Origin of the sequence: Croceivirga radicis, assembly GCF_002072105.2 — a bacterium.
Classification (GTDB): Bacteria; Bacteroidota; Bacteroidia; order Flavobacteriales; family Flavobacteriaceae; genus Croceivirga; species Croceivirga radicis.
On the sequence record NZ_MTBC01000001.1, the window covers coordinates 115,343 to 173,013 of the forward strand.

54 protein-coding genes and 1 pseudogene (2 of these 55 running past the window's edge) are annotated in these 57,671 nt (G+C 37.8%); 24 read left to right on the plus strand and 31 right to left on the minus strand.

All coding sequences use genetic code 11. From position 1 onward, the window contains the following. A protein-coding gene (locus BUL40_RS00525; RefSeq protein ID WP_080317648.1) for a DUF6503 family protein crosses the window boundary here: on the plus strand, positions 1-559 show its 3' portion. The gene continues 155 nt to the left of window position 1, outside the view; the window shows 559 of its 714 coding nt (coding positions 156-714); its start codon lies beyond the left edge, outside the window; its stop codon occupies positions 557-559. Here the strand turns inward: BUL40_RS00525 and BUL40_RS00530 are convergent. After that, positions 543-2,009, minus strand: coding sequence for a hypothetical protein (locus BUL40_RS00530; protein ID WP_080317649.1), 1,467 nt, complete (start codon positions 2,007-2,009; stop codon positions 543-545). The genes BUL40_RS00525 and BUL40_RS00530 overlap by 17 nt on opposite strands. 156 nt (positions 2,010-2,165) lie before the next feature. Here BUL40_RS00530 and yiaA point away from each other — a divergent pair, with 156 nt between their 5' ends. Then, positions 2,166-2,621 carry an inner membrane protein YiaA gene (gene yiaA, locus BUL40_RS00535; RefSeq protein WP_080317650.1) on the plus strand — a complete coding sequence of 152 codons (456 nt, stop codon included), beginning with the start codon at positions 2,166-2,168 and terminating at the stop codon, positions 2,619-2,621. A gap of 77 nt (positions 2,622-2,698) precedes the next feature. Here yiaA and BUL40_RS00540 read toward each other — a convergent pair whose 3' ends face one another. The 11 genes from BUL40_RS00540 to BUL40_RS00590 all read right to left on the minus strand — a co-directional run bounded on the left by BUL40_RS00540 (position 2,699) and on the right by BUL40_RS00590 (position 13,991). Beyond that, positions 2,699-5,176: a zinc-dependent metalloprotease gene (locus BUL40_RS00540; RefSeq protein WP_080317651.1), complete on the minus strand. Its 2,478-nt coding sequence runs from the start codon at positions 5,174-5,176 to the stop codon at positions 2,699-2,701. A gap of 63 nt (positions 5,177-5,239) precedes the next feature. Then, positions 5,240-5,827 carry a nicotinate (nicotinamide) nucleotide adenylyltransferase gene (nadD, locus tag BUL40_RS00545; RefSeq protein ID WP_080317652.1) on the minus strand — a complete coding sequence of 196 codons (588 nt, stop codon included), beginning with the start codon at positions 5,825-5,827 and terminating at the stop codon, positions 5,240-5,242. After that, on the minus strand, positions 5,824-6,426 hold the full coding sequence (gene gmk / locus BUL40_RS00550; protein ID WP_010518755.1) for a guanylate kinase: 603 nt from the start codon (positions 6,424-6,426) through the stop codon (positions 5,824-5,826). The genes nadD and gmk overlap by 4 nt, the downstream gene beginning before the upstream one ends. Beyond that, positions 6,423-7,280 carry a YicC/YloC family endoribonuclease gene (locus BUL40_RS00555; RefSeq protein ID WP_080318007.1) on the minus strand — a complete coding sequence of 286 codons (858 nt, stop codon included), beginning with the start codon at positions 7,278-7,280 and terminating at the stop codon, positions 6,423-6,425. The genes gmk and BUL40_RS00555 overlap by 4 nt, the downstream gene beginning before the upstream one ends. A 70-nt stretch (positions 7,281-7,350) precedes the next feature. Then, entirely contained in the window at positions 7,351-8,166 is an 816-nt protein-coding gene (locus BUL40_RS00560; protein ID WP_080317653.1) for a 3-keto-disaccharide hydrolase, read from the minus strand. 11 nt (positions 8,167-8,177) lie between these two features. Then, the gene (locus BUL40_RS00565) at positions 8,178-8,918 is read right to left on the minus strand and encodes a 3-keto-disaccharide hydrolase (protein ID WP_080317654.1); all 741 of its coding nucleotides are present in this window, start codon (positions 8,916-8,918) and stop codon (positions 8,178-8,180) included. Further along, on the minus strand, positions 8,915-9,967 hold the full coding sequence (locus BUL40_RS00570; RefSeq protein WP_080317655.1) for a sugar phosphate isomerase/epimerase family protein: 1,053 nt from the start codon (positions 9,965-9,967) through the stop codon (positions 8,915-8,917). Before BUL40_RS00570 ends, BUL40_RS00565 begins: the two co-directional genes overlap by 4 nt. A gap of 116 nt (positions 9,968-10,083) precedes the next feature. Continuing rightward, entirely contained in the window at positions 10,084-11,223 is a 1,140-nt protein-coding gene (locus tag BUL40_RS00575; RefSeq protein WP_080317656.1) for a Gfo/Idh/MocA family protein, read from the minus strand. A 27-nt stretch (positions 11,224-11,250) separates the two neighbouring features. Then, positions 11,251-12,480, minus strand: a complete 1,230-nt coding sequence (locus tag BUL40_RS00580) for an MFS transporter (protein ID WP_010518761.1) — start codon at positions 12,478-12,480, stop codon at positions 11,251-11,253. A gap of 32 nt (positions 12,481-12,512) precedes the next feature. After that, the gene (locus tag BUL40_RS00585) at positions 12,513-12,956 is read right to left on the minus strand and encodes a DinB family protein (RefSeq protein ID WP_080317657.1); all 444 of its coding nucleotides are present in this window, start codon (positions 12,954-12,956) and stop codon (positions 12,513-12,515) included. Between the two features lie 21 nt (positions 12,957-12,977). Beyond that, the gene (locus BUL40_RS00590; RefSeq protein ID WP_244901796.1) at positions 12,978-13,991 is read right to left on the minus strand and encodes a sugar phosphate isomerase/epimerase family protein; all 1,014 of its coding nucleotides are present in this window, start codon (positions 13,989-13,991) and stop codon (positions 12,978-12,980) included. A 145-nt stretch (positions 13,992-14,136) separates the two neighbouring features. On the opposite strand from BUL40_RS00590, the gene BUL40_RS00595 reads away from it, so the two are divergent. The 4 genes from BUL40_RS00595 (at position 14,137) to BUL40_RS00610 (ending at position 20,092) form a co-directional block, all read left to right on the plus strand. Beyond that, a complete protein-coding gene (locus BUL40_RS00595; protein ID WP_010518764.1) occupies positions 14,137-15,855 on the plus strand; it encodes a GMC oxidoreductase in 1,719 nt (572 codons plus the stop codon). Continuing rightward, positions 15,855-16,508: a gluconate 2-dehydrogenase subunit 3 family protein gene (locus BUL40_RS00600; RefSeq protein ID WP_010518765.1), complete on the plus strand. Its 654-nt coding sequence runs from the start codon at positions 15,855-15,857 to the stop codon at positions 16,506-16,508. Before BUL40_RS00595 ends, BUL40_RS00600 begins: the two co-directional genes overlap by 1 nt. An 869-nt stretch (positions 16,509-17,377) precedes the next feature. After that, entirely contained in the window at positions 17,378-18,112 is a 735-nt protein-coding gene (locus BUL40_RS00605; protein ID WP_010518766.1) for a LytR/AlgR family response regulator transcription factor, read from the plus strand. A 9-nt stretch (positions 18,113-18,121) separates the two neighbouring features. Further along, positions 18,122-20,092 (plus strand): tetratricopeptide repeat-containing sensor histidine kinase, encoded by a 1,971-nt coding sequence (locus tag BUL40_RS00610; protein WP_080317659.1) that lies wholly within the window; start codon positions 18,122-18,124, stop codon positions 20,090-20,092. Here BUL40_RS00610 and BUL40_RS00615 read toward each other — a convergent pair. Next, positions 20,085-20,654: a DUF3109 family protein gene (locus BUL40_RS00615; protein WP_080317660.1), complete on the minus strand. Its 570-nt coding sequence runs from the start codon at positions 20,652-20,654 to the stop codon at positions 20,085-20,087. The two genes, BUL40_RS00610 and BUL40_RS00615, sit on opposite strands and share 8 nt — an antisense overlap. Before the next feature lie 91 nt (positions 20,655-20,745). Between BUL40_RS00615 and BUL40_RS00620 the strand changes: the two genes are divergently transcribed. After that, positions 20,746-21,324, plus strand: a complete 579-nt coding sequence (locus BUL40_RS00620) for a MarC family protein (RefSeq protein WP_010518769.1) — start codon at positions 20,746-20,748, stop codon at positions 21,322-21,324. Next, positions 21,321-21,521, plus strand: a complete 201-nt coding sequence (locus BUL40_RS00625; protein WP_010518770.1) for a hypothetical protein — start codon at positions 21,321-21,323, stop codon at positions 21,519-21,521. The genes BUL40_RS00620 and BUL40_RS00625 overlap by 4 nt, the downstream gene beginning before the upstream one ends. Positions 21,522-21,526: 5 nt before the next feature. Here BUL40_RS00625 and BUL40_RS00630 read toward each other — a convergent pair whose 3' ends face one another. The 3 genes from BUL40_RS00630 to BUL40_RS00640 form a co-directional block, all read right to left on the minus strand. Beyond that, positions 21,527-23,131 carry a S41 family peptidase gene (locus BUL40_RS00630; RefSeq protein ID WP_080317661.1) on the minus strand — a complete coding sequence of 535 codons (1,605 nt, stop codon included), beginning with the start codon at positions 23,129-23,131 and terminating at the stop codon, positions 21,527-21,529. 3 nt (positions 23,132-23,134) lie between these two features. Continuing rightward, positions 23,135-23,572 (minus strand): deoxycytidylate deaminase, encoded by a 438-nt coding sequence (locus tag BUL40_RS00635; RefSeq protein WP_010518772.1) that lies wholly within the window; start codon positions 23,570-23,572, stop codon positions 23,135-23,137. Positions 23,573-23,635: 63 nt separating this feature from the next. After that, a complete protein-coding gene (locus BUL40_RS00640) occupies positions 23,636-24,220 on the minus strand; it encodes a HupE/UreJ family protein (protein WP_010518773.1) in 585 nt (194 codons plus the stop codon). A gap of 185 nt (positions 24,221-24,405) precedes the next feature. On the opposite strand from BUL40_RS00640, the gene BUL40_RS00645 reads away from it, so the two are divergent. Further along, positions 24,406-25,560 (plus strand): PepSY-associated TM helix domain-containing protein, encoded by a 1,155-nt coding sequence (locus BUL40_RS00645; protein WP_080317662.1) that lies wholly within the window; start codon positions 24,406-24,408, stop codon positions 25,558-25,560. Here the strand turns inward: BUL40_RS00645 and BUL40_RS00650 are convergent. Further along, entirely contained in the window at positions 25,557-26,294 is a 738-nt protein-coding gene (locus BUL40_RS00650; RefSeq protein WP_080317663.1) for a TerB family tellurite resistance protein, read from the minus strand. The two genes, BUL40_RS00645 and BUL40_RS00650, sit on opposite strands and share 4 nt — an antisense overlap. Before the next feature lie 184 nt (positions 26,295-26,478). Between BUL40_RS00650 and BUL40_RS00655 the strand changes: the two genes are divergently transcribed. From BUL40_RS00655 to BUL40_RS00685, 7 genes are all read left to right on the plus strand, one after another. Further along, positions 26,479-26,889 carry a BrxA/BrxB family bacilliredoxin gene (locus BUL40_RS00655; protein WP_010518776.1) on the plus strand — a complete coding sequence of 137 codons (411 nt, stop codon included), beginning with the start codon at positions 26,479-26,481 and terminating at the stop codon, positions 26,887-26,889. Positions 26,890-26,990: 101 nt separating this feature from the next. Next, on the plus strand, positions 26,991-27,722 hold the full coding sequence (locus tag BUL40_RS00660; protein WP_010518777.1) for a lysophospholipid acyltransferase family protein: 732 nt from the start codon (positions 26,991-26,993) through the stop codon (positions 27,720-27,722). A 2-nt stretch (positions 27,723-27,724) separates the two neighbouring features. After that, positions 27,725-28,399 (plus strand): HD domain-containing protein, encoded by a 675-nt coding sequence (locus BUL40_RS00665; protein ID WP_080317664.1) that lies wholly within the window; start codon positions 27,725-27,727, stop codon positions 28,397-28,399. Between the two features lie 130 nt (positions 28,400-28,529). Further along, complete coding sequence (locus tag BUL40_RS00670) at positions 28,530-29,174, plus strand: hypothetical protein (protein ID WP_080317665.1); 645 nt, start codon at positions 28,530-28,532, stop codon at positions 29,172-29,174. A gap of 398 nt (positions 29,175-29,572) precedes the next feature. Continuing rightward, positions 29,573-30,835 (plus strand): DNA cytosine methyltransferase, encoded by a 1,263-nt coding sequence (locus BUL40_RS00675; protein WP_080317666.1) that lies wholly within the window; start codon positions 29,573-29,575, stop codon positions 30,833-30,835. After that, entirely contained in the window at positions 30,835-31,488 is a 654-nt protein-coding gene (locus BUL40_RS00680) for a PDDEXK family nuclease (protein ID WP_080317667.1), read from the plus strand. Before BUL40_RS00675 ends, BUL40_RS00680 begins: the two co-directional genes overlap by 1 nt. A 250-nt stretch (positions 31,489-31,738) precedes the next feature. Then, positions 31,739-32,434 (plus strand): hypothetical protein, encoded by a 696-nt coding sequence (locus BUL40_RS00685; protein WP_080317668.1) that lies wholly within the window; start codon positions 31,739-31,741, stop codon positions 32,432-32,434. A 129-nt stretch (positions 32,435-32,563) separates the two neighbouring features. On the opposite strand, the gene BUL40_RS00690 is transcribed toward BUL40_RS00685, so the two are convergent. The 3 genes from BUL40_RS00690 to BUL40_RS00700 all read right to left on the minus strand — a co-directional run bounded on the left by BUL40_RS00690 (position 32,564) and on the right by BUL40_RS00700 (position 35,256). After that, entirely contained in the window at positions 32,564-33,409 is an 846-nt protein-coding gene (locus BUL40_RS00690; protein ID WP_080317669.1) for a hypothetical protein, read from the minus strand. A gap of 4 nt (positions 33,410-33,413) precedes the next feature. Beyond that, complete coding sequence (locus tag BUL40_RS00695; protein ID WP_141239625.1) at positions 33,414-33,632, minus strand: hypothetical protein; 219 nt, start codon at positions 33,630-33,632, stop codon at positions 33,414-33,416. A 238-nt stretch (positions 33,633-33,870) separates the two neighbouring features. After that, entirely contained in the window at positions 33,871-35,256 is a 1,386-nt protein-coding gene (locus BUL40_RS00700) for a glycosyltransferase (protein ID WP_010518785.1), read from the minus strand. Positions 35,257-35,542: 286 nt separating this feature from the next. On the opposite strand from BUL40_RS00700, the gene BUL40_RS00705 reads away from it, so the two are divergent. From BUL40_RS00705 to BUL40_RS00715, 3 genes are all read left to right on the plus strand, one after another. Then, positions 35,543-36,967: a Gfo/Idh/MocA family protein gene (locus BUL40_RS00705; RefSeq protein ID WP_010518786.1), complete on the plus strand. Its 1,425-nt coding sequence runs from the start codon at positions 35,543-35,545 to the stop codon at positions 36,965-36,967. 320 nt (positions 36,968-37,287) lie between these two features. After that, entirely contained in the window at positions 37,288-37,710 is a 423-nt protein-coding gene (locus tag BUL40_RS00710) for a nuclear transport factor 2 family protein (protein ID WP_080317671.1), read from the plus strand. 40 nt (positions 37,711-37,750) lie between these two features. Next, positions 37,751-38,320 (plus strand): GNAT family N-acetyltransferase, encoded by a 570-nt coding sequence (locus BUL40_RS00715; protein WP_080317672.1) that lies wholly within the window; start codon positions 37,751-37,753, stop codon positions 38,318-38,320. Between the two features lie 83 nt (positions 38,321-38,403). Here BUL40_RS00715 and BUL40_RS00720 read toward each other — a convergent pair whose 3' ends face one another. The 8 genes from BUL40_RS00720 to BUL40_RS00755 form a co-directional block, all read right to left on the minus strand. Continuing rightward, positions 38,404-39,027 carry a 2OG-Fe(II) oxygenase gene (locus tag BUL40_RS00720; RefSeq protein WP_080317673.1) on the minus strand — a complete coding sequence of 208 codons (624 nt, stop codon included), beginning with the start codon at positions 39,025-39,027 and terminating at the stop codon, positions 38,404-38,406. Positions 39,028-39,207: 180 nt separating this feature from the next. After that, positions 39,208-40,281, minus strand: a complete 1,074-nt coding sequence (locus tag BUL40_RS00725; RefSeq protein WP_080317674.1) for a PA0069 family radical SAM protein — start codon at positions 40,279-40,281, stop codon at positions 39,208-39,210. 61 nt (positions 40,282-40,342) lie between these two features. Next, the gene (locus tag BUL40_RS00730) at positions 40,343-41,887 is read right to left on the minus strand and encodes a hypothetical protein (protein WP_080317675.1); all 1,545 of its coding nucleotides are present in this window, start codon (positions 41,885-41,887) and stop codon (positions 40,343-40,345) included. A 25-nt stretch (positions 41,888-41,912) separates the two neighbouring features. Beyond that, on the minus strand, positions 41,913-42,695 hold the full coding sequence (locus BUL40_RS00735) for an enoyl-CoA hydratase/isomerase family protein (protein ID WP_080317676.1): 783 nt from the start codon (positions 42,693-42,695) through the stop codon (positions 41,913-41,915). Positions 42,696-42,773: 78 nt separating this feature from the next. After that, a complete protein-coding gene (locus BUL40_RS00740) occupies positions 42,774-44,183 on the minus strand; it encodes an ATP-binding protein (RefSeq protein ID WP_010518794.1) in 1,410 nt (469 codons plus the stop codon). Positions 44,184-44,313: 130 nt separating this feature from the next. Continuing rightward, positions 44,314-44,859, minus strand: a complete 546-nt coding sequence (locus tag BUL40_RS00745; protein WP_080317677.1) for a CopD family protein — start codon at positions 44,857-44,859, stop codon at positions 44,314-44,316. Positions 44,860-44,897: 38 nt separating this feature from the next. Next, complete coding sequence (locus tag BUL40_RS00750; protein WP_095529362.1) at positions 44,898-47,993, minus strand: WD40/YVTN/BNR-like repeat-containing protein; 3,096 nt, start codon at positions 47,991-47,993, stop codon at positions 44,898-44,900. Between the two features lie 287 nt (positions 47,994-48,280). Continuing rightward, the gene (locus BUL40_RS00755; RefSeq protein ID WP_080317678.1) at positions 48,281-51,421 is read right to left on the minus strand and encodes a WD40/YVTN/BNR-like repeat-containing protein; all 3,141 of its coding nucleotides are present in this window, start codon (positions 51,419-51,421) and stop codon (positions 48,281-48,283) included. A 106-nt stretch (positions 51,422-51,527) separates the two neighbouring features. Between BUL40_RS00755 and BUL40_RS00760 the strand changes: the two genes are divergently transcribed. The 5 genes from BUL40_RS00760 to BUL40_RS00765 all read left to right on the plus strand — a co-directional run bounded on the left by BUL40_RS00760 (position 51,528) and on the right by BUL40_RS00765 (position 54,734). Beyond that, the gene (locus tag BUL40_RS00760; protein ID WP_080317679.1) at positions 51,528-52,949 is read left to right on the plus strand and encodes a Gfo/Idh/MocA family protein; all 1,422 of its coding nucleotides are present in this window, start codon (positions 51,528-51,530) and stop codon (positions 52,947-52,949) included. 520 nt (positions 52,950-53,469) lie between these two features. After that, complete coding sequence (locus BUL40_RS15685; protein WP_176465421.1) at positions 53,470-53,619, plus strand: hypothetical protein; 150 nt, start codon at positions 53,470-53,472, stop codon at positions 53,617-53,619. A 14-nt stretch (positions 53,620-53,633) separates the two neighbouring features. After that, a complete protein-coding gene (locus BUL40_RS15690; RefSeq protein ID WP_176465422.1) occupies positions 53,634-53,774 on the plus strand; it encodes a hypothetical protein in 141 nt (46 codons plus the stop codon). Positions 53,775-53,798: 24 nt separating this feature from the next. Continuing rightward, positions 53,799-53,951, plus strand: coding sequence for a hypothetical protein (locus BUL40_RS15695; protein ID WP_176465423.1), 153 nt, complete (start codon positions 53,799-53,801; stop codon positions 53,949-53,951). An 84-nt stretch (positions 53,952-54,035) separates the two neighbouring features. Further along, the gene (locus tag BUL40_RS00765; RefSeq protein WP_080317680.1) at positions 54,036-54,734 is read left to right on the plus strand and encodes a CPBP family glutamic-type intramembrane protease; all 699 of its coding nucleotides are present in this window, start codon (positions 54,036-54,038) and stop codon (positions 54,732-54,734) included. Between the two features lie 441 nt (positions 54,735-55,175). Here the strand turns inward: BUL40_RS00765 and BUL40_RS00770 are convergent. From BUL40_RS00770 to BUL40_RS00780, 3 genes and pseudogenes are all read right to left on the minus strand, one after another. Then, positions 55,176-55,577 (minus strand): annotated as a pseudogene (locus BUL40_RS00770) (site-specific integrase); the annotation flags it as partial. A gap of 580 nt (positions 55,578-56,157) precedes the next feature. Continuing rightward, on the minus strand, positions 56,158-57,555 hold the full coding sequence (locus BUL40_RS00775; protein WP_080317682.1) for an NAD-dependent succinate-semialdehyde dehydrogenase: 1,398 nt from the start codon (positions 57,553-57,555) through the stop codon (positions 56,158-56,160). 19 nt (positions 57,556-57,574) lie between these two features. Further along, a protein-coding gene (locus tag BUL40_RS00780; protein ID WP_080317683.1) for an SDR family oxidoreductase crosses the window boundary here: on the minus strand, positions 57,575-57,671 show its 3' portion. Its footprint extends 644 nt past the window's final position; only the last 97 of its 741 coding nucleotides appear in the window; the start codon falls outside the window, past its right edge; the stop codon is at positions 57,575-57,577.

Sequence of the window (57,671 nt, forward strand, 5' to 3'; positions counted from 1 at the left end):
GGAAACCCCAAATAATTCTTCTCGAGAAAGTATTATCTATCTGAATTTACCAAAAGAGGTGTTTAATCTTACGGTAAAAAAAGAGGAAAACACTACGCAGTACCAAATAGAACAAGATAATTGCAACATCAGTTTTAATGGTAAACGCAACTTTACAGAAGAAGAAAAAGTCGCCCACAGATTAGACTGTGACCGCGCTTTTATGATGAAGGATTACTACACCTACCTATATGGCTTGCCAATGAAATTAAAAGACCCTGGCACTAACCTAGACCCCAAGGTGGTTACCAAAACGTTTAAAGGCAAAACGTATTTAGTTTTAAAGGTCACCTATGATGCCGTAGTAGGTAAAGACACTTGGTATTTTTATTTTGACCCTACCACCTCTGCCATGGAAGTTTATCAGTTTTACCACAAAGAGGCAGATAATGATGGCGAATACATTCTGTTGTCTGGTATTGAGACTTTTAAGGGTATTAAAATGCCCAAAACACGCAAATGGTATTACAATAAAGATGATAAATACTTAGGCACGGATATTCTTAGCCGTCCAAATTAGATACCAAGTCTAGGGTTACCGCATAGAGTTCTTGCTGGATTAATTTTGATTTTAGCCATGCATAAAAACTCATTACAAAGATATCCTCTTGCCTACGCCCTTTAAAATCAAACGCGTTTTCTACCTTAGCCTCAAAATCTGGAGTAGTGGCCAAACTAGGGTTTTCGGCATACGCCAATACCAATCTTATAAATCTCAATACACGTTCTTCTTGTATCGCTACTAATTTCCTTTTAAACTTACGCCAAAATTGTTGCCCTTTAGCGTGCACTAAATCATGTTCTTGTAGTTCTATAAGCGTCAATAATTCTATGATATTCTTTTTGAGCACCCACGCCCAACCCACACGTTCTTCGTACCAATTATCAGATTTTTTAAGTAAGCGCAATTCTCGATAAACTTCTTTGTATTTCCCTTGTTGAAAAAGACACATAACCAACACCAATTTTACATCTAAAGAAGTGGAAGAAAGACCTTTTAGTAGTATTTCTGCCTCCATAACTTTTCCAGTATAGAGAAATAATAGTCCTTTAAGGAGGATTCTTTTTTTGAGTAAAGCTTTCTGCTCTGCAGCACTTAAGCCTACCAAAACATCTTCTAATTCAGCCAACAAACTAGCCGACTTTTTGAATTCTTTATTTCTAAAAAAAGAAAGTGCCAATAAGTGCAGCATGCGTACATAATAATAGCTGTATTTGGCGGGAACCTCTCCTTTATTTTTAAGTGCGATGAAGAGTTGTTCTACATAGGGTGAAATAGCGTAAAAATTACGTTGCAGATTGGCTTCTGTTGCCGTTATGGTCATCAATTGATAAAGCGATTTATAACTTAAATCCTCTTCTAGAACTAGTTCCAAATCGGTAAAAATCTGCTGCAGTTCTTTAGATACCTCTGGTGAATTATCATTTTTTAATCGCGCCCTAATCTGAGCGTAAGCGATGTTGAATCGTGTTGCTGTTTGAAGTTTTTTATTGTTTGCTTCCAATTCTAGTACTAAGCTATCCAAAGAATAATCTGGTATCAGATGCGCAAATTGTATTTTGGTCTGTATTACTTCTGCCAAGATAGGATAGGCATCAATGGTGTTAGCTAAGTTTTCGGATTTTAATAGTACTTTACTAGCCATCTTAATAGCTCCTTTTTCAAATAGTATTCGCGCAGCTAATAAATATTTCAAAGCATGAAAGTCTTCTGCGCTTTCATGCTCAAAACCATAACTCCCAATAAATTCTATCAATGCCTCTTGTACTCTAGCACAAAGCACATAAAAAGCATTTTTATTGCTTTTACCATAAAGCTTAACGTCTAAATTGGTTACATCGCCTTTGGCCAAAAACTTTACTAGTGTAATATTTTTTATATCTGTACGCCTATTCTTCTTTGCTAAATACTGCAAAAACTCATGCAATTCGTGTTCAGAAAGACTATCTACGAGTATTTTTAACTCCATTAATTCGTAAGTTTTTAAAAACCGTATATTATTATTAATAGCTTAATACAGGATAATCATCGTTAATTATATCGTAAGTATAGTAAAAATATCACCATTGCGCAGTGCGTGGTCCTAAAATAGATTTGCCCCATACTAATTTTACAAACTTTAGTTATGGAAAATGCTTTAGAAAACAACAAAAAAGTAAAAACCAGAAAAGAAAACCAATTTACTTTAAAACCATCTCCTGCATTTATTTCTGCCTCTTGGGCAGCTTTGAGTATCGGCATGGCATCGTATTGTATCGGATTATGGAATTCATCTCTTTGGCTAAATGAAAAAGGCTACTACTTTACGTTATTATTATTTGGACTATTCTCTGTGGTCTCCGTTCAAAAAAGTGTACGGGATAGGCTAGAGGGTTTACCTGTTACAGATGCTTACTACAGCATTAGCTGGTTTACCACCTTTGCAAGTATTATCCTTTTAGTGATAGGATTATGGAATGCAGATATGGAATTGAGTGAAAAAGGTTTCTACGGTATGTGTTACACCCTAAGTATTTTTGCCGCCGTTGCGGTACAAAAGAATACAAGGGATATGAAATATTATGATGATTCAGAAAAATAGTGGCAATTACTAATACAAGAGCCCCTTTAGTGCTTTGCAAGCTACACTAAAGGGGCTATTTCTTTATTAATATAAACCTAATCTACGGCCAACAACTTGTCTATGCGAGCTATTAGGTCTTTGTAATGATAACGGCTTAAGGTAGAACCATTATTCTTAACTGCATTTAGCTGTCTTTTAAGTGTTTCTAACTCGCCACGTACCAAAGCCCTAACATCAGATGTATTTATATTATACACGAGTTTACTTTCAAAACCAGATCTGGAATAATTGTAGCCTTTGTCCTCTTCCGTCATTAGATACTGCATGCGGTCTACATAGCTACGTTGTAAATTTCTACGGTATAAGCTAACGTTTTTTCCTTGGGCGGCCTCTGTAAAAAGACCAGCTCTTAGCTCTTTTAACATATCGTAAGCGGTGTACCCTCCCTTTTCTTCGTTATCTATAAGCCTGCCTAGTCTATCAAAACTCAACAAAGCATTGAGCTGCCTAGCTTGTACGCTGCGTAAGGTTTCAAAATAACCCGCATGGTCTATATTGGGCAATGCATCTTTTATAAGCAACCAATCTGGCGTATTAAATACGTTTTTGTGTAGCCAACGCATAGCTTCTTGCTGTTGCGTTTTTGGCACAGCACTGTATACTACTCCTTCTTGGTTGGGTTTTTTCAAATTTTCAAAAACACCCCCTATGGTTGTGGTTACATGACCCGTAAAACGACTATAAACTCCCAACAACTCACCATACAGTTCTTCTAAATCGGTATAATCATTGGTTTGGTCAGATGTCCATTCTGGTAAATGCTCGGCTACATACTTTAAGTTTTTAAGTCCATAGGTGCTGGCCAATACAGGATCATCACCTATACATTCTGTTTGTGACTGTGGGTCGAACCTACTTGATTGTCTTCCAAATTTATAGACAGGGTCGTTTGCCTTAGCTAAAATCCATTGATCTAGAGTAGGCACTTCTTCTGCTGGCGAAGAAGCTTCTGGCAAGTACCTATACCCCCAATTGGTAGCATAATGGTCATAAGGGCCCATTTGGCGTATAAAACGAATATTCTCGTCTCCAGGCTGTGCCACATAATTGTAGCGCGCATAGTCCATTATACTAGCTGCTATACCATTTTTTTGTGTAAACGCCCCATTACGAAGCGAATCTACAGGATACGCATAACTCGCAGCCATATTATGAGGAAAACCAAGGGCATGCCCAACCTCGTGAGCAATAAACATACGCATCATCTCTCCAATTTCGTCTGCTGGTGTATCTAAGGTACGAGCAGAAGGGTTGGCCGCTGCCGTTTCTAACAAATACCGGTTGCGGTAACTCCTTAAATGGTTATGATACCAAATAATATCACTTTCTATAATCTCACCGCTACGTGGATCCGATACACTTGGCCCTACCGCATTCCTGGTAGTACTAGCTACATAACGTACCACAGAATAACGTATATCTTCTGGACTAAAATCTGGGTCCTCTTCTGGCGTTGGCGCATCTTTAGCTATAATTGCGTTTTTAAAGCCAGCAGTTTCAAACGGTTTCTGCCAATCTTCTATCCCTTGTTTAATATACTTTTGCAATTCTTCGGGCGTTCCCGGATCCAAATAATATACAATAGGTTTAATAGGCTCTACCAATTCTCCCCTAGCATAGGCCTCAGGATCTTTAGGCTCCAAACGCCACCTACGGATGTAGGTTTTGTAATCTGCCTTTAATTCTTTGGAACCAAAATCATACTGACTTACCGTAAAAAACCCCACTCTAGGGTCATAAATACGAGGTTGCATCGGTTTTTCTGGCAAAAGAATCATACTCTGATTCATTTGTAGACTAATGGTCTCTGCCCTGCCCTCTGTTGGTGGTTCTGATGCCACATAGGTAAAGTCTTGTTTTACTTCTATGTTTTTAGGAAAACTCTTTACGCTATTGATAAAGCTACGATCACCATCTAATTTTTTAACCTTGTATGTTTTTCGTAACCGTGCGGACAAACCACTTATTGCTGGCACATCTGAGGTGAAAAATTTTGTAACATCAATTACAGCCGCAGTAGAATCCTTAGAAAATGTCTTGATATCAAAAGCGTACAGAATAGGTTCGTAGTTATTTACCTTAACGGAATTACGTATAGCTTTACCCTCTTCTGCAACATTAACGTAGGATTTTATCTTAAGTAATATTTTATTCTGAAAGCGCTCCCAATGTACCACTTGCTCATTAGTTTTAGAGCCTGCATTTACATAACCGCCACCCAAACCATTGGGTATTTGGGCAATTCTACTTACCCAAAGCATATCTTGGTTTAAATTAGTAAAGGGAATTTCGTAAAAATAGGCGTCATTAACTTGATGCACTTTAAAAATACCATCATCTGTTTTTGCATCTTTGGTAATCACCTCCGTGTAAGATTTGATACCGTTTTTTGGTTTCTTAGCAGGAGCAGTAGTTTCTTGTTGGCTCTTCTTCTTTTTATTCTTTTTTTGAGCTTCTAGGGTTTGGTTGGTTAGGAAAAGACAAGCTAATCCAAGTAGCAGAACATTTTTCATCTTTCAAATATGAAACTTTTGAAAAAGGAAAAACACTCTAGAATAGTTAAATAAAACTAAATATTAACGGTAAAAATTCATCTCATCTAAATAGGTCCAAACTCTTGGAGGCAGTAAGGGCTTAATGTTTTTGCCCAGTTTATGGTTTTTACGGATAAAGGTTGAGGAAATTTCTACTATAGGAGCCGCTACCCGATGCACTTTTGGGTGATTTAAAAATTGATGATTTACCTCTCCTTCAGAAATTCTAGGATACACGTATACATCATGGTGTTCTAGGATTACCTCATAATTCTTCCACTTATGGAAGCTTTTAAGATTATCCTCTCCCATCATCAAAGAAAAATGGTATTTATCTCCATACTTTTCTCCTAAATGCACTAGGGTATCTACCGTGTAATTGGGTTGCGGTAGATTAAATTCGATGGTGCTTGCCTTTAACTTAGGGTAATTGTCTTCAATAGCTTCTTCTACCATTCGCAATCTATGGTGGTTATCTAAAAGAGACTTCTTAACCTTGAACGGACTTTGAGGGGTAATTACAAACCAAACCTCGTCCAAATCAGAAAATTCGGCCATATGGTTTGCAATAATCAAATGGCCTATGTGTATGGGATTAAACGTCCCAAAATAAAGCCCAACTTTTTTCATTCTTTATCAGAATCTATGCTAGCGGTTACCCCTACGTAATCTGCCACCATGCGGTGTGCTTCCTGCAGGGCGGTATCTAAATCGTAGTTTTTGATTATTTTATCAAACTGTGGCGCCGTAGCCAATTCTACCGACGCTTTTGCAATACGCATGTTTATCTTATCCTCACTTTCCGTACTGCGCTTTTTAAGCCTAATTTTGAGTTCGTCCACGCTAGGTGGTTTTACAAATACCGCCAACGTCTGTTCCGGATATTTTTTCTTGATACGCAAACCACCAACCACGTCTATATCAAAAATAACGTTCTTGCCCTCTGCCCATAATCGCTCTACTTCACTATTTAACGTACCGTAGAAGTTATCTCTGTAGACTTCTTCCCACTCCAAAAAATCGTTTTGCTTAATGTGTTTTTTAAACTCCTCTGCAGAAATAAAATAGTAGTTAATGCCATCTTTTTCCTCACCGCGAGGTGCACGAGATGTTGCGGAAACAGAAAACGCCAAGTTTAACTCTGGCTGTTGCAACAAATGCCTTACAATAGTTGTTTTACCACTACCGGAAGGGGCTGAAAATATGATAAGCTTGCCACCTTTTGTCATAGTACGTTCAATAATTGTTCTTTAATTTTCTCTAACTCATCTTTCATTTGAACAACCAACTGTTGCATGGGCGCATAATTGGCCTTAGAACCAATGGTATTGATTTCCCTACCAATTTCTTGGCAAATAAAACCTAGCTTTTTACCATTAGAATCTGCGGTGGCCAAAGTTTCTTTAAAATAATTAAGGTGGTTAGCCAAACGCACTTTTTCTTCAGTTATATCATACTTTTCCAAGTAATAAATCAATTCTTGCTCAAACCTATTGGCATCTACTTCCACCTTTAACTCGGACACCGATTTCTCTAAACGCTCTTTTACCACAGCTACGCGCTCCGGGTCTATGGATTTTACCTGCTCTAGTAAAACGGCTATAGTTTTAATGCGTTCCGTAAAATCTTTTTCCAATACATTGCCTTCCTCAGTCCTAAACAGGTTTATATTCTCCAAGGCAGTCAAGACGGTATCTTGGATAGATTCAAACTCAGCTTCGTCTAGCTCTTCTTTATCTGTTTTTAGGGTATCTGGCATACGAAGGGCAAGTTCTAACAACTTAACTTGGTCCCCATCTGCAATTTTACCCAACTGCTCCATGTACTTTTTTACAATAGCGGTATTAATTTCGGCAGAAGTCTCCTCGCCCGTCATCTCTACATATAAACCAAAATCTATTTTACCCCGGGTAAGACCATCGGCAATTAACTTTCTCAATGGCAACTCCTTACTTTTATAAGCCTGCGGAATACGCGCGTTGATATCTAGGTTTTTGCTGTTCAGCGATTTTAACTCTACCGTAATTTTTTTATTGGAAAGCTGCAGTACATGCTTTCCGTAACCGGTCATGGATTGAATCATGTGAATTGGAAAATTTTGGCAAAGGTAACCAATATAGAATTGTATACTGGTTACCCATACCATTATCTAGTTACAGTTCCCGTACCCAGATATTTCTAAAACTTACGCGACTATTATCTCCATGGTCTTGTAGCATTAATGGCGCTTTTCCATGAGCATCGTTTTTTGGCCAGCCAATGTACTCTGTAGTTCCTTCTATTTCAAAATGGTCTTGCACCAATATTCCATTATGAAGTACGGTAATCGTAGCTGGTTTTGTTTTGTCCCCTTCTGCATTAAATTCTGGCGCGTGGTAAATAATATCATAACTGTTCCATTCTCCCGTTGGATTAGATGCCATTGCCAATGGCACGGATTGCTTATAGATTGATCCTACTTGCCCATTTACATAAGTAGGATTATCATTATTATCTAACACTTGTACTTCATAACGTTTCTGCAAAAAGACACCACTGTTGGCCCTACTTTGATTTTCTCCTTGAACATCTGCAGGGGATTTCCATTCTATATGTAGTTGTACACTACCAAAATTTTGTTTGGTTTGTATATTACCCGTTTTATCATTTACCGTCATGGAACCATCTTCATTAACATGCCATTGGGCCGCAGAACTTTCATCGTTGCTACTAACCCAATTCTCAAGGTTTTCACCATCAAAAAGTACTATTGCATCATTGGGCACCCCGTTTTTACCAAGGGTAACTTTTGGGGGTACTGGCTCATAAAATTCCGTTTCTTCTGGCTTGGTAGGCTCCTCTTTGCTTGTCTCTGTAGCCTCAACATTGTCGGTTTCAGACGTCTCCACTGCCGTATTTGCTTGCTGTTCATTGCAACTAATCATAAAAAATAAAGCACAGCCTAATAAACTTATCGTATTCAGTTTCATTATAGTTTCTTTTAGAGTTCTTTTATTCTAATATTTCTAAAGGCAACCTGATCCCCATGATCTTGTAATCCAATTTTTCCGGTTTGGTATTCACCAAAACCTTCCCAACCTTTAAACTTTGAATTTTCTACCATCTTTGTCCAGGCTTCACCATTTACCGGAAATTCTACGATTTTGGTTCCGTTTTGTATAACGTAACCTTGGTTCTCTTGATGATTTACCATGATTTCCACACTATTCCATTCACCAATAGGCTTCACGGTTTTTTCACTTGGAGCCACCATGTCATACAACGCTCCAGCTTGGTGCGTAGTACCATTTTTGGCATCTGGATGATTTTCATCATCCAGTACTTGAATTTCCGGACCTGTAGCATAGGGTTGGCCAAATTTATCAGCTTCTTCTACACCATAAAAGATACCACTGTTGGCTCCTTTAACCACCTTCCATTCTAATTGCAAGACAAAATTAGTATATGTCTTATTGGTCACGAGATTATAGCTTTCGCCATTCCGTTCTTTAGGCGGGTAAAATACCATAGCACCATCTTCTATCTTCCAAGGCTCCGTAACCGCTCCGCCATTGTAATAATGCCACTCATCAAAAGAGCTACCATCAAACAACACCTCCCAATTTGGCGCTGCCACTTCTTGGGATACTTCCTCAACCGCTTCTTTTACCGGGTCTTCTTTCTTTTCTTGCTTACACGCTACCACAGCTAAAAAAGCTGCTCCAATTAACCAATTTCTCATAACCCTAGAATACTATTTAAATAGGCATCATCTACGTCTCCGCCAGCAAAATCGTCAAACGTTTTCTCCGTAGCTTCAATAATATGTTTTTGTATAAACGGTGCCCCTTCCCTTGCTCCTTGCTCAGGACTTTTCATACAACATTCCCATTCCATAACCGCCCAAACATCACAACCATATTGGGTAAGTTTGGAGAATATTGCGCTAAAATCTACCTGACCGTCACCTAAAGAACGGAACCTACCTGCGCGGTCTATCCAATCTGAATACCCACCGTACACTCCTTGTTTTCCGGTTGGATTGAATTCTGCATCTTTAACATGGAATGCCTTTATAAATTCATGGTAATAATCTATAAAGGTGATGTAGTCTAAGTGTTGTAACACATAATGACTTGGATCGTACAACATATTTACACGCTTATGGTTACCCGTTGCTTTTAAAAAGCGCTCAAAGCTTACCCCATCATGTAAATCTTCTCCCGGGTGAATTTCATAACAAACATCTACCCCATTTTCATCAAAATGATTAAGAATAGGCAGCCAACGTTTTGCCAATTCATCAAAACCTTTCTCTACCAAGCCGGCCGGGCGTTGTGGCCAAGGATAAACTGTGTGCCAAAGTAAGGCTCCAGAAAATGTAGCATGAGAACTTAAACCTAACCTTTTACTAGCCGTACCGGCCTTTTTAAGCGTATCTATTGCCCACTCTGTTCTAGCTTTTGGATTATTACGTACTGCCTCTGGCGCAAAACCATCAAACATGCTATCATACGCAGGGTTTACGGCAACCAACTGGCCTTGCAAGTGGGTAGACAATTCCGTAATCTCCAAGCCATAAGAATTAATTTTTCCTTTTAAGTCATCACAGTAAGCTTGGCTTTCTGCGGCTTTGTCCAAATCAATCAAAAAGTTTTCCCAAGTAGGAATCTGGATGCCCTTGTACCCTAATCCAGAAGCCCATTCACATAGACCGTCCAAAGAATTAAACGGCGCCTTACTATCTACAAACTGTGCCAGAAATACTGCTGGCCCTTTTATTGTTTTCATCTGTTTTTCTTTAAATGCTTAATTACTGTTTTACCTTTAAATAAACTTACACCGCCCTTGGGTTATGTAAAAAAGGACCGCAAAAGCAGTCCTTAAAAATATAATCCTATAAAATTTTAACCTTCTACTTTTACCCAAACGTTTCCGTTCTTGTGTGAGGCTACGGTACCTTCTATAAAACTCATACCCCTAACTCCGTCTCTCATAGTTGGGTAGGCACCGTCGTTTTGGCTCTCTCCTCTAATGGCCCTTGCCACACCAAGATAAATGTTCGCCATGGAGTCAAAAATACCTTCTGGGTGCCCTGCTGGCAGCTTGGTTCCGTCTAAGGAAAATTCGCTATTGTACGCATGACCCGGTTTATAAATCTTAGTAGGTTCTGTATCGCTCATCATATACAAGAAATTAGGCTTTTCTTGTTCCCATCTAAATGAAGCTTTTTCTCCGTAAATAGCAATAGCTAAACCATTTTCCTCACCAGTTGCTACCTGGCTACCTCTAATTACGCCCTTAACATGGTCTCCCATTCTAATTAGAACCGTACCATCCACATCCATCTTGTTATCCTCGTATAAATAATTAAAGTCGCACAACAAAGATTCAACTTCTAGGCCAGTGGTGTATTCTACCATATTAAACGCGTGCACCCCAATGTCTCCCATACAAGAGCTTATACCTGCTTTCTCAGGATCTAAGCGCCAAACGCTATTTCTTTTCTCTTTGTCATGTATAATTGGATTGATCCACCCTTGGTAATAGCGCGCATCTACCTTGTGTATTTTTCCTAAAGCACCTGCTTTAATCATTTCACGCATTTGACGAACCATTGGATAACCCGTATAGGTGTGCGTTAAAGCGAATATAGTACCAGCTTTCTTATGGGTTTCTGCCAATATTTTGGCCTCCTCTAATGATGTAGTCATTGGTTTTTCACAAATAACATGAAAACCGTTCTCCAACAACTTTTTAGCCATTGGAAAATGCAAAAAGTTAGGGGTAAGAATAGAGAAAACCTGAATTCTTTCGGATTCTGGTAACTTAAGTTCCTCCGCTACCATAGTATCAAAATCAGTATAGATTCTATCTAGAGGAACATCTATCTCTTCTGCAAACTCTTTATTCTTTTCAAAGTCTGGATTAAAAACTGCACCTGTAATCTGGTAGTTGTCATTTATATGAGAAGCTACACGGTGCAAAACACCAATTAGCGAATCTCCACCACCGCCAACAATTCCTAATCTTATTTTCTTTGGCATTCTCTTTTAAATTTTAAGATTTATTAATTAAGCTGTTTCAACGTGAGAATTTAATCTTCTCTTTTCAATTTTTTGTCTTAGGGCGAACAAAATTCCAAATAAAAGTACTAGTGCCAACGGAAAGAACACCATAAAACCTAATACCGCCCTACCGGCTGCAATATCTGCCACTTCGCCCACTAAACCAGAAGCTAGAGCAGTTGCTTTTTCGGTATCTAACCTTGAACCAATAATTGGGTTCCAAATAGAAACCGCGAACATACCCGCGCCTCCCATTAAAGACATACCTAAGGCACCCGTTTTATGGGTATACTCTGAAGTAAAACCAATCATAGTTGGCCAGAAATAACAAACCCCTAACGCAAATAGTGCCGCGGCCACGTAAATCATACTTCCTTCTGCTACGCTCATAAAATAAATAGCGGACGCAGTGATAATGGCAGACATGAACAACACGCCAATTGGATTTAATCTATGTACCAATGGGCCTGCAAAAAACCTACCCAGTGCCATTATACCGGTGACCAAGGCCAGCACCAACATTGGACTTGCCCCAGAGCTACCCAATATGGTTTCTACCCATTGCTGGGGAATGAACTCTGATGTAGCAGTCAACGTCATACACAATATCATAAATAAAAACAATGGGTCTGCAAGAGCCTTTATGTTCAAAGAAGTATCGGATTCTATATTTTCTGATTTTGGGAACTTTTGTGTAAAAATCAAGAAACCATAAATGGCCGTAGGTATTAACATGGTAGCAATTTGCAATTGCCAGCCCATACCTGCATCTGTCATAAACTTAGAGACAAGCGAGCCAATTACCAATCCACCAGGAAACCAAACATGAAATTTATTTAACATGGCCGTTCTGTTGTTGGTATACATATCTGCTATCATAGGATTACAAGCTGCTTCTACAGAACCGTTAGCCACCCCTATGAAGAAGGTAGAAATAATCAAAGACCAAAAACCACCTGCAAAAATGGTAAGTAAAAGACCAAGTATATGCCCAATAAAAGCTATAATCAATAGGTTTTTTGGCCCTATGGAATTATACAAAAAGCCACCTACTAGCATGGCTATTGGAAACCCTAGAAAAGCCATACTGTTAATATAGCCCAGTTGGGTATTATTAATTTCAAAATCTACGCCTAGCTGGGTAAGTATTCCCGCCCTTATGGCAAAAGTCATGGAAGTAACGATCAGGGAGATACACGCGGCTACAAATAATTTATTCTTATTTATCTGTTCCATTAAATTTGAGTTTATTTAGTTAATTGTGGTTATTATCGTTTAAAATAAATATAATCCAGTTCTTTAGGTGCAATGTTGTTTTTTCTTAATTCTGTAGCTATCTGGCCTCTATGATGTGTAGAATGGTTTACAATGTGAAACAGTATATCTTTTACCTCATTGGAATAACTCTTGCCTTCGCTTGAGGTATACGAAACCCTTTTCGTAAAATCGTCCACATTTCTAAGTATCTCAAATGTTTCCCTTTGATTCTCGTAGTGCAAGTCTTCCCAATCTGTTTTTTTATGTAATTGCCAAACAGTATAACTAGCTTCCTCTTCTACAATTCTTTTATTCCATATATGGTGTGCATTTAATATATGACTTAACCACTCTACACATTTAGCAGGATAGTTAGAATTTTCTAAAGCTTGTGTAATCAAAGTTTTATTAGCCTGATAATTATAATCAAAAAGAGGATTAAATAAATTCTCCATACAACACTCTTATTTTAAGCATTAGCTTACTTGTCTACCCGCTCTCTCTAAAAGTTCTTTAGTTGCTATAATCCCGGCTTCTTCTCCTAGTTCATTTCCTTCATATTCCACACCAATAAATCCGGTATAACCCGCATCTTTTACAATTTGAAGCATTTTTTCATAATCTGTTCCGGTATCGTTACCCTGAGCATCAAAATCATGAGATTTAGCACTTACTGCTTTTGCAAAAGGCATTAACTCTTTTACCCCTTTGTAACGGTCGTATTCTTCTGCACAACCGGCACTCCAATCTTTAGGATCCTTTCTTATGATACAGAAGTTTCCAAAATCTGGTAAGGTACCGCAATTGTCCATATTAACTTTAGTCATTACTTCTGCCAACAACGCCCCATTAGAAGAGAGGCCACCATGGTTTTCTACAATAATATTTATGCCCTTTACCTTTCCATAAGTACTTAAACCCGTTAGCCCGGCAACAGCAGCTGGCACCCATTCCTTAGGGTCATTACTACCTGCTAGATTTACCCTAATACTATGGCAGCCCATTGCTTTGGCCGCATCTACCCATTTGTAATGGTTTTCTATGGCTGCTTTACGTTCCGCTTCATCTGCGGTAGCCAAATTTCCTTGACCATCTACCATAATCAACAAATTCTTTAGCCCATACTTTTCTGCCTCTGCATTAGATTTATCGACAAAATTTTTCATTGCAGCATCCGAAAAATTTTCCTTCTCCAATTCTGGGTAATAAAGACCACTCACATATTCTAATCCTGTAAAACCCCAGTTTTTTGCTTTTTCCGCAAAACTATATGGATCAAGACCGTCTTGTCTTATCATTCTATTGATTGACCATTGTGCCAAAGACAACTCAAAAAACAAGGCATCACTTTCAACCTCATCAATGGTTTCTTCTACCATTGTTTCGTCCATTTCATTTTCCTTCTTTGTCTGTTTGCAAGCATAAGTTCCTAATAGTGCAACTCCTAGTCCTACTTTTGCGGAATTACCTATAAAAATTCGTCTTTTCATGGTGGTCATTTCGTATTTATTGATTTTGTAAAAAATACCGCCAACTATAACGTTATAGTACGATATTCTTAATATACATAGGGAATAAATGTAGAAAATTAATTTAATATTTAATACATTTAGAGAATAAACAATTGAAAACTAAATGAGCAAATTCTATTACAACGAAGAGCAGGATTCTTATGATGCCATCGTGGTTGGAACGGGTATCAGCGGCGGTTGGGCCGCAAAAGAGCTCTGCGAGAACGGTTTAAAGACCTTGGTGTTGGAAAGAGGTAGAATGGTTAAGCATAGAGAAGACTATGTAACCGCCAACAAAGATCCATGGGACTTTAAACACGCAGGGAATCCTACAGCGGAAGATTTAAAGAAACAGGAAAAACAAGCCAGAACTGGTTATACCGTAAAGGAAGAATCTAGACATTGGTTTGTTAATGATTTGGAGCATCCTTACAATGAAGTTAAACGTTTTGATTGGATGCGTGGTTACCACGTTGGAGGTAGATCCATAATGTGGGGTAGACATAGCTATAGATGGAGCGATTTGGATTTTGCAGCCAACAAAAACGAGGGTATTGCAGTAGATTGGCCCGTACGTTACAAAGACATTGCACCCTGGTATGACAAGGTTGAATCTTATATTGGTGTTTCTGGTGAACTATTAAACTTACCCCAATTACCAGACGGTAAGTTTGAGCCTATGATGGAGCTTAACTGTGTGGAACAACATGTTAGAGAACAGGTAGCAGAACACTTTGATGGTAGAATTATTACCTCAGGTAGGGTTGCACATATAAATAGTGATAAAAAGTTTGAAGGAGACGGCCGTGTACGCTGTCAATTTAGAAATCGTTGTGTTAGAGGATGTCCTTTTGGCGCTTATTTCAGTAGTTTATCTTCTACTTTACCAGCTGCCGAAGCTACGGGCAACCTAACTCTAAGGCCAGATTCTATAGTACATGAAATTATGTACGATCCAGATACCAAAAAAGCAACAGGTGTTAAAGTAATCGATAGAGAAACAAAAGAAACTTTTGAGTTTAAGGCAAAAGTAATTTTCTTGTGTGCTTCTGCAGTTGCCTCTACCTCTATATTGATGCAATCCAAATCGGATAGATTTCCTAATGGTTTAGGTAATGATTCTGGTGAATTGGGGCATAATATAATGGACCATCATTTTCTAGTAGGTGCTAGAGGTAAAATGGATGGGTTTGACGACAAGTATTATAAAGGTAGAAAACCCAATGGTATATACATTCCAAGATTTAGAAATCTAGGTGGTGCCTCAGACATGAAAGACTTTACGCGTGGCTATGGATACCAAGGTGGTGCTGGTAGAGGAGATTATGAAGAATTGGTGGCAGAAGCAACGTTTGGTAAAGCCTATAAAGATGCCGTATTATCTCCAGGTGGTTGGAATATGAACATGCTGGCATTTGGTGAGATTTTACCCTACCATGACAACAAAATGACTTTGGACTATGACAAGTTAGATCAGTGGGGCTTACCAACGGTTACCTTTGATGCAGAAATAAGACAAAATGAGCTTAACATGCGTAAGGATATGCAAGATCAGGCCGTACAAATGTTAGAAAAAGCTGGTGCAAGAGATATTGTGCCGTATGATAATACCTATGCAATTGGTTTGGGTATTCATGAAATGGGTACCGCACGTATGGGCAATGACCCTAAAACCTCTGTAGTAAATGCAAATAACCAAGTGCATGGATGTGAAAATGTTTATGTTACAGATGGCGCATTTATGACCTCGGCATCTTGTGTAAACCCATCTTTAACCTATATGGCATTTACGGCAAGAGCAGCAAACCATGCAGCACAAGAACTAAAAAAAGGTAATTTATAATGGAAAGAAGATCGGCACTTAAAAACATGGGATTGGCTTTTGGCTATGCTGTTGCCACCCCTACTTTATTGAGCGTACTACAAAGTTGTAAGGGCAAGCCTTCTTATGCAGAATGGGTTCCTACATTTTTAGATAAGGATAAAGGTTATGCCTTGGCTCAAACCTTAGACATTATCTTACCAAAAACGGAAACACCATCTGCAACGGAAATGAACGTACATGTGTTCATAGATTCTTTTTTAAATGAAGTACTTCCAAAAGAACAACAAGATTTTGTTCGTTTAAAGATGGATACGTTTTACAATAAAATCCTAAAAACATCTGGGAAGGAGAGTTTGCAAGATTTAACGGTAGAAGATATTGAACCGGCCCTAAAGCAATATTTAACCAAGCGCACAGACGAAGAGGAAGAATTGCATGCCAAAGCCATTAACAACTACATGGAGTCTATAATGCAAGGTGGCCAAGCTACTCTAGAAGAAGACATAGCCAACTTCTCGTTTGCCAATGATATTAGGGATATGGCTACTTTTGCCTATAAAAATTCAGAATATGTTGGAGAAGAGGTACTTGCGTACCTTCCAATTCCGGGAGAATACGTACCTTGTGGAGATGTTACAGAATTGACCAACAATAAAGCGTGGTCACTTTAAAACTAAACTTAAATTATTAGTTAGAAGGCCCTCTTTACGGAGGGCTTTTTTAATGGTGTAGTAAAAGAAAAACGCCCTAGAAATTTTCTAGGGCGTTAAATCTAATAAACACTATCACTCAATTGTTGCAATATCCATTGCAAATTTAAGAAACACAATAGATAATAAATAGCTGTAGAACATGTTTTTACAGATTATTTATCGATAAACTGCATTTTTTTTTAACAGAGGTTGCATTTGGTTTATCCTATCGAGGCTTAGGTTCAACAAATCGCAAAAAAAAGACCAAGAAAATTCTTGATCTTAAAGTTTCATTACCAAACCGTACGGCCAATGCGGTGTAGTGATAAATAAAAGCCTAGGTAGTTCCCCCGAAACCTAGCACTTTAAACGTATCTAGCGCATTATATTTTAAATTCATATGCTTATGCACATTGGTCGGCCGTACGTTGGTTGGCAATAATGTATCTTACTCATTGATGGCCAATAATTCTTTACTGTCCGTGCCAGTACTAGAATCAGTATCTGTCACCACAGCAAAAACCAAGGATATCAATAATACGATGAACAAAATGATACACTTTCTCATTTTAGTTTGGTTTAATGGTAAAGTAATCTGGCTCTAATGTAGCTTCATAAGTAACGGTAAATACTCTAGTTTGTATAACTGGTACCAAAATATGTGCAAATGACATGGAGCATTTTTGCTTTCTGACAGAATAATTTTAACATTTAACCAAAATGTAATCTTTTTCTTTCATTTAGTTGATATTGAATATCTTACCATTTATAACCAATTGTTATCCATGGATACAATTATTTAAGCTAAATCCATCTAGTATTCTATATTTATAATAAATAATCGTTGTATGTTACAAGCCGTACTCGTAGATGACGAAGCAAAAGCGCTAGAAAGTCTAAGTTGGGAATTAAGCAATTTAAGTAATGAAGTTAACATTGTAGCATCGTTTACAGATGCACATGAAGCTCTTAATTACCTAGAACTAAACACACCAGATTGTCTTTTTCTAGATATAGAAATGCCCTTGATGGATGGCTTTCAATTTATAAAAAGTTTAAAAAACAAGAATTTTCCGGTAGTTATTACAACAGCCTATAACCAATACGCGTTAAAAGCACTTAAAAATGAAGCGATAGATTACCTTTTAAAGCCTATTGACACAGATGATTTAAACGACACTATTGTTAAAATCAAAAAATATAACGATAAGCATCAAACTTCCGAAAAGTTAGAACAGATATTATTAAATTTCAATTCTAGGTCTTTAGATAAAAAGATTACCATTAACACAGACGGCAAGTTATTATTTTTAGAAAGTGATGAAATTATGTATGCCGAATCTGATGGTAACTACAGTACGTTATATCTACAAGATGGTCAAAAATTGGTACTGACCAAAAAACTGAAAGAAGTTAATGCTATATTACCAGAAAATTCATTCTTTAGAATACACAATTCGTTTATTGTTAATTTAGGTAAAATTAAAGAGTACCTTAAAACAGACGGTTACGTTATCTTGAAGTCTGGCCATAAAATTCCGGTTTCTAGGCAAAAAAAATCAGACTTCCTAGACTTATTATAATGCAATTGCATGAGGCAACCTACTACCAAACGCTTACCATTTTATCCAAAATACTTTGTTGTTCTTCAACTTGCAATGCTATTTGTTCTATTTGTTGGTAAGGCACAAGATGGTTTAAAACTAGAGAAACCCTTTGAAGTTACCCTAAATCAACTTTTAAAAGAAAAACCACTTAACTATGAGGATATAGATGGTTATTTCTATAAATACAAAAAAGACACGCTGTTAATTAAAAGCTTTCTAGAGCAGGCTATTAAAAAAAAATACCCGGCCGGACAGATTTATGCACTTAATATGATGGGTACTTATTTTAGAAATAAGTCTAACTACCCCAAAGCGGTGGAGGCCCATGAAGCAGCTCTTGAACTAGCCCAAAAAGTAGAAAATAAAGAGTTAGAGATTAGTAGCCTCAACATGCTTGGAGTTGTTTATAGAAGAACCGATGCGGTGAGGACCGCTCTAGACTACCATCAACAAGCATTAGAAAAAGCAGAAGCCGTAGCATCTAATTCCAAGGACGTAAAAAAAAGTATCAACATTGCTTTAAATTCTATTGGTAACATTTACCAAGCCCTAGGACAATATGATTTGGCCATTGGTAATTTTAAAAGGGCATTGGCTTCAGAAATTGAACTTGGCAACAATTTGGGCTTGGCTATAAACAACCAAAATATAGGAGACTGCCTAGAACAACAAGGCAAGCTAGATGAGGCTCTGGATTACTATAGAAAATCATTAGCCATTAATGATGAAATGGATAATGAATACGGCAGGGTTATTTGCAAAAACAGCATTGCACAAATCTATTTAAAGCAGAATATGCCAAATGCAGCCTTGGTGCTATTGGAACAACTGGTAGAACCTATTTCTAACATTGGTGACAAATTTATATGGACCAGCGTATTGCACAATCTAGGTTGGGCACAAATGAATACAGGAGATTTAACTGCTGCAGAAAAAAATATGCGCACCGGATTAAAAATGGCAAGAGACAATGACATTTTGGGACAAGTAATCTATGGCAACAAACTATTGTCCGATCTAGAAATCAAGAAAAACAATTATCAGCAAGCGTTGGTCTACTTTAAAGAAGCAGAGCGCTATGAAAACGAAATTAAAAGTGATCAGAACAACCGTTATATTAACGATTTAATTCTACGGTACGAGGCAGAGAAGCAAACCACCGAAATAAAGGAATTGGCACAGAAAAACGAGTTGATCAACCTTAAATTAAGAAAACACCAAACCACAATCCTAGTTAGTGCTTTGCTAACCGGTTTGGTAATTACCATTTTGTTCATCATGTATAGGCAACATCAATCCAATTACGAAAAAAGGGTAATAGGGTTGGAACAAAATATGTTACGTAGCCAAATGAACCCGCATTTCCTGTTCAACTCTTTAAACTCGATAAAGCTATACATCATCAATAACGATAAAAAGAACGCCGTTCATTACTTAAATAAGTTCTCCAAGCTGGTAAGGCGTATTTTAGATGGATCTACCTTAAAAGAAACCACACTGGCAGAAGAACTAGAAACCGCAGAACTTTACTTGAACATTGAAAACATTCGATTTTCCAATACCATAGATTATAAAATAGAAATTACGGAAGGCCTAGATCCAGAGACTTTAAAATTACCGTCTTTAATACTTCAGCCTTTTTTAGAGAATGCCATATGGCATGGCCTAAGCTCTAAAGAAGGTGAAAAAAAATTACGGGTTACCATTACACCAAAAAACGATTACCACATACATATTAATATTATTGACAATGGTGTAGGTAGGGCAACATCAGAAAAAATAAAGGAAAAACGTGTAATTAAAAGAAAATCTGTTGGTATAGATATCACAAAAGAGCGCTTGGCCAACTTCGCAAAAGACTACCAGAATGATTACAGCGTGGATATTATTGACCTTTTTGACGAAAAAGGAAAACCCAACGGCACCAAAGTAGTTATAGAAATACCTACTATTTAAGGTGCTGTGCAGCTACTTCTTCCAATTCTTGGTACCAATCCGCACCAAACTTTCTTACCAAAGCCTCTTTCACAAATTTGTAGATAGGCACTTTAAGTTCTGCCCCCAGCGTACAAGCATCATCACAAATAGCCCATTTATGGTAATTTACAGCCGTAAAAGCTGAATATTCCCTAGTCCTAACCGGATAGAGATGACAAGAGACCGGTTTTTTCCAATCGGTTAAACCATCATTATATGCTTCTTCTAACGCACATTTGGCCATACCATCCTTGGCAAAAACAACGTAGGCACACTCTTCATGGTTTACCAAAGGTGTTTCCCATTCTCCATCCCAACCCTTTACGAAGGTACCCTGCTCCTCTATTGCTTTAATACCTTCTTTTCTTAGATAGGGCTTAACGGTCTTATACACCTTTTCTAAAATAGGTAGTTCTTGGTCTGTTAAGGGTGCACCAGACTCACCCTCCACACAACAAGCCCCTTTGCATGCGTTTAAATTGCACACAAAATCCTTTTCTATAATTTCCTCAGAGATGAGTGTTTTACCAATTTGAAACATACCTAAAATTTAGTTGCACAAATTTAATAGGGTTTTAGTAAAACAGCCGCAATAAATAACTGTAGATTTGCACCGTAAAATTAATAGCACCATGAATTTTAATTTTAAGGAAATAGTTACGGCCACTATGGTACTCTTTGCTGTAATAGATATTTTAGGTAGTATACCCATTATTATCTCTTTACGTAAGAAGGTGGGGCATATACAATCTGAAAAAGCCGCTTTAGTAGCCATTGGTATAATGGTTGCCTTTTTATTTGTTGGAGAAAGCATCTTAAACCTTATTGGTATAGATATAAATTCTTTTGCCGTAGCTGGTGCATTTGTAATTTTCTTCTTGGCATTGGAAATGATTTTGGGCATACCGTTGTTTAGGGACGATGAACCCAAAACGGCTTCTGTGGTACCCATAGCTTTTCCCTTAATTGCTGGTGCAGGTACCATGACTTCTATCCTATCTTTACGAGCAGAATTTCATGTAGAAAACATTATTGTTGCCATTGTAGTAAACATGGCATTTGTATACCTAGTCTTAAAATCATCCAAAAAAATTGAAAAACTACTTGGCCCTAATGGATTAGAGGTTATAAGAAAAGTTTTTGGCGTAATTTTGTTGGCAATAGCGGTTAAGCTATTTGCAGCGAATATTAATGAATTAATGGGACGATGAACAAGACACTGTACATAATACTTTCTGTTTTAGCATTAGCACTTATAATTTACAACATAACCCTTTTAGACTTTGACAACCTTTTTGCCGGAGATAGTCTAATTGCGTGTATTGGTATAATGGCCTCTTTATGTGCCATTGTATTGATATTAATTTTTGCCACCTCTAAAAAAATAGAGAACAAGTTAAAGCAGTAAGCTCACTAATTTTCTTGGGGTTCCGCTACCTTTTGGTCTAAAGCTATAACTTTGGCCAACATTTTGTCTTGGCTAGATTTTATTTTGGCAGCAGCATTAGGCGAGTAAAGTTGTTCGGCAATATTGGCTTTTAGATAGGTTTTGATCAACTGTTCGTTGGCATAAAAATCCATACGGATGTTTCGGTTTAACAAGAAATCTATAAACCGCTCAAAGATGATATCATCTATATGGTATTCCTCTAAAAACTCTTTTTCTGGATAATTGGCAAACCTACTGCGATCTAACTCTAAGAAAGAGAATGCATAGTTAGAAAAATAACCAGCAGCATCTAAACCTAAAACACGTTCATGGTCTAGAGATTCTATAGGCACAAATGCATCTGGTATTATACCACCACCGCCGTATACCACCTTTCCTTTAGGCGTAGTAAACTTAAGGGAATCTGCCACTTTAATACTATCTACGGAAACCATTTCTCCGCTATGGTAACGCTCCATAAATTGCTGGTAATAATCGTCATGACCCTTGTTATATGGTTTTTGAATGGAACGTCCGGTTGGTGTGTAGTATCTAGACACTGTTAGACGTACGGCAGAACCATCTCCCAGATCCATCTCACGCTGCACCAAACCTTTACCAAAAGAACGCCTGCCAACAATGGTACCTAAATCGTTATCCTGTAAAGCCCCCGCAATAATCTCACTAGCAGAAGCAGAACGTTCGTTGATCAATACATACACTGGTTTGTTTTCAAAGCTACCTTTATCAGTTGCAAATACCTTGTCTATATTGCCTTTCTTGTTTTTGGTAAATAAAATAAGTTTTCCATCGGTTAAAAACTCATCCGCCATTTTTTCGGCAATTCCCAAATAGCCACCAGGATTATCCCGTAAATCCAACACCAATTTCTGGGCCCCATTTCGCTGTAAATTCAACAAGGCAGCCTTAAATTCTTTAAATGTAGATTCCGCAAAACGGTTAATTTTTAGGTACCCCATATCATCGTTAACCATAAATTGGGCATCTACACTACGTATGGGCACTACTCCCCTTTTTAAGGTTACATCAAATATCCTGTCTTCAGATTTTCTATAGACCGTTAGATCAACTTTGCTCCCTTTTTCTCCTTTAAGCCGGGTTACCAAATCGGCGTTTGGTATACGTTTCCCAAAAATAGTATCGCCGTTGGCAATGAGAATTTTATCTCCTGCAAGCAAACCCTTTTGGTCACTTGGCCCGTCTTTAATGGTCCTAACTATGGTAACGGTATCCTTTACTTTGTTAAAACTTATGCCAATACCTACAAAATCGCCCTTCATGTTCTCGGCAACGGATTCCATTTCTTCTTTTGGAATGTAAACCGAGTGTGGATCTAGTTTACCCAGAATATTATTTACGGTAACATCCACAATACTATCCGTATCTATATCGTCTACGTATTCGTAATCTATATAATCTATTAATCTATTGAGCTTGTCTTTTTTGGAATTGGTAGAAAAAAGCCTTTCTGGCGAATCGTCAAAATGAAGCTTGCCACCAATAAAAATACCCAATGCCAAAGCAAGGGCTAGAACAGTTGGCAATATGTACCTGTATTTTTTGTTCATTTTTTAAACGGTTTCTTCTACTACCGGCATATGTACAATTTCCACGCCAGCTTTTTCTAGAAATCTTAAACCAGAATCGTCCTTATAGGCATTTTGGTATACAATACGCTTAATCCCTGATTGGTGTATTAATTTACTACACTCTTTACAGGGCGATAAGGTAATATACAAGGTAGCTCCATTACAAGATTGTGTAGAGGCGGCAACTTTTGAAATGGCATTGGCCTCTGCGTGCAGCACATACCATTTTGTATACCCCGCTTCATCTTCACAAAAGTTCTCAAACCCTGTTGGCGTACCATTATACCCATCAGAAATAATCATCCTATCTTTTACGATAATGGCACCAACCTGTTTTCTTTTACAGTAAGACAGCTTACCCCATTCCTTGGCCATTCTTAAATAGGCACGGTCGTATTTCTCTTGTTTGGAGATTTTCATTTTCTAAAGATATCGGCTTTACAAGGCAACATCAATTATTTTGCCATAATATTAACGCTTCTACTATAATGGAAACGTAGCTATTAGCATTGGTATTGTTATGATCAATATTAAAATTGATAATGCGATTATAAACCAATTTTGCTTCTGTTTTAGTAAGTTAAGCCATATGTAAGAAAGCAACAGTATAATTGCAATGATAGTTACTTGAGATAGTTCTATACCCGCCGCAAAACCTAATAGCGGCACTATCTTTTCGGTTTCTTCTGCCATCATCATATTAAAATAATTAGAGAAACCAAAGCCGTGTATAAAACCAAAAAAAGCGGTTGCCAAAGCGGTAAAATACCAGCCCGTGTTGTTACTTGGTCTAGAAACCCGGTATAGGTTAAAAATAGCGGTTAATGCTATGGTTACAGGTATTAAAAATTCTATCCAACTTACATCTACCCGTAAAATATCATAAGCAGATAGCGCCAACGATGTACAATGGGTAATGGTAAAAACAGTTGCCAATAACAAAACCCAACGCCATTTTTTAAAGCTAAAAGGCAAGGCCAAAGCAGATAAAAATAAGATATGATCGTATGCGTTTAGGTCTAACACATGTTCTATTCCCAATTTTAGATATAACCAAAAATTCTCCATTAGTTGTTTATGAGTTGTGGTACGAAAATAAGTAAATACAGCTGTAGCTGTTTCAAAAATCTACTTAACATATCCATTATTTTTATTTAAAACAAATCTAAACTAGTCTTGTTCAAACTAAAAAGCCATTGTATTTTAGCGCACCTGTTAAAACAGCTTACTTGCTCAATTAGTACTTGATAAACATGACCAAAAAAAAGACCTACGGCCTAAGGGCACTTTTAAATGATATTCATCTTTGGTTGGGCCTAATTAGTGGCCTAATTATATTTCTTGTATGCCTAAGTGGCACCATCTTAACCTTTGAAAAAGAAATTGAAGGGTGGTTTCAAAAAGAATTGGTAGTTAAACCTAAGGGCAATAAGCAACCTTTAAATAAACTGGTACAACTTCCAACCTTAAAGGAAAAAGGCACACTTACTGCCGTAACATTACCTACAAATGGAAAACAACCATATGTTTTCTCTATTAAAGAAGACCCAAAACAACGTAGGGGCACCCAATATGAAGTAAATCCCTACACTGGCGAAATTTTAAAACCTGAAAAATCTAGCGCGGAAGGCTTTATGCGTTTTATGTTCCGGTTACATAGATGGTTATTGTTAGATACTAGTATTGGAAGGCCTATTGTTGGTGTTGCAACCATTGTATTCCTCATCCTATCGTTAACCGGAATTGTACTTTGGTTTCCGAAAAAAATAAAGTGGAAGTACGTTAAAGCGGGCCTTAAAATTAAGACCGATGCCAATTGGAAGCGAATAAATCATGATTTACACAATACACTTGGTTTTTACGCTTGTATATTAATCCTAATTATGGGGTTAACCGGGCTCTGCTGGTCTTTTGAAGGATACCGGGATGGTTTAAGCCGTGTTTTGGGCACTCCTGTTTTTAATAGAGGAGGTGCGCCTAAAATTTCTGCCGGCAACACAAATGGTAAACAACTTACCTTAGAAGAGGCAGTGGCCTTGGCAAACAAAGAACTTTCCTATGCTGGGGAGTTAACTATAAGTTTACCCAATAAAAAGAACCCATTTTACAACTTTAGGAAATTGGCAGACGCAAGCTTTTCTACCGTTGCACATGACCAATTAACCCTTACGACCACAGGAACTATACTAAACAAAGAAATTTATGCGGATAAGCCCTTAAATGTAAAAATAGCCGGTGCCATAAAATCTTTGCATACGGGTACCATTTACGGCACTTTTAGTAAAATACTCTATTTTTTTGCCTGTCTAGTGGGTACTAGTTTGCCAATTACCGGCACCTTTATTTACATTAACAAATTAAAGAAGAAACGCAAAAGAAACCGTGTTCCCAAAGAGGCAATGGCTTAAACCATTCCTCTTTCTTTCTGAATGGTTTCGTAGGCTTTTTGAACTTGTTTAAATTTTTCTTCGGCACCCTTTTTAATGGCTTCATCTTCTGTAACCACGCGATCCGGATGGTATTTTTTTGCCATATTCCTATATGCTTTTTTTACGGCATCGTCCGTTGCCGTACGGTCTATTTCCAAGATTTTGTAGGCATTGTCCGCTTGCTGTATAAACATGGCCTTTATGCTTTCAAAATCGTAGTTACCAATGCGCAAGTAGGCAGCAATTTCTTTTAATTTAGCTACTTCCGCTTGGCTTACCTGCCCGTCGGACTGGGCAATACCAAAAAGAAAATGAATCAATTGCAAACGTACTTCGTGCCGGGTACGTTGGTTTAAGTAGGCACATATCTTAGCTGCGGAAATTTCCCTTTTCTTAATTACATCGTTAAACGTCCTAAAAATAGCATTGGCCTTTTCCTTACCATAGGTACTTATAAAATATTGTCTAACATAATCTAGCTCTCGCTGGCTAACATGCCCATCTGCCTTAATAACAATAGAACATAAAGAGAGTAAGTTAAGTTCAAAATCTGCAGGCGAAACGGTTTGTTTGGTAAAATCCCTAAACACCGTATTACCAGATTTACTGCCAGAATTTAGGTTATCTAAAAAGCTACCCACAATAAATCCCAAGATAGCCCCTGGAAATCGTAAAAAAGTATAGCCTAAAACCGCGGCCACCCATTTAATCATCTTAAACAAATTTAGCCGCAAAGATAGTGTTTAGAGTTGGTAACCGCTGTTGTACGTATGCTAGTCCTGGTTTTGCATGACCCTAAAACCTTAAGACAACAAGACCCTTGTAAATCTTAAAATATATTTAGCAAACAAAAAGGTATCAATTTGGTATCTTTGACCTTAGAAAAAATTTGATTCTATGTATCCAGAAGAATTAGTAAAACCGATGAGAGAAGACCTTGCCGTAGCAGGTTTTCAAGAACTATATACCAGTGAAGCTGTAGAGGCCGCCTTAAAACAAGAAGGCACTACCTTAGTAGTAGTAAATTCTGTTTGTGGTTGTGCTGCTGCCAATGCTAGACCGGCTGCTAAATTAAGCCTTGCCAACAGTAAAAAACCAGATAACTTGGTAACTGTATTTGCTGGTGTAGACAGAGAGGCCGTAGATACGGCAAGGGCCGCCATGGTACCTTTTCCACCCTCTTCTCCAAGTATGGCATTGTTTAAAGATGGAGAGTTGGTACACATGATAGAAAGACACCACATTGAAGGCAGACCTGCAGAAATGATTGCAGAAAACTTAATGGAGGCCTATAACGAGCATTGTTAAGCCTTTGCTATAGAAAAGCTTAAAAACCACTCCGTTTCGGGTGGTTTTTTTAGTTCTATTGATTCTGAATTACCTTACCACCATAATTTGTGTATACCACCATGCTTAAATTACTTTCTTACCCCCTAACGGCTCTTTATTTTCTCTGCTTTGGGTTGTCCTTGCTTATATTTCACCCCATACAGTGGGTTTGTTTTAATGTTTTTGGCTACGAGGCGCATAAACGAAGTGTTTCTATACTTAATTGGTTTTTAATACGCTGCACCAATGTGTTGGGTACGCGGTATACTTTTACTAACAAACAAGATATACCCACAGATAAACCATTGATAATTGTTACCAACCACCAAAGCATGAACGATATACCTGCTATTATCTGGTATATGCGCAAATACCATCCTAAATTTGTAAGTAAAAAAGAATTAGGAAAGGGCATCCCCAGTGTATCCTACAACCTAAGACACGGTGGGTCTGTATTAATTGATCGTAAAGACCCCAAACAAGCCCTAATGGCTATCGCCTCATTGGGTAAATATATTGAACAGCACAACCGTTCTGCCGTTATTTTTCCAGAGGGTACAAGAAGTAGAGATGGAAAACCCAAGCCATTTAAACCTATGGGATTAAAAACGCTACTTAAAAAAGCACCCAACGCATTGGTGGTCCCCATAAGCATTAATAACTCTTGGAAACTATTAAAATACGGTAAATTTCCAATGGGATTGGGCGCCCATGTTACTTTTGAGGTACACCCGCTTATTGCCAATGAAGGTGATTTGGACCTTCTTATGGAAAAAATAGAAACTGTAGTAAAATCTGGGATTAAAAGTTAGCCATGACAGACGACGCTATTATTGAAGAGACCATACAATTTGTAAAAGAGACGTTAAAGGGTGCCGAAGGTGGCCACGATTGGTTTCACATTCAAAGGGTTTTTAGAAACACACTATTTATTGCAAAAGATGAGAAAGTAGACGTTTTAGTAGCTAGTCTAGGTGCCTTGTTGCATGATATTGCCGATGCCAAATTTTATAATGGGGACGAAACCATAGGGCCTAAAATGGCGGCGACCTTTTTAACTTCTTTGAATGTAGACCAAAAGGTAATAGATCATGTGGTAAAAATTATTGAAAACATATCCTACAAAAATAGCTTGGACCCCAACGCAAGTACGTTTACCTCTCCAGAATTACAGGTAGTGCAAGATGCAGACCGTTTAGACGCTATTGGGGCAATTGGTATTGCACGTACATTTAATTACGGCGGATTTAAAAACCGGGAACTGTATAACCCCGCCATACCGCCCAACTTTAACCAAAGTAAAGAAGCCTATAAGAAAAGTGCCGCACCTACCATTAACCATTTTTATGAAAAATTGCTGTTGTTAAAAGATAAAATGAATACCCAAACCGGTAAAGAAATGGCTGCGCAACGGCATCAATTTATGCTTAATTACTTAGAACAATTTTATGCGGAATGGAATCCTATTGGCGTAAAAGAAGATATATAAAAAAAGGATTTTCTGCCCGGCTAAGATTTAGTAGTTTTATACAAAAGAGATAGCTGTTAGTACGGATATCCCCAAATAATAGTATATATCCGTCATATGACGGATATTCAATGTTGGCTCAATTAAGAAAATGGAAACAAATACGGAATATTATTCATCAGAATTTAATGCTTCAATTCAGAAGTTCTTAGCATTAAAGGACTTACACCCCATTTTGGATGAATTCCGAACATTAGTAACCAACGTAGATATTGAATCCTGTTCTGCTAAAATTGTTGCAGAGTTGGAAGAAAACGTTAATAAATTCTGGACAAATCCTGCGTTTCGTAAAGAGAATTTTGACACTAGTTTAGATGCCATTCTACTCGAGTACAGTTGCATGGATGAAATTGACTCCAAAGTATATGCTTATGGTCTCATCGACATGAAGACTCAATTTGAAGAATTTGAAAAATCAATTCAACTTGAGGATTATGACTTCTGTGATGACTTCCAGTCACTGCCTGCGTTTAGTTTAAGTATCTCAAACGACCTTTACAAAACTCATTGGGAATCACTTGAGGATAACTACCCGAATCTAGAAATATACTTTGAAAAAGGGTGGAATGAATTAATGAGTGTTTACCAAAATGCTCTCTATGCATCATTAACTAAAGCGCTAAAATTATTGACTAGTAAAGGCTCACTGAATACACTGAAAATGAATAATAACTTCAGTGTGTTGATTCAAGAACACGATTGTAATGCAAGACTAATAATGAAAAAAAGAGCCTAACAAAGTGTAAAAACATAGCTAATAAAGGCTTTTAAAGAGGCTTGTGTATATTAAAAAAGACCGCCAAATTTTTAAATTTGGCTTTTAAGATTGATAAGTTAAAAACAAAATATAAAAATTCGGCTCTGTGTTAAACAGAAAAGTTAGTGTCTTTTTGCATGCTACGTTTCATACACAAGTCCGTTGTAGGTAATGCGGAAACCAGCCGCATTTTTTAGCACTTTTGGTTTTTTCCGGAGCTTAAATCCAACACTGAAAAACCAAAAGAGTTAAAAATTTTCTAACCTAATTTCGGTTTTGAAATTGTTCAAAAGAGTTGGAAAAACACTTTGGAATCAATTAAAAATTAGCGAAAGACTTCTTATCTTGCAGACAACAAATCTTGAATTAAAAATTAAATGTTGAACGAGAAAACAGTATTAGAAAATATTGACGGACAATTGTTTGAAATTAACATTATCGAACCTGAAAATCCCAAACAAGCTTCGTATTCTCATTACTTACACAACCATAAAAATGGTGTTTCTCAATTTTTTAAAAAAGATGCGCTGAATTTTGTAAAAGAGATTTTATCTGAAAATTCAGATAACAAAATCTCTACAAAAGCTGCAGAAGAGGCATTACAATATTTGATTTTCAACAATAAAAATTCTGTTCCATTTCCAGCACCAGAGAAACCAAATTTTAAATTTATTGACCTATTCGCAGGAATTGGCGGATTTCGATTAGCACTTCAAAATTTGGGTGGGAAATGTGTTTTTACAAGTGAATGGGACAGATATTCAAAAAAGACCTATAGAGCCAATTTTGGAGAAATTCCGTTTGGCGACATCACAAAACCTCAAACTAAAAGCTATATTCCTGACAACTTCGATGTGCTTTGTGCGGGTTTTCCTTGTCAAGCATTTTCAATTGCAGGAAGACGTGGTGGATTTGAAGACACAAGGGGAACGCTATTTTTTGACGTAGCGGAAATCATAAAGAAAAAACAACCAAAAGCAATTTTCCTCGAAAATGTAAAAGGTTTAAGAAATCACGACAAAGGAAAAACTTTGGCAACCATTTTAAATGTGCTTCGTGAAGATTTAGGTTACTATGTTCCAGAGCCACAAATTATAAATGCCAAAGAATTTGGAGTGCCTCAAAACCGTGAACGAATTTTTATAGTTGGGTTCCACAAGGACACCAAAATTACAGACTTTGAATATCCAGAACCAACCAATAAAGATGCTGTTTTGGAAGATATTTTGGAAGAAAAAGAAGTTTCAGTAAAATATTATCTTTCAACAACCTACATAGATACTTTAAGAAATCACAAAGCAAGACACGAAAGCAAAGGAAATGGATTTGGCTATGAAATCATTCCAAATGATGGAACTGCAAATGCAGTAGTTTGCGGTGGTATGGGCAGAGAACGAAATTTAGTTTATGATGATAGGCTAACCAACTTCAAACCGATAACCAACATTTCTGGAGAGGTAAATCGAGAAGGAATTAGGAAAATGACACCTCGTGAGTGGGCAAGATTACAAGGCTTTCCAGACAATTTTAAAATAGTAGTTTCAGACGCACAAGCATACAAACAATTCGGAAATTCAGTTGCAGTTCCAGCTATTCAAGCAACAGCGGAAAAAATTATTGAAAAACTACAAAATATATAATGGGATTATTACAAGATTTAGACATAGTAAAAGGCAATGAAACTCTTGCTGGAGGAATTTTTGAAGAGTTGTTTCCGTCTTTTATGGAAGTTAAGTATAATAAACCAAGTGAATATATTTCGACTTACTGGAATGGGTATTTGGAAAAGAGAGACGTCCTTCTGGACAATGAGCAACAAAAACGTGGCGTAAACGGAAAAATTTTTGAAATTATAATAGCAACGCTTTTGATAAGAGAGAAAATCTATCCGATATATATGAACGCAAAAGTGGCTTTCGTTCCAAACATAAATTACGATTTACTTTTATATTCAACTGATAGAGGTCCAATATGCTTAAGTGCCAAAACATCATTCAGAGAAAGATATAAGCAAGCGGATTTAGAAGCTATCGCAATGAAATATGTTCATCGTAGGTCTAACTGTTATTTGATAACCTTATCAGAGGACGATGCGAATATGGTTAATGCAAAACAGAAAATTGGCGATGTAATAGGTTTGGATAGTGCTGTTTGTGCAACTAGCTCGGATTTTGACGATGTAATTGAAGAAATAAAAGAATTAAACTTGGTTGAATCACCAGAAATCAAAGTTATTACAACAAATCAAGTCGTTACTGAAAATAAGATTAAAGCTATTTTCCCAGACGCTTAAGCCATACACATTTGCAAGCCGCACAATACCAAGCTCAAACCCAAGCTTGCAAAAGAGTATGTCTTGCCAACGCTGAAAACCAAGCTGAACGAAAAAAGCCAGCTTACAACAATGTATAAAAATGATAGCGGTTTAATCACTAAAACAACATTAAGTAAATTAAAGAAGAGGTATGTGTTTAACTGAAAAGTTAGTGCTTAAAAATCCGCTACCATTCTTACACTAGACCGTTATACACCATTAAAATCCTGTGGAAATAGTCCTTTATTTTTTTGTTGTTATTTTTTTCCTACTGCTAGTCGGACTCGCCTATACTTTAGTAAAAGATTTTAAGGAAATAGTACTCGGTTTGATAAATATGTGTGAACCAGAGCTCTTTCGACCAATTACATGGATTATAAGTCCGATTTGGTTTATTGTATACGGACTGGAAAAAGCTTTTGGTTGGGATATTATTGAAAAGTATGAAGATAGCGATGGACTTGAAAAATATCCCTCGACTGAGAATATAAAATTGAACTTTTCGGATGGAGATAAAATTATTATTTCCAATACTTCTAAAAGAAAAGCGGAATCTTTGATAAGGGACTTTTTGGAATTCTGTGATGGTGATTTAAAATTTGAAAGTTTCAAAATAAATAGTGGACAAAACTTGAAAATTGATTGTCCGAACCAAATAACTTTTTACGATTTCAGTATACTTACCCAACACTTTTGCAACGAAGTGACAAAAAGCTGGGGAATCTTCAAAGCTAGTTGGCTGACATATTACTCTTATTCTAATAAAAAGACGTTCCACAATATTATCGGACAGACAGCTGACGGACAGAAGTTTTCCATTTATACTTTGGACGACTTGTATAAAGACCAATATTTAAGGTTAAATCAGGATTTAGAAGTAAAAACTTTTGATTGGAAACTAATAAATAACAAGAATCAAACTTAAGCGGTGTATAATTAATTGCGGTCGGAATTTCCACTTGGAAATTCCTGCAATCAATTATCTTTAGGTCAGCTGGACAATTTCCTGCCGGAAATCGTCGCAACGAAATCATAGTCCAACCGTTAGTGTAAATTACTCCAAACTAACACTCTTATTGGTATTAGATTTAACATCTTCATCATCAAAATCAAATACTTCTTCAAATTTATAATTATCATCTAAATCATCAATAGATATCTCTTCAAGATTAATATATCTGATGTTTATATTGATAATATTCTTCATAGGTATTATTAAAAATCTACTTGATATTTCTTTTTGTCTAGTATCTGTACCATTCAGAACCGAATTTTTATCAAACTCTTTTCTAACTGGATATCTGATATGAATAGCTTCAAGGTCACCATTTCCATCTATGTAATAATCAAACATTTCTCCCATATAAATAACTCTACGACCTTCTATGGAACATAGAACATCTACAATTTGGAAAGAAATATCTTCGTATGTATCAGGGACATATGGGAAATCTAAACACTCTCCTCTTAATATATAAAACCACTTATTAGAAAATCTTAAGAAACGATATTTTCTATCCCATTTAAAATACCTAACAATTCCTCTAGCAGAATGACCCAATAAGTATGCTAATGAAAATAACCCTATGTTATAATAAAAAATGGGAGCTAAATTTAATCTAATGTTTTGAAAACTTTCTGTAATTATTTTTCCATCATCATTTCCAAGTATTAGATTTCCTAACACCTGAAAATCTATATAATAATTGGAAAGTTTCTCAATTAAAAAGAGAAAAATTACCTGAAATATAATTGAAGGAATAATTGAACTTGTAAGTTCATTAATTAAAGTTACGTCCTTTTTCTTAACACTTAATCTAGTGGAATTATAACTTATTCTAAAAACAAAACCAGGAGCTAGAATAAGAAATATTAAAATTGTAGAAAAAGCTAAATTCATTACATTAGCCTAATTCCTTGATTCTAAATATTTTACCTCCAATCTTCACTACTTTAGAATCTTGTGATTTAGGGCTTAGACTATGTGCAGATTTAACCATTGCAAATCCCATATTGGGTTGGTTCATGACTTTAATTCCTAATTTTCTAGATTGAGAAACTTTATTTGAGAATTGATTATCTGAAGTTCTATAATGTCCAATAATACCTTTGCTTTTTTTCATGCCCATAAATCAAATGTATATAAATTCAATAAACTTGCACTAATAATATATATAAAAAATAGCTTATTATGTACCAAACTTAGGTTAAATACAATTTTAAATCGTTAAATTAGTCGGAAAAGTATGCGTTTGCTTGCACGCTACTTTTCATACACGGACCGTTAAAAATTCAAAAAAAGGATCTGAATTACATTCAGACCCTTTTTTACTAACTAACCAACTAACTCAAAAACTAATTTTATCGGCTACCCAATCCTCGGGTTAACCATCCTCCCTTGGCTACGGTTGCAATGGAGTACGGCGTAATCCAAAACAGGCCAAAGGTGAAAAAAATACTATAAGAATAGGCCCAGAAAGATTCTACCCAATTGTAACGCTTTGCATAGAACAAAACCGAAAAACTAGATAATAGTAGAATACTCACCATAGACGACCCTAGAAATAACAAGGGTTGGGTTACTATAAAGAATACCATAAAAATAAATAACGGGTAACTCATAAGAATTTTTAGCACCTGGCTGGTAAACAATAAGCGGGCACCAGATTTACTAAAGTTCCTAAAATTGGTAAAGATGAATTTAGACATCTCTAATACCTCTCTTACATTGCTCCTATCCCATCTAATAAACATCTTGTACAACCCCTTATACCGTTCTGGCACATTGGTGTAACAATACGCGTTACTCTGGAACAAAACACTTTTTCCTTGTTTTAACACCATGTTGGTCAAGGCTTGGTCTTCTCCAATATCTGAGGGCTTACCCATAAATTGCTGGTGTATCCAATCTTCCTTGCAAGCCATAATGGCCTCCCTTTTATAGGCAGCCAAAGCTCCTGGGGTACACAATACGGTATTTACGTTGCTTTCTGCAGAGCGAATAAACTCAAAACTCAACACAAAACTTACATCTAACATTTTGGGCAACAAGGCTTTCTTATTATTAAGTACCCGGATGTTCCCTGCTACTGCACCACAATTTTTGTTTACCACAAATGGGCTAACCAAATTGCGTAGGGTATCCTTGTCTACCACACTATCACTATCTACCGTAACAAACACTTCGCCCGTAGCCAAATCAAACGCACGGTATAGTGCATGGCGTTTGCCCATATTCTTAGGTTGTTGGTAAATTTCTACACGGTTACCCAATTCTGCTTTTGCTTTTTGCATCCACTGCCAGGTATCGTCCTTACTCCCATCATCTATAGAAACAATTTGTAATTTTTCCTCGGGAAAATCGCTCGCAACCAAACTCACCAAAGTATCGTAAACCTGTTTACCCTCGTTATATGCTGGTACAATTACCGTACTAGTGGGCAGTTCATCATTGGTTACCCCTGCCACAGGTTTATATTTAATGTAATTATACAAAGTGTAAATAAAGAAGAAACCACGGAATAACAACAACCCAAAAGCAACCAACAAAAAATAATAGCCAAGGGTAGAGTTGCGTTGTTCTTGATTAAACTGTGTAAAATCTTCCTGTAAAACGTACACCAAATAAATAGACCCCAACATTAGGGCAAAAGAACTTCCCTTGATAAAAACAGACCAAGCATCTGCAGTAGTAAAAAAAGTATTGACCCAATTTCTAACAGATCGTTTATTGTAGTTTTGAACCATTTTGTTACTTAGTAATAGTTATAATTAGTGTTCCCTTGTGGGTGCTCGTTCTGTTTTACGAGCCATTGGGTTCATTGGATTATTTCTTGGCAATCTTTAACACTAGTTCACGTTTTATTAAGCAATCATATTCGCAACGTTAGCTTAGACAAATTACCATTAGTATAAATTTTTATGCTCCTTATTATCAAATAGATAAGACTTACGCCAAAAATTGACATGTTTTCTATTTTTTACAGCCTAGCCTTTTTAGTATCTTTCTCTAGACAACTTTAAACTAAACCAAATGCAAAGACGAAATTTTATTAAAAACGCGGCTGCGGGTACTGCAGCCTTCTCCATTGTACCCAGTTTTGTGCTAGGCAAAAACCATGTTCCCCCAAGTGATACCTTGTACGTGAGCGCATTTGGCGTAGGTGGGCGTGGTAGCGGTGTCATAGAAGGCCTACAGAACACTGGCAAAGTAAAATTTGTTTCTTTCTGTGATGTAGATGACCGCCGTGCGGCAGATACCTATGCCAAATATCCAGATGTAAAGCGTTATAAAGATTTTAGAAAGGTTTATGACCAGCACCTTTCTGAGATAGATGCCATTATGGTAGCCACCCCAGACCATACCCATGCCACTATTGCACTGCCTTTTATGAAAGCTAAAAAGCATGCGTATGTAGAAAAGCCTTTGGCGCATAACATACATGAGGCCCGCTTAATGACCCAAATAGCAAAAGAAAACGGTATTGTTACCCAAATGGGCAACCAAGGCGCCAGTAGCGATGATAGTAGAATTGCTAGAGAATGGGTAGAATCTGGTGTAATTGGTAAAATACATACCATAGATTGTTGGACCAACAGACCTGTATGGCCTCAAGGGGTTGCCCTACCGTCTAAAAAAGATAGGATTCCTAAAGGCTTGGATTGGGACCTTTGGCTAGGCCCTGCAGCCATGCGAGATTATAACGATAGGTACTTACCATTTAAATGGCGTGGCTTTTGGGACTTTGGAACCGGAGCTCTGGGCGATATGGGGTGTCACATTATGGAAACGCCCTTTAGCGTGCTAGACCTAGGTTATCCCAAAGAAGCCGAAGCAAGTTGTACAACCGTTTGGGTGGGCGATTTTGTAGAGGGAGATTATAGCCATTCTTGCCCACCTTCTTCTAAAATACATTTAAAGTTTGAACACGATTACCACGGCGCCATTCAACTAAACTGGTTTGATGGTGGTATTAAACCAGACCTACCAGATGAACTTAAAGATGGTGAAACTATTGGCAATGGCGATGGCGGCACTGTTATGTATGGTGAAAAAGGCATAATTGTTACGGATACCTACTCACAAAACGCACGATTGTTACCTTCTAATTTAAACGAACTGTACCAACAACCCAAAGCCAAATATGCACGGATACCTGGCGGGATGAACGGACACATCCAAAACTTTGTAGAAGGATGCCTAACCGGAAGTGAAACGTCTTCTAATTTTGAAAAAGCAGGCAAACTTACCGAGACGGTACTTATGGGTAACCTTGCGGTACGTGCGTACCAATACAAAAAATTAAAACCTGGCAAAAAAGTAGGCGATTGGGACCCGTATATGTACGAGGGCCGAAGAAAACTACATTGGGATGGTGATAATATGCGCATAACCAATTACGAAAAGGCCAACGAATGGGTAGGCCGTAAGTATAGAACTGGTTGGGAACTTTCTTAAAACTGTTTTTAATTTGGAAAACCGGGAGCCAAGCTCTCGGTTTTTACTTTATTGTTTCTCAAGTTTCTTTTAAGTGGTAAATGCTCTTTGTTTGGTTTGAAAAAGATTATTTAATCCTCAGAACAATCTTTCTTTCTACCGGGATGCAATACGCTTTTTAAAGTGTTAAGGTTCATAAACAACTTCAGCATACGGTCTAAAGAGAAACAACCTTATTTTTAACGTTAATAACTTAAATAAATTGATGGTTTATAAACTTCTGTTTTACAATCATTTGGTGTTACTTTATGGCTTCTTATAACTAATTAAAAAATTATACTATGTACTTTAAAATTGGTCTACTAGCTCTTTTATTAAGTAACATAGCCCCTAAAATCAATAACATGGATGCTACACCACCAAGCCATAAAGCCACTTGTATAGCTTACCTAGAGAAATATGCGGCTAAAGACCTAAAAGGCGTTGCGGACCTATTTGCGGACGATATTGTTTTGCGCGACTGGAAAATTAGAGTTGTAGGTAAAGAACTAGCCGTTAGCGAAACCAAAAAGAACTTTAAAAACGCCGAATCTTTATCCATAGACATACTGCATCTACATGAAAGTGAAAATACGGTAGCAGCAGAATTAAAAATAGTGGTAAACAACACAGAGGTATTGTACGTAGTAGACATTATTACGTTTAATGATTCCGGAAAAATTACCTCCATCCGTGCCTATTTAGGACGAGGCGACGAAGAGTAAACTATCATAAAACTGGTATACAAACCCTTAAGGCTTACACGTGATAGATTTTAATAAAACCATAGTTACAGAAAAAATTGTTCTAAGGCCTATGCAATTAGAAGATTTTGAAGCTATGAAAACACTTACTTTGGATACCCAAATGTGGTATTATTTCACGGCCGATTTATCCAACGAAGCTACCTTAAAAAACTGGATTACCACCGCAATCAAAAACCGTGAGCAACAAAAAGAATTGCCTTTTACACTTGTAGACCCAATTAACGGCGCAGTTATAGGCACTACCCGTATTGGAAATATTTCTGTCAAGGATTGCCGTGTAGAAATTGGTTGGACGTGGATTGCCAAGGCATACCAAGGTACTGGGATTAACAGCTTGGTAAAAAGACTACTTTTCAACTACCTCTTCACAGAAACAGGAACCCTACGCATAGAATTTAAAACAGATGTGCTTAACATTGCTGCCCGTAAAGGCATGGAAAAAGTAGGTCTGATAAAAGAAGGAGTATTACGTAGCCATACCCTAATGACCAACAACCGTAGAAGGGATACCGTGTATTATAGCATTCTTAAAGAAGAGTGGGAAAGTATGCTCCCCAACTACGCTTAAGCAGCCAGCACAATAACGTTATTAAAAAAGAACTCTTTAACCAACAGTTTACAGCAGCACAAGATGCTTAAAATACTTAGCTATTAAATCCATGCAAGGCCCTTGGGTTGATAGGTAAGCCAACCCGTTAAGCTATACCGATCCTTGTGAGATTTTAATACCGCATGGGGTACTACTCCACTTTTAAATAGTACACATCTGTTGCCAAGCGGCTGTATCAAACTCAAAGATTTATCAGGTTCAAAAATTTCCAATTCACCCCCATCACCAGTTTTCCACCCATCGTTTAAATAAACAATCATGGTAATCATGCGGTTACTTCGTTCTTCAAACTGATCTAAATGGCGTGCGTAATGCCCACCCGGAGGATAATGCGCTAAATGAAACTCGTGCCCAGACAAACTTAAATAACAGTAGCGGTTTAGCACATTTTTAGTCTCTTGTACTAAATGCCAAAAAGAATTTAAGTCAACATCTCTATTGGCATCTAACCAGTACGTTTTATCTCCCCTAATTTTTGTGCGTACTTGGTGGTTATCCAAACTACCAATACCAGCCTGTGTAAATAGTTCTTGATGTTCTACAAAGTAATTTTTTAAGGTAGTATAAAGTGGTTGGCTCAAAAAATGGTCTACCACTACGTAATGCTTATCAGAAAGCTCGTCTATCCATTCGAGCCAATCTTCAAGGTTATGAAAGTCTGTCACTTACATTTATAAAAAATAGCGCGCAAAAGTAAACTTATTTAGTATATGGCAGTGGTTTTTATTTTAATTTTTATAGCTAAACACCAATTTGCCAAACTACTAAATGAAAGCCTAGACAAACTTAGCATAGCAAAGAACAAGGTTACTTTGTGTTAATTCATTAAATGGAATTATACGGCGTTAAAACAGCTTTAATTGACCATCTTTATAGGCCTCATGCAAATCTGTACGTAGCCTAGGAAATTGTCTTCCCTTAAAATATTTTGCCTTGGCCAAATGTGCCATTTGCTGTATTTGCTGGGCAACGGCGCCATCACCTTTCATTCTACTTCCAAAACGGCTATCATTTAACTGTCCGCCATGGCATTGTGCTATTAAACTTAACACTTTCTCTGCCCGGTCTGGCATCGTTTTGTAGAGCCAGTCTTTAAAAATAGTGCCAATTACTCCATTGAGCCGCACAACGGTATAACCAAATGAACGTGCGCCACAAGCAGCCACTGCTTTGGCCAAATCTAGTACTTCATGACTATTTATTCCCGGTATAATTGGTGCCAGCATGGCATTTACAGGAATGCCCTCTTTAGACAATTGTTCTATAGCTTGCAAACGCTTTTTTATAGTGGTTGTCCTTGGTTCTAATAACCTACGGGTATGTTCATCTAAAGAAGTTATAGAAAGATTTACACCTACCAAACCCAAGGCATTAAGTTCTTTTAATACATCCAAGTCTCGCAAGACCAAAGCATTCTTGGTAATAATTCCCACGGGCTGCCTGTACTTTAAAAATACTTTTAAACAGGCACGTGTAAGTTCAAAATCTTTCTCTACCGGTTGGTAGCAATCCGTATTACCAGAGAGCACTATGGTATTGGCTTGCCAACTCTTTTTACTTAAATGGGCCTCTAACAGCTTAGGCGCATCTTTTTTTACTAAGATTTGCTGTTCAAAATCCTTACCGGCGCTATACCCCCAATACTCATGACTGTTACGGGCATAGCAATAAATACATCCATGCTCGCAGCCCTGATACGGATTTAGACTGTACTCCATACCTACGTCCGGACTAGCAACCCTATTCACTATGGTCTTAGGAAAAATAGGGGTTATTTTGGTTTTATTAGAAACCGCATCTTCACCAGATAAACGGCAATATTCTAAAAAATCGTCTCGTTGTTCGTGAACGTCTTTTAAAAATTTGTTGTGCACGTTTAGTTGTGCTCCACGGCCTTTTTGATAGGAAGTATGTGACAAAAAAAAGGATTTATTCCAAATTTATGGAATAAATCCTATAGTTAATTATTTTTAACGTTTACTAGAAGGCAACTTTGACCAACTGTTTTTTGCTACCGCGTTTGGCATAAAACAACATGGTATCGTCTTTTTTACTAGTAAAAGGCATAGAAACCATTAAAGGTAATCTCGCTTCTTTACCATCTATAATTTTTTTGTAGGTCATTTTACCTTGTGCATCTAATGATATGGTAAACACGTTCCTATTTTGGGTTAGCCCTTGTTTAAAGATCATTCTTTCGTTATTGATCAACTGCGGATTTTCAGCAGCAGTACAAATAAAGAAATACGTATTACCATCCTTACTAAAAGAGCTGTAAGAAGCATAAGCCTCATCTCCTTGCGTAACTTCTGATTTGTTTACGTTACGTACCCATATTAAATCGCCATTGGCTTTTAATTTGGCGCTCATAATATCATTATAATGAAAACGCTCTACCTGCATACGTTGCCCAGCACCGGTTCTGTACATACTATTGGTTACAAAATACTCTTCTGCATTAAAAAGAATGTTACCCTCTTCTGTAATGTCTACCCCTTTAAACACTAGATTTTTAATAACCCGGTTATCTTCCCTACCAAACTTATCAAACATAAAATCTTCTGTAAACGGATGGTGCTTTTGGTTGGTTAAAGCCAATGCGTTTTTGTCTACCTCATAAAAAGATATCCCGTTATACCGATTATCTTTACGATCCGCATAGAACCCAACACATTTAACAACGTTACCTTCTAAAATGGGATACAAAGCTTCTGGATAAATACCGGGTTGTGTAAAATCTTGGGTTTGTATACCTGTAGGGCCTACTTTCATTAATTCATATTGGTACTTGCGCTCGTCTACTTTAAACCTACGCTTTTTAAAATATGCTTTCCCAATTAAAAAAGCTTCGCTCAAATCATCTGAAAGCGCCAACTGCTCAAAGGCATAATTTTTCTCTTCGGCCTCGGTATTAAAATCTACCTCCCAACGTTTTTTAAAGCTGGTATCGAACATGTGTAGCGTATGGTTCTCTTCTTTACCCTTGGCATGATCCGTACTTATTACAAAACCTGATCTATCCCTATTGAACAGTAAAGTGGTAGAAAAACCGTTATTAAAATTTCTATTGTAGTAGTTTTTACCATAAGCACCCTCTACAACTTTGGTTTCTATGCTATAAAAACGTTCTGTTGTAAAATTCATATTGGTAGTTGCCGTTTTGTGCACCCAATACTCATATTGGCCTTTATTGTAATCGTAATTAAAAAAGATTAGGTTAAGGGTGCCATTTTTTACAAAGCCATCAATAAATTGCATATCCCTGAACTTGTAATTGTATTCAGAAATTAGGTTTAAATCTTTATCATAACGCTCTATTAAATAGCCTTTTGGCTTTAAGATTAGTCCTTGAAAATAAGAACGCACCAAGATGTAACCGTTATCGCCATCTTCAGCTATGGTAACCAAATTAGAATAGCGGTGGCGATCATTGTACTTTTCGCCAAAGCTATATGTTATCGGCATTTCTTGCGCCGTTACCATGACGGCCAAAAAAAGTGTTAGGTAAACTATAAGATTTTTCATGTGGGACGTTTGTTTCTTTTAGTTATTATGATCCTGGAAAATTGGCTTTTCGCTTTTCTAAAAAGGCGGTTGTGCCTTCTTTAAAGTCATCTGTACCAAAACAAGTACCAAAGGCTTCTACTTCAACGGCAAAACCATCTTTTTCAGGATTATAACCCGCATTTACGGCTTTTATTGCTTGCGCGATGGCTACAGAGGAATTATTCATGATTTTTCCGGCCAATTTTGTACAAAGGGGCATTAATTCTTCTTGAGGCACTACATAATTGACCAATCCGTTTTGCAACGCTTTTTGAGCATCTATCATACCCGCGGTCATAATCATTTCCATGGCCAATCCCTTACCTACCAGTTGTGGCAAACGTTGGGTACCCCCATAGCCAGGTATTACCCCCAGAGAGACTTCTGGTAAGCCCATTTTGGCATTGTCGCTGGCTACTCTAAAATGGCAGGCCATTGCCAACTCCAAACCGCCTCCTAAAGCAAAACCGTTTACGGCCGCTATTACGGGCTTGGACAAGTTTTGAACAAAATCGAATAAAATCTTTTGACCTTTAGAAGCTAGTTGAGCGCCTTGTTTTACCGCAAAATCGGCAAATTCAGATATATCTGCACCAGCAACAAAAGCCTTTTCGCCACTACCGGTAATAATTATAACCTTTGTACTAGCATCTTCTTCTAACTCTTTAAAGGCATTGTGCAGTTCCTCAATGGTTTCTTTGTTAAGCGCATTTAATTTTTTAGGGCGATCTATGGTTATTGTAGCCAGACCATTTTCTTCTTCTATGTAGATGTTATTGTAATCCATGTAGCTTAATTTTAGTTGTTGTTATTATCAGCTAGGATAAAGTTAAGCATTGAAGCACAAAACAAGGCAAGGTTTAGCCTAAGATTGTTTTGGAAAACGCACGGTAAACACCGTTCCTTTACCCTCTTGCGAAGTAAATTCTATTTTGCCATTGTAGTTTTCTACAATGTTCTTTACCATACCCAACCCCAGCCCCATTCCGCTGGATTTAGTAGTAAACTTGGGTTCAAAAATTTTATCTTTTACCGTATCTGAAATACCCACCCCATTATCTGCTACGCAAATTTTAATCCAATCTGCTTCTTCTGCAACCGTGACCAAAATACGGGGAGAACTTACCTCTGGTAAGGCCTGTATGGCATTCTTTACCAGATTGGTTATAACGCGTATTAATTGTGTACGGTCTAGTTTGGCAATTAATTCTTCTTTGTCCGATATAAAGTGAATGTAGGGCTCTTGGAAAATATCTAATGCCAATTTGGTTACTTTAACCACGTTCAAAGTTTCCTTTTGTTGGGCGGGCATATCGGCAAAATTGGAAAAAGCAGAAGCAATATTGCTCATAATATCTATCTGCTGAACCATTGTTTTAGAAAACTCACTCAATTTGGCAAGTGCTTCAGGGTCTTTTGGGTTAAACTTGCGTTCAAAGCTTTGCACACTTAGACGCATTGGCGTTAGCGGATTTTTAATCTCATGGGCTACTTGCTTGGCCATTTCCCGCCAGGCTTGCTCTCTTTCGCTTTTGGCTAATTTAGCGGCACTTTGCTCTAACTCATCAATCATATTATTGTAAGAGTCTATAAGGCTACCTATTTCCTCACTTGGGTTTTTAATGTAAATTTTTTCGTTGCGTTTGGTTAAATTGGTATGGTGCAACTTATCTGCCACGGTTTGCAAAGAGCGGGTTATGTATTTAGAAATGAAGTATGCCAAAATAATGGCCGCCAATAGCATTAAAAGATAAACCCCTGCTAAACGAAACAGAAATTCCTTTAATTCTTTATCATTAAAAGAATTGTCTTCAAAGTAGGGCAGGTTCATAATACCTATAGGCTTGAACCTAGGGTCTAAAATATATACGTAAGAAGCTTTGTAATTATCGCCAGCAGTACGTTTTTCTTCTACATAACGTTTGGCAACACTCCATTCTAAATGGTTCAACACCTCAGGGTCTAAACAGTTGGAAACAGCATCGGCCTCAAAGGCGGGTTTGGAGCTTTTGATTAGTTGCCCCTCCAAATCATAAATATTAAAATTTACGTTTTGCACATCGGCAATCTTATAAATCTCGTCCCTAAAAATATATTTAAGATTTTCCGTTTTGGCCTCATAAGTGGTTTCTTGGAGCACGTAATTTATACTTTGAAGAATTTGTTCCTCTTTGCGCTCCAAACGATTTTCATGGTAATCTTGTGATTGCTCCCGATATTGGTATATTGTAACCCCTGCAATTAAAACAGACGCAATAACCACCAATAAAATCATGGTTATAAAGATGCGCGACCTAAGAGATAGTTTTTTTATCAAAGACAAGCTGTTTGCACTTAAAGTTAACAATAATCGCACCAAAGGCTAAAATACCAAAGTCAAATCCAAAAATTGAACGCAACTCTAGTTAGGCATTGGGATTTTTTTCTCGTATGCGTTTATATAGCTTTATGCCTAGCATTAACAAAATACCCAAAACAAAAATACCCACTACGCCATAAATCCAATTCACGGCACTTTTTAGAATGACCAGAAAGATAACCGCAAATAGGATTAGGGTGGTTACCTCGTTAAAAATACGCATAAACCGAGAGGTATATTTTATCTCATCGCGTTGTAGTTCTTTTACAATTAAGTGGCATTTTATGTGGTACGCCCATAACAAGGCTACAAAAACTAATTTTACCTGCATCCAGGGTAGGGCCACCAATCCAGGATTTAGATGCAATAAAGTTAATGCAAATAGCGTACATAAAATAGCAGATGGCCACGTAATAATATTCCACAACCGCTTGGTCATCAACTTAAATTGTGCTGTCAAAATTTCTTTTTCTGGGGATGCTTTTTCAGCTGCTTCAATATGGTAAATAAATAGCCGGGGAATATAAAAAAGCCCTGCAAACCAGGTTACTACAAATATGAGGTGCAGGGCTTTAATATAGAAATAGGTCATTTTGCTAAAATCTATTTCAAAGATACAATATTAAGTACTCAGAACGTCAACGCACCAATACCTGCATCCCATAATAATTTATTATAGGAAGGTATTGCGTTTTGTTCCAAATCTGTTGCTGTTGCCTTAAGGGTTTGCCACTGTTTATCCAATTCCGCTTTACGTTCCTTGTTAGCGGTATTTACCCTCGGCAAATCACTATTGGTTTGGTTAATTAGAAACAGATACTCTGCAGTAAACTTATTGGGGAAATTCTCCACGTCATCATAAGCTTTCGATTTACGTTGTACCATCTCCCCATCCCAAGATTTCAATTTTCCTAACAACTCCTTTCCCTTCTTCTTTAATTCCTCGTCCTTAATTTTAGATAAAATACCATTCAGTTTATTCTGGATTTTATACAATCTATTCACCTGTTGATGCATGGCGGTTAATTCCTGCTCCATAGCACTCATGAAAGCATCAAACTCCTGATAGTCTTCTGCAGAAACATTGTAGGTGGGTATCTTTTTAATTACCGCCTTGGTCGTAACCGTTTTTCCATCTGCTTTAAGGGTGATGTTATAAGTACCTGGAATCACTTTATGTCCCTTAAAACCTGCTTCAATATACACGCCCGGCACACCTGGCATAATGGGATGCTTCATATCCCACACAAAACGATTTAACCCTTCTTTTTTAGGCAATCTAGGTGCTGGCGGGGCACTTCCTCCGTTGTGGGGCACATAGGTTGAATCTTTCTCCGAAGTAAAGGAACGAATCAATTTGTTGTTATTGTCTGTTATTTCTAAAGTGATGTTTGCAGCATCATCCAACTTTGGCAACTCGTAATACAACACCACTCCATTTGCTGGATTTATACCTTCAAAAGGATGCGTACCTGTAAACTTATCTGTATTTCCACTCATGGGGCTGCCCCACGACCCTAAGTAAGCATCGTCTGGCTGATAGATTTTTACTTCTCTACTACTCGATTTCTCATAAGTAGTAAGCACATCCAAATCGTCTAAAATCCAAAAAGACCTACCGGAAGTTGCCACGATTAAATCACGCTCGTGCACTTTTAAATCCAAAATAGGCGTGGTGGGTAAATTCAATTGAAAAGGTTCCCAATTAGCACCGCCGTTGAAGGAAATGTACATGCCCAGCTCGGTACCCGCATACAGCAAATCTTTACGTTTGGTGTCTTCCCGAACTACACGGGTAAAGGCTCCGTAGGGAATTCCCGTGTTGATTTTCTCCCAAGATGTGCCGTAATTGGTGCTTTTGTAAATGGCAGGTGTATAATCGTTAAACTTATATTTAGTGCTAGCTATATAAATGGTAGCAGGGTCATGTGGCGACACTTCAATGGCGTTAATTAACGCTTCTCCTATTCCTTTGGGTGTAATATTTTCCCAAGATTCACCTCCGTTTTTAGTAATGTGTACCAAGCCATCATCACTCCCCGTTATAAGCACCCCTTTTTGGTGTGGCGATTCTATCATATACGCCAAAGTGCCATAATTTTCAGCCCCTACTGCTTCATTGGTGTACGGCCCACCACCATTGCCTTGCTTTTCGTCAATATCACGCGTTAAATCAGGAGAGATTTCTTCCCAGTTCTTGCCCATATCGCGTGTACGCAGTACCAACTGTGCACCATGGTAATAGGTGCCTGGTTCGTGTTTGGAACCTATTATAGGCGCGTTCCAATTGTAAAGGTATTTCATGTTACGGGCTTCCCGACCTAGATACTGAATGGGTGCTGCCATAATCTGGGTAGAAGCCTTGCTTTCCATATCTAACACTTCAATAGTTCCCAAATAACTTCCCCCTAAAACATATTTAGGATTGTCCGGGTCAAACGCCAAAAAGGCACTTTCACCACCCGCTGCATACGTCCAATCTTGTTCACCAATGCTAGAACGTCCCAAAGACCTGCTGGCAATACGTACCGAGGTATTGTCTTGCTGCCCTCCATAAATATTGTATGGGAAAAGATTGTCTACACTGATGCGATAAAACTGAGCCGTTGGCATATTATCTTGTGTAGACCAAGTTTTGGCAAAATCAAAACTTACGGCAGCACCACCATCATTGGCAATAACCATGTTATTGGAATTGGCGGGATTAATCCACAAATCATGATAATCGCCATGTGTTCCCGATAAGGTTTCCCATGTTTTACCACCATCTGTAGAACGTAAGGCTGGAGCACTTAGTACATACACCGTATCAGCATCGTTTGGGTCTGCAAAAACTTCAATATAATACCAGGCGCGTTGTACCAACCGATTATCACCACTCACCATTTTCCAAGAAGCACCAGCATCATTCGATACAAACAATCCACCCTTATCTTGATTAGAATCGCTCTCAATCAACGCATAAACTCTATTGGAATCGGCACCACTAACCGCAATGGCCATTTTACCTTTTTCTTCTGGTAAACCTTTATGAATTTTGGTCCAAGTTTCCCCAGCATCCGTAGACTTGTACAAACCACTACCTACACCACCACTTACTACCATATTTGGCTTACGTTGGTGCTCCCACATAGCGGCATACATAATTTCTGGGTAGTTGGCATCTATAGACAACTCTGATGCTCCGGTAAGTTCATTGACGAACAAAGTGTTTTTCCATGTTTTGCCGCCGTCTACCGATTTATAAATACCACGTTCTGGATTCCCTTGGTGTAAAGCCCCTTGTGCGGCAACATAAACAATATCTGGATTTGTAGGATGAATAACGATGCGTGATATATGTTGGGTTTTGGTAAGTCCAAGATGTGTCCAGGTTTTACCGGCATCGGTAGATTTGTAAACCCCATCACCGTAAGAAGTCATTACCCCTCGCGGCGCATGTTCTCCCATTCCGCAATAAATTATGTTGGGATTGGAAGGTGCCACGGCAACTGCACCTACAGAGCCAGTTTTAAAATAACCATCAGAAACATTCTCCCAGCGTTGGCCAGCAGTTGTAGTTTTCCACAAACCGCCACCCGTAGTACCCATGTAATAAGTCAGGGGGTCACCTATAACACCCGTTGCGGTTACGGAACGCCCACCTCTAAACGGGCCTATGTTTCGGTATTTAAGTGGCTTAAAATAATCGTTAGCAGATTGGGCAATAGTAACTGTAATTGCCATGTATGCTAGTAGTAAAACAGCTTTTTTAATATTCACTTTGTCTAAAATTATCTTACTAATTAATTGTTTTTCCAGTTAATACATGCCTGATTCAACAGACCCCTCCGCCCTGTGGGCACCTCCCCTAACTTAGGGGAGGACCTTGAACTAAATGCCTATATCTTTTAAGTACCAAGTCATCATAAACTTGTTCCCTCCTTCTTCAAGGAGGGGTGGCGCTAGCCGGGGTAAGTATGTACTTTCTTCCTGTTTGGTACTGCACTTAACTGAAAGGATAAATCTTACGACTATTCCTCAATGGATAAATAATTTAAACCAAGTTGATTGAACTCCGCATTAAAAGCCTTCATTTCTTCATCTACCAAGGTATCAAAAGCCTTTAATTGGGCTTCAATTTTAGCTGTCATCTCGTTTTTTACCGCTATATCTTGTGCCGTTGGTGGAAAATCATCTATACTGACAAGGCTGTTCAGGTGACCAAGCTTGTTGGTCAGGCGAATTGGGAAGTTCAACGGATCTTGATTACTTCTATTCTTGGTTTGGTATAGGGTTTTCTCTATTTCACCAAACTTCTCCTTCATACCCTTAGCCTTCTCTACCAAGCTTTTTGTGGCCGAATTATCGTTGTACTGCTTTACAAAGGCATCTAGCTTGGTATTTATAGCGCGAATCTTTTTTATAGATTGATGCGCTCTATCTATAGTCTCATTTATGCTCGTAATAAAATCATATTGCTTTTGCATATCAGCAACAGAAACCTCTGCTCTAGGGTCCCGTAAAATTTTAAAGTTTTCCGTTTGTGTGTTACCATTTACACTAAGACTTACTTTATACTCCCCTGGAACTGCTTTTGCTCCTTCTAATGAAGCCCACCAAAGAATCATACCTTTTAATTTTTCCGCACCTTTACCGCGGGTATCCCAAACATGGGTATTGCCACCGGCTTTAAGGTCTTTTAAGGCCTGTTTTTTATCTTTTGCCATGCTGCTGTACATTGCCAAAGTATCTCCAGACTTACTTAGATACGTTAGTTGAACGGTATCTTTTTCTTTATCAAAAGCTTTTAAATAAAAATGAGTAACTACTCCATTGGGGTGGTTTTGTCCTTGCAACAAACTTGGCTTGGAGGCCGCCCTACCTTTGGTACGGTAACTATCTTTTGGCGCAAAAAGTTTGGCCGCAACAGTATTATCAGCACTTGCTAACTGGTGTAGTACAGTTAAATCGTCTATTATCCAAAGGCTACGACCTTGTGTGGCCACAATTAGATTGTTGTCTTTGATAGCCAAATCCGTGATAGGCACAATAGGCAAATTCAACTGAAAAGGTTTCCAAGAAGCACCATCATTAAAAGAAATGTACATGCCTGTTTCTGTACCGGCATACAATAAACCCTTTTGTTTTGGGTCCTCACGAACCACTCTAGTAAAATGCTCATCTTCTATACCGTTCGTTATTTTTGTCCAGGTAGCCCCATAATCCGTGGTTTTATACAAATAGGGTGCAAAATCGCCCAACTTATAGCGTGTACCTGCCACGTAGCACGTACCTTCATCAAAAGCGGAAGGTTCTATGCTATTGATCATCATCCACTCTGGCATCCCTGTTGGAGTTACATTTTTCCATGTTTTACCACCATCTTGGGTTACATGTACCAAACCATCATCACTACCCACCCAAAGGAGACCTTCTTTTAACGGACTCTCATTTGCCGCAAAAATGGTACAATAATACTCCACACTGGTATTGTCTTGGGTAATGGGACCTCCACTAGAACCTAATTTGGTGGGATCATTACGTGTTAAATCATCACTCAACAATTCCCAACTTTGTCCTTCATTGGTACTCAGATGTACGTGGTTAGAAAATGTATATAATTTTTTAGGGTCGTGCTTGCTAAAAATGATAGGAAAATTCCATTGAAAGCGATACTTCATCGCCTCTGCACCCGCACCCATAGGGTTATCTGGCCACACGTTAATACCTCTAGTAGTACCCTTATCGTGATTAACTCGAGTTAAAAATCCGTCATAACTACCCCCATACACAATATCGTTGTTCAAAGGATCTACCGCTATATGGGCACTTTCGCCACCTGCCGTTGGCTCCCAATCTGCTTCGCCAATGTAGCTACCAGCTGAGCGGTGTTTAATACGCAGCGTACTGTTATCTTGCTGCGCCACATAAATACGATATGGGAAAGCATTGTCTGTAGTAACTCTATAAAATTGTGCTGTTGGTTGGTTGTAGTAAGTACTCCACGTTTCACCACCATCATAACTAACTTGAGCTCCACCATCATCCCCAATAATCATTCGTTTAGAATCTTCTGGAGAAATCCATAAATCATGATGGTCTCCGTGAGGCGCATTAAAGGTTTTAAATGATTTACCGCCATCGGTAGACTTGTGGTATCTTACGTTAAGCACATACACCACATCTTCATCTTCCGTATCTGCATACACACGGGTGTAATACCAGGCACGTTGTCGCAGTTTACGCTCACTATTTACTTGGTTCCAAGTTTTACCACCATCGTCTGAACGGTATAAACCACCTTTATCCTTATTCTCTACAATGGCCCAGACACGCTCACTATTTTTTGGCGATACGGTAACCCCTATAATGCCTAAAGTATCCGTAGGGAAACCTTCATTCTTGGAAATTTCTGTCCATGTTTCGCCACTGTCCGTACTTTTCCACAAGGCAGAGCCCTCGCCACCACTACTTAAGGAATAAGGTGTGCGCTGCGCCCGCCATGTAGACGCATATAAAATTCTAGGGTTGTTGGGGTCAAAAGTTAAATCTACCGCACCTGCTTGGTCATTCACAAACAAAACCTGTTTCCAATTTTTACCACCATCGGTACTTTTGTAAACACCACGTTCTTTGGTGGGTTTATAAATATTACCCAACACTGCAGCATATACGGTATTGTAATCCGTAGGATGCACCCGTAACCTTGGTACATGCCTGCTTTTCTCTAAACCGGCTTTTTCCCAAGTTTTACCGCCGTTTTCTGTTTTCCAAATACCGTAACCACTAGATACATTACCACGTAGGGTTTTTTCCCCACCTCCAACATAAATAACGTTAGGGTCGCTTTTGGCAACCTCAACAGCGCCAATACTACCGCCAAAATAGCCGTCAGATATATTTTTCCAAGACCTACCCCCATCTAGGGTTTTCCAAACGCCACCACCGGTAGCACCAAAATAATAAAGGTTAGGTTCTCCGGGCACACCCGTTACCGCGGCAGAACGCCCACCACGAAAAGGACCTACCAGGCGGTATTCCAAACTAGAATACAGCTCTTCTTTAGGTGCTGTGTCTTGATTTTGTTTTTTTCTGCGTTGCGCTTGGGCTGTAGGAATAGCCAAAGCAAGGGCACATAGTAGAATGCCCATTTTTTGAAGCGTGGTTCTCATTTTTTAAGCAAGTTGAATTAGTCAGTCCTAAAAGTAATGAAAAACAAGTACAATTCTATTGTGCCATATTTTGTAAATTAAGCTACTTATAACTTAAACCAGACCAATGAATAAACGAGAATTTATTAAAACCACCGGAGCTGGCGCGCTGGGTGTTGCCCTTGCACCTTCTTTATTACATGCACAACAGCCAAACAAAAAGCTTAGAACTGCACATATTGGCGTGGGCAATATGGGTTGGGAAGATTTAATTGCCATTTCTTCACATAAAAACGTAGAAGTGGTTGCCCTTTGTGATGTAGATGCACTTTACTTGTCCAAAGCCCACAAAATGCACAGAAAGGCTAAAATCTTTTTTGATTATAGGGTAATGTTGGAACAAATGAAAGACGAGATTGATGCTGTTATCATTTCAACACCAGACCATACCCATGCTCCTGCATCCTTAATGGCCATGGAGATGGACAAGGCCGTTTATTGCCAAAAACCATTGACACACTATGTAGACGAGTCTAGAAAAATGATGCAATTGGCCAATGATAAAAACCTCATTACCCAGATGGGTATACAGGTACATTCTTTTTACGATTATAAATTAGCCACATTATTAATTCAGTCTGGGATTATAGGCAAGGTACACACGGTGCATGCTTGGAGCCCAAAAAATTGGGGATTTGATGGCGAAGCACCAAGTGGGGAAGATGCCGTACCCGACCAATTGGATTGGAATTTGTGGCTTGGCACTTCTCCTTACCGTGCTTTTAAAGATAACCTGTACCATCCTGGTAATTGGCGAAAAGTTATGGACTATGGCTGTGGCACTTTGGGCGATATGGGCGTTCATATTTTTGACACCCCATACAACGCCTTACAATTAGACGTTCCTATGACCATTAAAAACGAATGCAGGCCCAGTACCGGATTTGGTTTCCCAGAAAATAATAGGGTCACCTATGAGTTTCCTGGCACGCCATACACCGATAAAACCCTGAAATGGATTTGGTATGACGGACCCGGTATGCCAACACTTCATGAAGATTTAGTACTGCCTGGCATGGCCGATAAAAAAAATGGAACCCCTAAAACCAGTATGAAGGATAAAATGTCCTTGGATGCCAAAGAAGCTGCATTAAACGAATTGCCAGAACAAGGTGCCATGTTTGTTGGCAGCAAAGGGCGGTTATTGCTACCCCATTTTATGCAATTACCTAGAAAAATAGTTCGTGGGAAATATGTGGATATTACAAAGGAGATTGAAGCATTGGACCAGCAATACCAATTGGGAAGCCCTGTACGGAATTATGAAACCCAAGGCCCTAAACATTACCATCAGTTTGTAGATGCTTGTTTGGGAACAGATACGTGCTCGGCGCCATTTTCTTATGCCGGACGATTAACAGAAACCATACTTCTAGGGGTAATTGCTGGCCGATTTTCAAACCAAACCTTACATTGGGACGCAAAAGCAGCACGTTTTAAGGAAGAAGAAGCAAACATGTATTTGTCCGGTGAATATCGAAGTTTTTAATTAGCATTAGAAAATCATAGTTATACCTAAGTTATATTTAACTATATAGCTATGATTTCACAGAAATAACCTCGCCGGCGCTAGTTTGTAACTAGTGCCGTACCGAGTAAGAAGTATAAAGTACTGAGTAAAAAGTATTGTCTGTATTCGTCATGCTGAACTTGTTTCAGCATCTTAATGTTGTAGTAATCAGAATTACTATTTCATAAATTGCTATTGCTGTCCAGTGTTTTGCATGCCTCAATGTAAAAAATTGTTACGAAGTAACTAAGCTGTTTCGTTTTATATTACCTCTGATTACTTACTTTTATGTTTTCTGCCGCAGCAGCACAGCTACTGCGGAGCGGGGGGGCTTTGGTTTTAATAATGTTAGACGGTTATTTAAATTTTAACATATTTAGAGGTTTAACTCTCAAAAAATGAGAGTGCTGTTTAGCATCTTTACCATGTAATCAAAACAGCGCGCAACAGAAATTTTGGTTTTGGTTTAATAGTAAATTGTTTAATTAAAATTTTTAAAATGGAACAAATAGAATTTTTAAAGTCGGATGAGTTAATCGAAATTAATGGAGGGCTTTTAAATCCGGCACCAGGGGCAAATCTAACAGGTATTGTAAAATTGGGGGTTGCTTTTGTAAAAGGAATTTTTTCTGGAACAGATATTTTTTAAAAGAAGAGACAAAAATGGAGAATTTATCACAACAAGAATTAATAGAAATCCAAGGTGGTAACGATATAGAAGTTTTTTTCTTCTTTATGGGATATACCGCTGCCAGAAATTTTGACTATGCGGTTGGTATAATTGATGGATTTGTAAGAGGATAATAGATAAACTTTAAAAAGAAAATTATGAATTTGACAGATTTAACACAGAGTGAGTTGATAAACATCGAGGGTGGCCTAGATGAAGATTATAATGCTGGTTACGCCGTAGGGGCATGGCTAAGAAAGGCAGTTGACGCTTTTGGGGACGTGGTTGATGCTTTCAGTCCTTTTTCTTGAAATTTATTTAAATTTAAACGAATAATGGAACACCTTTCCGGGTGTTCCATTTTCGTGTTTAATATAAAAATTAGAATATTCTAAATGTTGCAATTAGTAAGGAATATATACGGAGGCACTATAAAACCAAAAAATATAGAAACGGCAATTTATAGTAAACCTGGCAATAAAATTATTCTACTACTAAAGATATTTTTTGTCAAAATTATTTTATCATATAGCTTAGTATTCTTCCTAAGTTTTTTTAAAAATTTTGAAAACAATACTGTACAAAGTATTGAAGAAGATTTTGGTCTTCAGTTGTCATTTCTAATAGTTGTTATCATTGTTCCAATTTATGAAGAAATCATTTTCAGACTACCTTTAGTATATAGGCCAATTAATTTAGCGCTATCTGTTTTTGGTTTATGCTACTTTTTTTTGTCCTCTTTCATTTTTGGCTCTAATTTTTTGACCTTAGACATTAACTTGTTTTATAAACTAGTATTTTCTCTTGTAGTTGCTTTATCTGTGTATTTTGGCGGAAAAAGATTTTCCAGATTGGGCTCTTTTTGGAATGGTAATTTTCAAGTAATATATTATTCCTCAATTCTTTTATTTGGATTTGCCCATATCTTAAATTTTAAAATCAATTTTGAGAATTATTATTTGTTGCCATTAGTAATTTCGCCTCATTTACTTGCTGGCATAATTCTTAACTATATAAGAATAAAATTGGGTTTTCTGTTTTGTTGTTTATTTCACATTTTTAATAATTTATTTGTTTTTATTCTCACTATCTAGATTTTAAGTCGAGCAATTTTTCCTTAATAAGACCAACTAAGAATTTGAAAATAAAATGATTATGGAACAAATTTATCATTAGTCCTCTTTTAAAAACTCTGCATTGATCTTTCTTATGCTTTTTGGTCCATAAATATTTCATCAGCTATTCTCTGAGCTACAAAAAATTTGAAATTGGAGGAGGTAAATTCATTTTGCCTCTAAAACTTTAAAAGGAATTAGCATTCTTTTACCAACTAAATAGGCATTTTGAAACGGACCTCTCTCAATTCTTCCAAAATCGGAAGCTGAAATTTCTTTAGAATTTACTTAGGTTCCAACACCACAAAAGGTATAATCATTTCTTCAAGGCTTACCCCGCCATGTTGATAAAGTCCTCCCTCAATCCCTCCAAAGGAGGGAAGCCAAAAATTTCTAAGCGAATCATTATTTGGGTAGAACTTAAGAATTGCTAGTTTTTTTTCTAAGCAGACTCACGTCAGCACTTATTTTATTGTCCAAAACTCTTGCATAAATCTGTGTCGTGGCCAATTTGGTATGGCCTAATAATTTTGATACGGTTTCAATTGGCACTCCATTGGATAGCGTAACAGTTGTTGCAAAGGTATGTCTGGCCATATGAAAAGTGAGATTCTTTTTAATCCCTACAGCATCAGCAATTTCCTTCAAGTACAAATTGATTTTTTCATTTGTCAGTACTGGGAGTAATGTTTCAGAAATAATTGTAATTGGATTTTCGACATACTTTTCAATAATGGATTCCGCTTTGTCCAATAAAGGGATTTTAACAGGTGTTTTGGTTTTTTGCCTTTTGGTATAAATCCATCTACTGCCACCCGCTCCGCAGTAGCTGAGCTGCTGCGGTAAAAAATCCGCCGCTAGCCCCTCGATGGCGCTAGTTTGTAGCTAGTGCCGTGTTTGAGTAAGCAATAAAATATTAGAGACCACAGTTTAATACCGTGGTTTTTTATTAGGCAGTACATATATACTTAAAAAGATGTTGTAACAAGTTCAACATAATATAGAAAAACGACACTTAATACTTGTTACTTGTTACTTTTAACCTAGTACTTCAATAAAAAACAGACCCCTCAGTCCTGCAGACAGCTCCCCTTACTAAGGGGAGCAACTACTATTATTCAAAGAAGATAATCTTATAACTTTAAAAACCAGATACTGAAACAAGTTCAGCATAACGTAGAAAAACCACACTTAATACTTTTTACTTTCAAAGAGATTTCTCAGTCGTAGCCATGCTACTCCTATCGAAATGACGATTATAAGCTGATTCACCCTTCTTTCTTACTTTTTACCGTTAGCCTTGTACTTTAAAACAGCTTTTCTTATCAAAATGAAAATCGGGTAATACCAATAAAAAAAGAGGGCTAATAGCCCTCTTTTCACCATCACAATACATATCCTTCTACTCAGAAAGGATAACCGATTTTACGTTTACAAATTCGCGCATACCAAAACCGCCGTGTTCTCTTCCGTAACCCGAATTTTTAATTCCACCAAATGGCATTTCTGGATTTGCCAATCCAAAGGAATTGATAAACACCATTCCGGTATCAAAATAATTTTGCGCCAATTCTATTGCTTTTTCTTTGTCTTTGGTGAAGATTCCCCCACCTAACCCAAACTGACTATCATTAGCTATGCGCAAGGCATCTTCTGTATCTTCTGCCTTAATTAGTGAAGCTACAGGGCCAAACAATTCGTCATCAAACGCAGGCATTCCTGGCTCTAGATTTTCTAAGACTGTAGCGGGATAGTAGTATCCATCCGTTTGTGGCATTTGTCCACCGCATAATACATCGGCTCCTTTTTCCACACTCTCTATTACTTGTTGGTGTAATTCTTCTCTTAAGTCTTTACGGGCCATTGGGCCCAATTCAGTTTCCTCCATGTTTGGGTCGCCCATTTTTAACGCCTTCATTTTGCTGACAAACGCTTTTTTAAATTCGTCATAAACGGCATCTACCACAATAAAACGCTTAGCCGCGATGCAGGTTTCCCCGTTATTGTAGATTCTACCCTTTACACAAGCTTCGGCAGCAGCTTCTACATCCGCATCTGCCAAAACCAAGTACGCATCATTACTACCCAGCTCCATTACTGTTTTCTTCAACACTTTGGCTGCCTTTGCCGCTATGATTCTACCTGCACTTGAGCTACCCGTTAAGGTAACACCTTGTACCAAGTTGTTATTGATGATAGCATCGGACTGGTCATGATTTATAATTAGGGCTTGAAAAACGTGCTCTGGCAATCCTGCCTCATTAAAAATTTTCTCTAACAACTTACCTGTTCCGGTAACATTGCTGGCATGCTTTAATAGTACCGTATTCCCTGCCATTAGATTAACAATGGCATAACGGATTACTTGATAAGACGGGTAATTCCACGGCTGTATACCGTAGATTACGCCCATTGGAGAATAGGTGATTATGCCTTCGCCCCCATTCATCAGTTCTCTTTTTTCTGATGCTAGCTGCTCTGGTGCTTTTTTTACCGTGTAGTCACAAATTGCAGCGCATAACTCCACTTCGTGCTTACTTTGAGATAAAAGTTTGCCCATTTCGTCCGTCATTAACTGTGCAAGCTCATCGGTATGTTCCAAAAGCTTTTTACCAATATTCTTGATAATTTCTCCTCGCTCCTCTAACGATTTGTGTCGCCATGAGGTAAACGCTTTATGACTATTGCGCACGGCATTGGCCACCTCAACATCCGTCATTTGTGGATAGCTGCTTAGCGGTTTACCTGTTGCTGGGTTTGTAGTTTCTATTTGTTGTGTTTCTATTGTTATCGTCTCCATCATTCTTCTTTTATTAATTCTAATGTTGTTCTGTTGGCATTACGTAAACATCATTTACATTGGCTCTTTGTGGTTGTGCCATGGCGTAATAAATAGCTTCTGCAATATCCTCTGCT

What these genes read in the sequence shown, in the direction of transcription:
- BUL40_RS00620 (WP_010518769.1), top strand. Translation starts at nt 20,746, where the DNA reads ATGAATTTTAATTTTAAGGAAATAGTTACGGCCACTATGGTACTCTTT.
- BUL40_RS00655 (WP_010518776.1), top strand. Translation starts at nt 26,479, where the DNA reads ATGTATCCAGAAGAATTAGTAAAACCGATGAGAGAAGACCTTGCCGTA.
- BUL40_RS00755 (WP_080317678.1), bottom strand. Translation starts at nt 51,421, where the DNA reads ATGAGAACCACGCTTCAAAAAATGGGCATTCTACTATGTGCCCTTGCT.
- BUL40_RS00630 (WP_080317661.1), bottom strand. Translation starts at nt 23,131, where the DNA reads ATGAACAAAAAATACAGGTACATATTGCCAACTGTTCTAGCCCTTGCT.
- BUL40_RS00530 (WP_080317649.1), bottom strand. Translation starts at nt 2,009, where the DNA reads ATGGAGTTAAAAATACTCGTAGATAGTCTTTCTGAACACGAATTGCAT.
- BUL40_RS15695 (WP_176465423.1), top strand. Translation starts at nt 53,799, where the DNA reads ATGAATTTGACAGATTTAACACAGAGTGAGTTGATAAACATCGAGGGT.
- BUL40_RS00585 (WP_080317657.1), bottom strand. Translation starts at nt 12,956, where the DNA reads ATGGAGAATTTATTTAATCCTCTTTTTGATTATAATTATCAGGCTAAT.
- BUL40_RS00540 (WP_080317651.1), bottom strand. Translation starts at nt 5,176, where the DNA reads ATGAAAAATGTTCTGCTACTTGGATTAGCTTGTCTTTTCCTAACCAAC.
- BUL40_RS00565 (WP_080317654.1), bottom strand. Translation starts at nt 8,918, where the DNA reads ATGAGAAATTGGTTAATTGGAGCAGCTTTTTTAGCTGTGGTAGCGTGT.
- BUL40_RS00700 (WP_010518785.1), bottom strand. Translation starts at nt 35,256, where the DNA reads ATGGTTCAAAACTACAATAAACGATCTGTTAGAAATTGGGTCAATACT.
- BUL40_RS00600 (WP_010518765.1), top strand. Translation starts at nt 15,855, where the DNA reads ATGGAAAGAAGATCGGCACTTAAAAACATGGGATTGGCTTTTGGCTAT.
- BUL40_RS15685 (WP_176465421.1), top strand. Translation starts at nt 53,470, where the DNA reads ATGGAACAAATAGAATTTTTAAAGTCGGATGAGTTAATCGAAATTAAT.
- BUL40_RS00555 (WP_080318007.1), bottom strand. Translation starts at nt 7,280, where the DNA reads ATGATTCAATCCATGACCGGTTACGGAAAGCATGTACTGCAGCTTTCC.
- BUL40_RS00665 (WP_080317664.1), top strand. Translation starts at nt 27,725, where the DNA reads ATGACAGACGACGCTATTATTGAAGAGACCATACAATTTGTAAAAGAG.
- BUL40_RS00580 (WP_010518761.1), bottom strand. Translation starts at nt 12,480, where the DNA reads ATGGAACAGATAAATAAGAATAAATTATTTGTAGCCGCGTGTATCTCC.
- gmk (WP_010518755.1), bottom strand. Translation starts at nt 6,426, where the DNA reads ATGACAAAAGGTGGCAAGCTTATCATATTTTCAGCCCCTTCCGGTAGT.
- BUL40_RS15690 (WP_176465422.1), top strand. Translation starts at nt 53,634, where the DNA reads ATGGAGAATTTATCACAACAAGAATTAATAGAAATCCAAGGTGGTAAC.
- yiaA (WP_080317650.1), top strand. Translation starts at nt 2,166, where the DNA reads ATGGAAAATGCTTTAGAAAACAACAAAAAAGTAAAAACCAGAAAAGAA.
- BUL40_RS00660 (WP_010518777.1), top strand. Translation starts at nt 26,991, where the DNA reads ATGCTTAAATTACTTTCTTACCCCCTAACGGCTCTTTATTTTCTCTGC.
- BUL40_RS00615 (WP_080317660.1), bottom strand. Translation starts at nt 20,654, where the DNA reads ATGTTTCAAATTGGTAAAACACTCATCTCTGAGGAAATTATAGAAAAG.
- BUL40_RS00710 (WP_080317671.1), top strand. Translation starts at nt 37,288, where the DNA reads ATGTACTTTAAAATTGGTCTACTAGCTCTTTTATTAAGTAACATAGCC.
- BUL40_RS00765 (WP_080317680.1), top strand. Translation starts at nt 54,036, where the DNA reads ATGTTGCAATTAGTAAGGAATATATACGGAGGCACTATAAAACCAAAA.
- BUL40_RS00590 (WP_244901796.1), bottom strand. Translation starts at nt 13,991, where the DNA reads ATGAAAAGACGAATTTTTATAGGTAATTCCGCAAAAGTAGGACTAGGA.
- BUL40_RS00745 (WP_080317677.1), bottom strand. Translation starts at nt 44,859, where the DNA reads ATGACCTATTTCTATATTAAAGCCCTGCACCTCATATTTGTAGTAACC.
- BUL40_RS00735 (WP_080317676.1), bottom strand. Translation starts at nt 42,695, where the DNA reads ATGGATTACAATAACATCTACATAGAAGAAGAAAATGGTCTGGCTACA.
- BUL40_RS00575 (WP_080317656.1), bottom strand. Translation starts at nt 11,223, where the DNA reads ATGCCAAAGAAAATAAGATTAGGAATTGTTGGCGGTGGTGGAGATTCG.
- BUL40_RS00690 (WP_080317669.1), bottom strand. Translation starts at nt 33,409, where the DNA reads ATGAATTTAGCTTTTTCTACAATTTTAATATTTCTTATTCTAGCTCCT.
- BUL40_RS00750 (WP_095529362.1), bottom strand. Translation starts at nt 47,993, where the DNA reads ATGGCAATTACAGTTACTATTGCCCAATCTGCTAACGATTATTTTAAG.
- BUL40_RS00640 (WP_010518773.1), bottom strand. Translation starts at nt 24,220, where the DNA reads ATGGAGAATTTTTGGTTATATCTAAAATTGGGAATAGAACATGTGTTA.
- BUL40_RS00760 (WP_080317679.1), top strand. Translation starts at nt 51,528, where the DNA reads ATGAATAAACGAGAATTTATTAAAACCACCGGAGCTGGCGCGCTGGGT.
- BUL40_RS00675 (WP_080317666.1), top strand. Translation starts at nt 29,573, where the DNA reads ATGTTGAACGAGAAAACAGTATTAGAAAATATTGACGGACAATTGTTT.
- BUL40_RS00595 (WP_010518764.1), top strand. Translation starts at nt 14,137, where the DNA reads ATGAGCAAATTCTATTACAACGAAGAGCAGGATTCTTATGATGCCATC.
- BUL40_RS00605 (WP_010518766.1), top strand. Translation starts at nt 17,378, where the DNA reads ATGTTACAAGCCGTACTCGTAGATGACGAAGCAAAAGCGCTAGAAAGT.
- BUL40_RS00635 (WP_010518772.1), bottom strand. Translation starts at nt 23,572, where the DNA reads ATGAAAATCTCCAAACAAGAGAAATACGACCGTGCCTATTTAAGAATG.
- BUL40_RS00650 (WP_080317663.1), bottom strand. Translation starts at nt 26,294, where the DNA reads ATGATTAAATGGGTGGCCGCGGTTTTAGGCTATACTTTTTTACGATTT.
- BUL40_RS00570 (WP_080317655.1), bottom strand. Translation starts at nt 9,967, where the DNA reads ATGAAAACAATAAAAGGGCCAGCAGTATTTCTGGCACAGTTTGTAGAT.
- BUL40_RS00695 (WP_141239625.1), bottom strand. Translation starts at nt 33,632, where the DNA reads ATGAAAAAAAGCAAAGGTATTATTGGACATTATAGAACTTCAGATAAT.
- BUL40_RS00670 (WP_080317665.1), top strand. Translation starts at nt 28,530, where the DNA reads ATGGAAACAAATACGGAATATTATTCATCAGAATTTAATGCTTCAATT.
- BUL40_RS00560 (WP_080317653.1), bottom strand. Translation starts at nt 8,166, where the DNA reads ATGAAACTGAATACGATAAGTTTATTAGGCTGTGCTTTATTTTTTATG.
- BUL40_RS00645 (WP_080317662.1), top strand. Translation starts at nt 24,406, where the DNA reads ATGACCAAAAAAAAGACCTACGGCCTAAGGGCACTTTTAAATGATATT.
- BUL40_RS00775 (WP_080317682.1), bottom strand. Translation starts at nt 57,555, where the DNA reads ATGGAGACGATAACAATAGAAACACAACAAATAGAAACTACAAACCCA.
- BUL40_RS00680 (WP_080317667.1), top strand. Translation starts at nt 30,835, where the DNA reads ATGGGATTATTACAAGATTTAGACATAGTAAAAGGCAATGAAACTCTT.
- BUL40_RS00610 (WP_080317659.1), top strand. Translation starts at nt 18,122, where the DNA reads ATGAGGCAACCTACTACCAAACGCTTACCATTTTATCCAAAATACTTT.
- BUL40_RS00730 (WP_080317675.1), bottom strand. Translation starts at nt 41,887, where the DNA reads ATGAAAAATCTTATAGTTTACCTAACACTTTTTTTGGCCGTCATGGTA.
- BUL40_RS00740 (WP_010518794.1), bottom strand. Translation starts at nt 44,183, where the DNA reads ATGATTTTATTGGTGGTTATTGCGTCTGTTTTAATTGCAGGGGTTACA.
- BUL40_RS00625 (WP_010518770.1), top strand. Translation starts at nt 21,321, where the DNA reads ATGAACAAGACACTGTACATAATACTTTCTGTTTTAGCATTAGCACTT.
- BUL40_RS00705 (WP_010518786.1), top strand. Translation starts at nt 35,543, where the DNA reads ATGCAAAGACGAAATTTTATTAAAAACGCGGCTGCGGGTACTGCAGCC.
- nadD (WP_080317652.1), bottom strand. Translation starts at nt 5,827, where the DNA reads ATGAAAAAAGTTGGGCTTTATTTTGGGACGTTTAATCCCATACACATA.